We start from the raw sequence: 56,006 nt of genomic DNA, 5'->3' as shown, positions 1-56,006 counted from the left end.
CTCGACACCTGGTTCCCCGCCCCCGAGCTGGTCGCCGAGCCCGGCCCCGCCGGGACCGAGCGGCTCACCGCCGAGCGCGCCGTGGAACTCCTCGGCGAGGGTGCCGCGAAGGCGATCGGGCCCGACGCCCGCCGTGGCGTGGAGGTCGTCGCCGTCCGCACGGTCATCGCGTCCCTGGACGACAAGCCGCTGGACGCGCACGACGTGTACCTGCGCCTGCACCTGCTCAGCCACCGCCTGGTCAAGCCGCACGGCCAGAACCTGGACGGCATGTTCGGGCTGCTCGCCAACGTCGCCTGGACCTCGCTCGGCCCGGTCGCCGTCGACGACCTGGAGAAGGTCCGCCTGAACGCCCGCGCCGAGGGCCTGCACCTCGCGGTGACCTCGGTCGACAAGTTCCCGCGCATGACGGACTACGTCGCCCCCAAGGGCGTCCGCATCGGCGACGCCGACCGGGTGCGGCTCGGCGCGCACCTCGCCGCGGGTACCACCGTGATGCACGAGGGCTTCGTGAACTTCAACGCGGGCACCCTCGGCACGTCCATGGTCGAGGGCCGCATCTCCGCCGGTGTCGTCGTCGGCGACGGCTCCGACATCGGCGGCGGCGCCTCCACCATGGGCACCCTGTCCGGCGGCGGCAACGTCCGCATCGTCATCGGCGAGCGCTGCCTCGTCGGCGCCGAGGCCGGTGTGGGCATCGCGCTCGGCGACGAGTGCGTCGTCGAGGCCGGTCTGTACGTCACCGCGGGCACGCGCGTCACGATGCCCGACGGCGAGATCGTCAAGGCCCGTGACCTGTCCGGCGCCTCGAACATCCTCTTCCGCCGCAACTCGGTCACCGGCGCCGTCGAGGCCCGCCCGAACAACGCGGTCTGGGGCGGCCTGAACGACGTGCTCCACAGCCACAACTGAGCCCGCCCGAACCGTTGAAGCGCCCTCCCGGCCCGCCGGGAGGGCGCTTCGCGTGCGTATGCTGCGCGAGCACACAGCACATGAACTCGGGGAGGACCGGATGCGAAAGACAGCGGTGGGATCGATGGTCACGGGCACGGTGGCCGTCGCGGTGCTCGTCGCCTGCGGGCAGAGCGTCGCGCGGACCGGCGACGCGCAGGCACCCGCGGCAGCGGCGAAGACAGGGGGCCACACCTACAAGCTCCAGCACTCCGACATCCACTGGAGCGGCTCCAAGACCCCCTTCGAGTCGCTGATCAAGCTCCCGGACGGCCGCAAGGTGGCCATGCACTACCTGGAGAAGAAGGGCCTGTACGTCCAGGACTACAGCCCCAAGGCGCGCGGCTGGTCCAAGCCGAAGAACATCTACCGCACCAAGACCGACGCCTGCCAGGGCATCCACCTCAAGCACCGGGCCGGCACCGTCGCGGCGATCGCCGACTGGGCGAGGTACTGCGCCGACGGCGAGCCCCCGCAGGAGTCCCTGGCCGCCGTCGCCACCGGCCGCCTGACCAAGTGGGACCGCCACCTCACCAAGGGCTTCGACGGCTGGGCCAAGGCCGACATCACGAAGAACGGCAAGCAGGTCACGTTCAAGTACAACTCCGACCGGCTGAAGTGGACCAAGGCGAAGGGCTTCCCCAAGAACCCGCTCGACTGACACCGGACCCCACGCTCTTCTCCGGACCCGCGCCGCGCCACAGGCATAGCGGCGCGGGTCCGCGCACGTCATCCACAGCAGAGGGGGCAGCAGGGCCGCCGGAGAAGAGAAGGTGACGATGGATGCCGAAAGCCAGGATCGCTTCCGGGAGTTCGTGGCGGGGCGCTCCGCCACACTGCTGAGAACAGCCGTGCTGCTGACCGGCGGCGACCGGCACGCGGCGGAGGATCTGCTGCAGAACGCTCTGGTCAAAGCCGTGGGCCGGTGGAACAGGATCGAGGACCCGGAGGCGTATGTCCGACGGATCCTCTACCGCCAGCAGGTCAGCCGCTGGCGTCTGAAGTGGCCGCGGCGCGAGGTTGCCGTGGCCGAGCCGCCCGAGCGCGCCGACGGCGACACGGCGAGCGGCGCCGAGCTGCGGGTCGTGATGCGGGCGGCACTCGCCCGGCTCACCCCGCGCCAGCGCTCCGTGCTCGTCCTGCGCTACTACGAGGACCTGCCGGAGGCCGAGGTGGCCCGCATCCTCGGGTGCTCCGTCGGCACGGTGCGCAGCACCACCCACCGCTCACTCGCCCGGCTGCGCTCTCTCGCGCCCGAGCTGGCCGGGCTCGGCCCGGCCGCCGCCGAGGCCTCGCCGTCCCGTGACATCTCGCCTGTGGAGGTACGTCCGTGAATGTCGACAAGCTGGTGCGCGACGCGCTCCAGGAACAGGCCGCCGACCAGGGCCACGTGGCGGGCGACCTCGCCGACCGGGTGATCGCGGCCGGCCGGCGGCGGCGCACCCGGACGCTCGTGGGCACCGCGCTCGCGACCGCGGCCGCCGTGGCCGTCGCGGTGGCCGTGCCCACCCTCGGCTCCGGCGACGGCGCCGCGGAGGGCCGCCCGGCGTCCGGGCCCTCGGACAGGGACGTCATCGCGCACCCGGACCAGTCCCCGCCGCGCGACCTGATCGCGGCGGGGAACACCGCGGTGGCCGGTTTCAGCGTGCGCAAGACCGTCAAGCATGCGAACGGCGACGAGCTGCACACGCGGACCTACTCCCTCCTCGACCCCACGACGGGCCGGTACCGGAAGGCGCCCGGCAAGTGGAAGTGGATCGACGTCGCCCCCGGTCTGCGCACCGCGGCCGTCCTGGAGGGCGAGCTGCCCGTGCGTCGTGTCGGCCTGCTCGACCTGCGGACTGGCGAGGTGGAGCGCTGGATCCCGACCCCCCAGCCGGTGGCGGGCGTCGAGTGGTCGCCGGACGGGAACAAGCTCGTCGCCACCGCGTACGGCGCCGACCCCGACCGGCTCGTCGACCTGCCCGGCGACCACCCCAAGAACGGCCCGCAGCCGCGCCCCAGCCGGCTCGGGTTCATGGTGATCGACGTGGCGTCCGGCGACGTGGAGAAGCCGCACAGCGTGCCGCAGCCGGAGCCGGACAAGTGGGGCTTCTACGGGGGCGACGGCCGCGAGGACTTCCGGTGGAGCCGCGACGGCACGCGCCTGTACCTCCAGCAGGTCGCGGACGAGGGCAGTGAGAACCGCGCCTGGTACACCCTCCGGGGCAAGCGCACCACGGCGCCCGCGAAGGAGAGGTACGCGAGCTATCCGCAGGACGGGCTCTCGCCCGACGGCAGGTACCTGGCGGCGGACGGCAGCGACAAGGGCCTGCCGCTCCTGGATCCGCTGACCGGCAAGAAGATCGCCACGGTCCCCGGCAAGCAACATCTGGCCTGGGTCGGCGACAAGCGTCTGATCGCCTGGGGCTGTGAGCCGGCGAAGTGCTCGGGCCGCAACGAGTTCCGTGCCCAGCTGATCCTCGTCACCGTCGGCAGCAAGAAGATCGTGCCGCTCAGCGGATTCCGCGGGGCGTCCGCGGACCGGCCCGGCGGCTGGTCCCCGATGTTCGCCGCCCGCTGAGGGACCCGGGCCCGTCCGCTACGCGCGCGTGCCGGAGCCGATGCTCACCACGCGCTGGACCGCCCCCGCGGGCAGCGCCCCGCCGAGCGCCTCGTACGCCGCGAGCAGCCCGTCGACCGCATCCCGGTCGGCGGGCAGCAGCGGTGCCCGGACCGGGCCGCCGGGCAGGCCGAGCGCGTTGAGCAGTGCCTTCGCCGTGACCGTGCCGGGCAGACCGGAGGCCATCATCAGCTCGATCAGCTCGGTGAGCTGCCGCTGCCCGCGCGCCGCGCGGGCCGTGTCGCCCGCGTCGAACGCGTCCACGATCGCTCGCAGGCTGCGCGGCGCCACATTCGCGACCGTGCTGATGAACCCCGCTCCGCCGAGCGCGTACAGCGGCAGCGCGAACTCGTCGCAGCCCGTGTAGTACGCGAGGTCCGAGCCCGCCATCACCTTGGCGGAGCCGAGCATGTCGTACGCGCAGTCCTTCACCGCCACGATCCGCGGGTGCTCCGCGAGGCGAAGGAGCGTGTCCGGTTCGATGCGGGTGCCGGTGCGGCCCGGGATGTCGTACAGGATCACCGGCAGGCCCGACACGTCCGCGACCGCGCGGAAGTGCGCCTCGACCGCCTCCTGCGGCGGCTTGCTGTAGTACGGCGTGACCACGAGCAGTCCGTCGGCGCCCGCCTTCTCGGCCTGCAGGGCCAGCTCGCCGGTGTGCGCCGTGTCGTTGCTGCCGACGCCCGCGACCAGTGTGGCCCGCCCGCCGATCGCCTCTCGGACGGCCCGCACGAGGGCGCTCTTCTCGGCGTCGGACGTCGTCGGGGACTCGCCCGTGGTGCCGGAAAGGACCAGGCCCTCGCAGCCGTTCGCGACCAGGCGGTCGGCGAGGACCTGGGCGCCGTCGAGGTCGAGGGCGCCGGACGCGGTGAAGGGCGTGACCATGGCGCACAGGGCGCGGCCGAAGGGGGCGTGCGCGAACGGGGCCGCGGCGGGCGTGGAGGGTGCGGTCATAGGGGTAGTCTCGGCGCGGCGGTCGTGAAGCTCCACTTAATTCTGCTACGAGGTAATGCGCAGCAGTGCTACGAGGTTTGGGGTCCACGCATGCGGCCGGGTCCGCCGGTGGGCGCCTTCCGTGCCTGGTGGGCCGGGGCGCGGGAGCACGCCTGAGGCGGGTCGTACAGGAGTGTGGCACGTGCCGTCGAGGCGTCGTTGACGGGCCCGGGCGGGCGCAGGACCCTCGGGCCATGACCACGCATCCGTACGAGCGTTACGTGGCCGTCGGAGACAGCCAGACCGAGGGGATCGGCGACGGCGACGAACGGCACGGCTACCGCGGCTGGGCCGACCGGCTGGCGGAGATCCTCGCCGTCGCGAGCCCCGACTTCACCTACGCCAACCTGGCCGTGCGAGGCCGCCTGGCGGAGCAGGTCAGGGACGAGCAACTGGCCCCTGCCCTGGCGCTCAAGCCGGACCTCGCGACCGTCGTGGCGGGCGTGGGCGACCTGGTCAGGCCCGGCTACGACGCGGCCCGCACCGCCCGCGCCGTCGAGGAGATGTTCGCCGAACTCACCTCGGCGGGCGCCCGCGTGGTGACCGTGACCTTCCCCGACATCGGCCGCATCGCCCCGCTGGCCCGCCGGGCCCAGCCGCGCGTCATGGAGCTCAACGCCCGGATCCGCGCCGCCGCCGACCGGCACGGCGTCGTCGTCCTCGACCTGTTCCCGCAGCGGATCACCGCCGACCCGCGGCTGTGGAGCCGCGACCGCACCCACGCGAGCCCCGTCGGCCACGCCCGCATCGCCGCCGGCGTCGCCGACCTGCTCGGCCTCGCCGGGCACGAGGACTGGGCGCGCCCGCTGCCGCCGCTCGCCCCGGTGTCGGCGCTCGGCGGCGCGGCCCAGGAGGTGCGCTGGCTCGTCGGGGCGGCGGGGCCCTGGGCGCGGCGGCGGGTGCGGCGGGTGCGGCCCGGCGGGGGCGCGGGCGGCGCGCACCGGGCGAAGCGGCCCGGGCTCGACGCGGTCACCCTGCCCGCACCCGAACGGGCTTGACCTGAACCTAACTTCACGTTGGAGCGTAGGGGTCGTACGCCACGCACGAACACCGCGTACACAGTCACCGACCTGCGCGTCCGCGGCCGCACCGACGGCCTCGTACGCCACTCGAACGTGGAGATCCCCATGACCCGCCGCGCCTCCGCCCACCCCGACCCGACCCGCTCCGACATCGGCCTCACCTTCTTCAGCACCTGGCACGTCGGCACCCCCGAGCGGCAGCGGGCGGCGGTGGCCGCCATCGCCCATGCCTGGGAGAGCCGCCCCTGGCCGCACGAGGGCCTGCTTGGCTACCACGTGTACGCCGGTGAGGACGGCGCGACCCTCATGCACCACTCGCAGTGGCGGGACGAGGAGTCCTACCAGGACTACTTCGCGAACGGCAGGGACGAGCGCAACGACGAGATCGACGCGGCCGTGCCCGGCATCGAACGCGTCGGCCTGGTCAAGTCCCGGCTGTACCGCAGCGTGACACCGGGCTCCGGAGGCCCCGTGCCCGAGGCGTTCGTGACCGTGCACGTGGAATTCGAGGGACCGGACGCCGACCGGCAGCGGGCGTGGGTGGACACGGTCCTCACCGCGCTGGGCACCGGCCCCGTCCCCGGCCTGGTCTCGGCGCACTTCCACCTGAGCACCGACGGCACCCGGATCGTCAACTACGCGGAGTGGGAGACCGCGGCGGACCACCAGCGGGCGCTGGAGGCGCCGGGCAACGGCATCGGCACGCTCTCGGAGGAGTGGCGCCGGGTGCGGGAGTTCCCGGGGACGCTGGAGGCGGGGAAGATTCGGCGCTGGCGGCGGGAGTTCGGGGTCGTGCCCGCGTAGCGCGCGGGCGGTGGTGGCCGCGGCCGGGCTCCGGGGCGTGTCCGGGTGGCCGCGTCCGGGCCCGGACGGGCGGGTAGTTCGTTCCGGGGGCTTTACCCGGCGGGCCGTCCGTGGGGTCATGGAGGCGTGAGCGGGACCGGGGCCCGGCGGCCGCGGCCGTCCCGCTCGACCCGAGGAGTCGCCATGGCCAAGGACAGCCGCAGGGACAGCCGCAGGGGCAGGAGCAGGAGCAGCGGGAGCGGCAGGGGGGACACCGGCGGCAGGGGCACCGGCAGGGACTCCGGGGACGGAGGCGGCACCGTCGGCAGCGGTGTGCGGGAGTTCGAGATCGTCCGGGAGTTCGAGGTCGGCTCCCCGCCGCAGCAGGTGTGGGACGCGTTCACCACCGTCACCGGCACCGGCGGCTGGCTGTGGCCGATGGAGTACGAGCCGCGGGTGGGCGGCGCCGCGCCGCACGGCGCCGTCGTCACGGCCTGGGACCCGCCGTGGCGCCTCACGGTCTGCTCCGACGGCCCGGCCGCGCTCTTCGCGGAGCGCAGCACCCTCCACCTGGAGCATCTGATCGAGCCCTGCGACGGCGGCCGCCGCTCCTGGGTGCGGCACGCCCACAGCGGGATCTTCGCCCAGGACTGGGAGAACCAGTACGACGCGGCGAGCAAGCACACCGACTTCTATCTGCACACCCTGCGCGAGTACTTGACGTACTTCGCGGGCCGCCCGGTCACCTACACCCACCTCGACGCCCCCGCCGTCGCCACGGCCCGGGACGCCTTCACCCGGCTCGCGCTCGAACTCGGCCTGCCCGCCGACGCCTCGGAGGGCGCCCGCTTCCGGCTGAGCGCGGCCGGCGCCGAGCTGGACGCCGTGCTCGACTTCCGCACGCCGTACTTCATCGGCCTGCGCACCGACGACGCGCTCTACCGCTTCTTCGGCCGCAACCACTTCGGCCGCCGCGTCGGCGTCACCGTCCACGACTTCGCGACGCACGCGGACGCCAAGAGCGCCGAGCCCGCGTGGCGGGACTGGCTGACGCGGCTGTACGGCTGACGCGGCGCTCCGAGGCAGGGCTTGGCACCGCGCGCAGACGGGCGGGCCCGGGGAACACGGCCCCCGGGCCCGCCCGTTCACCGGCTGCGGCTGCCGCTACGGCCGGAAGCGCACCACCTGCGGGTCGTGGTCGCTGTTCTGCTCCGCGAACTCGGCGTTCACATGCACGCTGTCGTAGCGGAACCGGCCCACGCCCGGGCTCACCAGGATCTGGTCGAGGACCTGGGAGTTGCCCTGGAAGACGTAGGAGTAGCGCTCGGAGCGCGGCAGCGACTTGATCCCGGCGCGCAGCGCGCCGCCCTTCTCCAGGGCCTTGGTCGTGGCGGAGAACTCGAAGTCGTTGATGTCGCCGACCACGAGCACGTCCGCGTCCCGCTGGGTGGCCCGGATCTCCTGGACGAAGGAGTTCACGGCCTCGGCCTGGCGCACCCGCTGCGTCTCGGAGGAGCGCACCGGCGGCTGGTGGTGCGAGGTCAGCGACTCGTCGCCGCCCTTGGACGCGAAGTGGTTGGCGACCACGATCACCGGCTTGCCGCGGAAGGAGAACTCACCGGCGAGCGGCTTGCGGCTGTTGGTCCACGCCGTGTCCGCCGGGGCGATCCGGCCCGGCGAGTGCGTGAGCGCGGCCCGCTTGCCGACGCGGACGACGCCCGTCGGGGTCGTCGCGTCACCGGCGGCGCGGTCGGTGAACGACACGCGCTCGGGGTTGAACAGGAACACCTGGCGGATGTTGCCGCCCGGCTCGCCGCCGTCCTTGTTGTTCTCGGGGTCGACGGACCGCCACTCGTAGCGCGGCCCGCCCGCCGCGACGATCGCGTCCGTGAACTTCTTGAGGGTCTGCGCGGCGGACACCGTGCCGTCGTTCTTCGCGCCGTTGTCGTCCTGGATCTCCTCCAGGGCGACGATGTCGGGCGTGGCCAGGTTCGTGACCACACCGGCGGCCAGCGCGTCGAACTTCGACTGCGGGTCGCCCGGGTCGAGGTTCTCGACGTTGTACGTGGCCACGGCCAGCTCGCCCTTGCCCTGCGGCCGGGTCCGCTCCGGCCGGAGGTCCCGGCGCTCGACCTCGCCCAGCGTCCGGGCGGTCAGCGTGTAGCCGCCGAACTGGTTGAAGTCCAGCGGCCCCTCCGTCACGCCGGTCAGCCGGTCGCCGACGTCCGCCTTCGGGAACGGCTGCTCGGAGACCGGCGCCAGCTGCTGGATCTGGAGCCTGCCGGTGTTCTGCCCGTCGTACGAGCCGTACAGCGCGCCCCCGCGCCGGGTGGCGCTCTCGTGCGGCTTCACGGTCACCCAGAGTTCGTTGTACGGGTCGGTCGCGCCGACGACGCGGGAGGAGCCGACGCGTACGTTCATGCCCTCCAGGGACTCGTACAGGTCCAGGGCGTACGAACGGGGCTTCAGGGGCAGCCCGTTGACGCTGTTCCCCGCGGCCGGGTCGCCCTTGGGGGCGTACGCGGCGGGCACCGACTTGGCGCCGATGGCCACCGGGGCGGGCAGGGCGTTGCCGGAGGACTCGACGGTCACCGTCGGCTTGGTGATCTGGGTCAGCGACTGGTTGCCGGAGGCGGCGCCGCCGGGCACGTACTCGGTGACGGTGCCGGAGACCCGGACCGCGTCCCCCGCCTTCACCGTCGGCGTCGAGGAGGTGTACACGAACACGCCCTCGCTGGTCGCCCGGTCGTCGTCCGGCCGCGCGTCCTGGATCCAGAAGCCCTTCGAGCCGTAGCCGCGCACGCCCGTGACGATGCCCGGCACATCGCTGACCTGCTGGCCCGCCAGCGGTGAGAGCCGCGTCGTGCCCTGGATGTCGTGCACCCGCACCTGGTCGGCGGACGCGCTGGAGGCGGTGGCGACGAGCAGCCCGGCCGCGAGGGCGGTGGCGAGGAGGGTGCTGACGGCGGCGGATCTCGGTATGTGGGGCATCGGGGACTCCGAGTGAGGGTGAGGGTGACTGAGGGGTCAATGAGCTAAAGGGCTAAAGGGATGGAACGGGCGGAACGCTGACGCGAACGGGGACACGCGGTGCATCGGCCGGGGGAATGGCGCTCTACGCGCGTCAATCTCTTGTGCGGGCGGGGGAGTTGTCAAGGTTCTTCGGGTGTGCGTGATCTGTACGTCTCCCGACGGGAGGATGAAGCCGGGCGGAGTCGGGGCGATGCGGGCGAAGCCGGGCGGCCGTGCCGGGCGGCGGGCGGGGGGCGGGTCCGGGGCCGGTGCGGCCGACGGGCGGGCGGCGAACGGTCACATCCGTCTAGGCTTCACACAGCAGATCCGTACGCCCGTCAGGGCAGCGGACCCACGCCCGTCAGGGCGGCAGACCCGCACGTTCGTCAGGAGAACCAGCCGATGTCCCAAAGCCCCGCCACCCTGCCGCCGGTGCTGCTGCACTCCGAAGCGGAGCTCGCGCGGGACGCGCTCGCCACGCCCCTGCTCGGCCGCGCCGCGCGGCTCGCCCGCTGGGCGGGCCCGGACACGCGGGTGGGCGCGGGCGGCGAGCTCGTCGACGAGCAGCTTCCGGCCGCCGCGGCGGAGCTGGGGCTCACGGACGGTTCCGCCGGGGCGGACGAGGGGGACGCGGCGGCGTACGCCAGCGAGGCGTGGCGGGTCGCCGTCGACACCGGCCTGGTGGAGATCCACGAGGCCGCCGAGGACGCCGCCGAGGGCACCGCTGACGCCGAGGCCGATGGGACCGTCACCGCGGGCGAGGAGCTGGGCCTGCTCACCTCCGGGGCGCCGCAGGACGTCCTCGGCATCTGGCTCGCCGCCCTGGAGACCGTGTTCGCCGACGCGACGGTCCCCGACCTGGACGACCTCGTCGACGCCATCGAGGACGGCGGCGAGATCGACTTCGAGGCGCTGGGGTGGGACCCGCAGGGCGAGGCCGACTTCCTGGAGGGCGTCCTCGGCAATCTGTACCTGCTGACCGTCGGCGAGGGCGCCGCGGACGGCGCGGTGCCGCTGCCCGCGCTCGCCGCGTCGATGATCGTGCCCGACGACATGGGGGAGCCCACCGACGACATCCTGGAGCAGGTGTCGGACGCGATGATGCGGCTCGACGACCAGTTCCGGATGCTGGAGCCGATCGGGCTCGTCGAGTACCAGCCCGTCGACGAGGCCCTGATGGCCGACATCGACAGCGAGGAGCCGATGCCGCCCGTCGACGACGAGGACGTCACGCGGTACGGCATGGTCAGGCTGACGCCGCTCGGGCTCTACGGCATCCGGGCGCGGATGCTGGAGGCCGGGCTCGACGCGCCCGCCGTCGGCGACCTCGCCGACAAGGGTGCCGACACGCTCCTCGACGGCACCGCCGGGTTCCCGCAGGGGGCCGCGCAGGCCGAGATCGAGCAGTGGCTGGCCCGGCGGGAATCGCTCGGTGCCGCGCGGGAGTTGCTGGCCGCGGCGCGCGGCGGTGACGAGGGGGCGCCGCTGCGGCGGCTCCGCTGTCAGCAGGCGCTGTCCCTCGTCGGGGACGAGGCCGAGCCCGCGCTGCGGGACGTCCTCGACGACGCGGAGCTGGGCGGGCTCGCCCGGGTGTGGCTCGCCGAGCACGGCGCCGCCGATGTGCCGCCGCCGTCCGAGGGCATGGTCTTCTGGCTCACCATCGACACGATCGCCGCGCAGCTCGCCGCCGAGGGCAACTCCGAGGAGCTCCAGGCCCTCGTCGAGGGGCTCGCCGCGCAGCACAGCGGGTTCTTCGCCGCGGCGTGGCGTGTGGAGCACCCCGCCACCGCGGACGTCCTGGAGGCGATGGGTCGCCTCCACCCCGACAAGAAGGTGGCGAAGGAGGCCCGCAAGGCAGCCTTCAAGGCCCGCTCCCAGCAGGCCTAGGCGGGGGCCCTGCCGATGGCCCCCTCGGGTGGGACGGGCCTCCGCCGAATCGGCGCTTGAGGACGAGCCGGGCCGGAGGCCGCGAAAGACGGTCCCCCGCCCGGCCCGAGGGCTCAGCACTCGTAGCGCGTCGTGTGCTTGAAGGACGATGTCGCGCCGTCGAAGCCGTACGTGCCGCGGTACGCGGGCGGGTTCTGGTACTCGCCGACGATGGTGATCGTCGTGGCGCAGGAACCCTGGCCGGCGCGCTTGGCGTCCAGGCGGATGGTGTCGCCGACGAAGCCGCCGGTGATGTCCCAGGGGGCGCCGCAGATGCCGGAGGTGATCTGGCCGCCGGTCACGACGTGCGGGTAGGTGTTGGGGTTGTACTTCACCTCGATGCCGAACGTGACCTGGCCGTTGTGGAGCGTGAGCTTGCAGTCGGTGGAGACGGCCTCCGCCGACACGTCCATCTGCGTGGCGAACGCCTCGTCACGCGTCTTGACCTCGGCCCCCTGCGGGTTGTGGAAACGGTGCTCCGCGCGGGCCTGGCCCTTCTGCTTGCGTGCCTGTGTGGTCATGGAACCCTCCCTCCGGGAAGTCGTGCGTCAGGCCAGCTGCTCGGCGATCTCGACGCGCAGCAGCGCGCGGACGTTCTCGATGTGGTTGATGACGGTGACGGTCGAGGACCCCGCGAAGAGCAGGCCGAGCGCCACGTTGTCGAGCGAGGTCACCAGGGAACCGGAGTCGCCGCCCGCGGAGATGTTCGTGGTGAGGATCTGGTCCTTGAAGCGGGCGGTGCCCGCCGTGCCGTAGTTGACGTCGATCGTCGCGTCCACGGAGACGATCCGGCCGAAGCTGATGTTCGTGGTGCGGCCGGACTTCTTGACGAGGTCGCCGACGGCGACGTTGGCCTTGCGCCGCCAGGCGCGCGGCGCCCCGCTGAAGTACTGCTCACGGGTCGCGTCCTGGAAGTCCACGGAGCCGAGCGCCGCGTCCACGACGTTGTTGTGCCGCTCCAGCGGGATCTGCGGGGCGAACTGGATCGTGATGAAGCGGTCCAGGGTCGCGATCCGGTCGGCGGGGTCCTGGCCGCCGTCGAAGACGCCGGGCTGCACGATGGCGCTGCCGAGCTGGGCCCGGTTGGAGTCGGCGAGGACGTGGTTGTTGGACAGGATGTAGAACTTCGCGGGTACGCCGAGTCCGGCGCCGGGCGGGTCGACGGACGCGCCGGGCAGGAAGTCGTACACCACGCTGCCGAGGGTGCCCGCGGTCACGCGGACGTTGCCGACCGAGAAGCCGGAGGGGCTCGGCCGCATCCGGCGCTTGAGGAGCTGCGGCTCGAACGCTCCGAGCCCGCCGAGCTCTTCGAGCCGGGGCTGGGACAGACCGGAGTACTGTTCGCTGACCGTGCCGTCGGCGTCGTACGACAGCGAGGAGCGGTCCTCGCCGCGCCCGGACCTGCGCTGCTGGCGCTGCGCGGCCACATGGCCGACGGCCAGGATGTCGGTGGGGGTGCCGTCGTCCATCTGACGTGGAATCACATCCCGCTCGGGGAGCAGTGATTCGGGCACCTTCTGGGTGACGAACACGAGCACGGCGGGCTCGCCGGTGGGTCGGCCGTCGCTCCACTTCACACCGTGGCCGAAGCCGACCACGTTCGCGAGCGGCTGTTCACGGCGCATGAAGTCGGTCATCGCCTGCTGGCGGGAGCTGTCGCTGAGCGTGCCGCCGGTGGGTCCTCGCATCAATTCGGGCTGGCTCACGCCAGACCACCTCTTCCCCTTGTGGTGAAGTCCCGGGTTCCGGTGGACGGCTCAGGCGTCGCCCTGTGCGCCGACGTCGCCGATGGCGAGGACGCGCACGGGCACGCCGTCGAGTACGTCCGGAACCACGTCCTCGTCCCGGAGCCGGTCACGGGGCACCCGGTGCGTGACGAAGACGACGATCACGTCCGCGCCCGAGTGTTCGTCCCTGCCGGTGCCCACTCCGGTGACATTGGCCAGCCTCATCAGCCGGTCCTCATGGAGGCTGCGGGCCTGGTGTGCGTCCACTCCGGCTCGCCTCCCCGCGTGGGTGATGCGGTTCCGCAGGTGTTCCCGCGGGATGCGGTACCTGGGTGTCTATTGCCGGGGCCACCGGCGGTCAAGGCGTGCCGCGCGAAATCTTGCCTTTACAGCTGGTCCGTGCCGGTTGACCTTGTTTACGAAGATTCTTCCGGGAATACGAAGTCTCCTCCGACCAGTGACGCGCACGCGAGGTACGCCGCTTCCCGTAGGTCGCAGCGGGCTCAGGTGCGCAGGTGCGACGCGCCGTTGAGATCCAGGACCGCGCCGGAGGCCCACTCGGCCATCGGCGACGCCAGCCACACCACGGCCGCCGCGATCTCCTCGGCCGTCCCCGCCCGCCCGAACGGGCTCTGCGCACGGATCGCCTCGCCCTCCGCCCCGCTCAGCCGGTGCGCCACCCTCTCCGTCCCGAAGAACCCGGGCGCCACCGACGCCACCGCGATCCCGTGCGGCGCGAGCGCCACCGCGAGGGACTGGCCGAGCGCGTGCGCGGCCGCCTTCGTCGCCCCGTACGCCGGGTGGTCCGGCTCGCCCCGGAAGGCGCCCCGCGAGCCGATGTTGACGATCCGGCCGCCGGTGCCCTGACCGATCATGCGGTGCGCCGCGAGATGGCTCAGGTTGGCGGTGGCGAGCAGGTTGACCGACACATGCCGCTGCCACAGCGCGGACCAGTCCTCGTAGGAGGTGGTGGCGGGCGGGTGCGGCAGGTTCACGGCCGCGTTGTTCACCAGTACGTCGACGCCGCCGAGCGCCCCGGCCGCGCGGTCCGCGACGTCCTTGGCCCCGGCCGGGTCCGACAGGTCGCCGCCGACCAGCGCGTGCCCGGACCCCGGCAGCGCGTCGAGGGTGGCCCGCGCCTCCTCCGCGCGCGAGCCGAAGTGCACCGCGACCCGGTCGCCGTTGTCCGCGAACGCCCGGGCCAGGGCGCGGCCGAGGCCCCGGGAGGCGCCGCTGATCAGGACGCGGCGGCCGGTGGCGGGAAAGGGGGCGTGCTCGCTCGCGTCAGGGGTCGTGTGGGCGTCGCTCATGGGGGCCTCCTGGCGGAATGTGCGCATCCGGAAAACGACCGCCGAAGTCGGCCTTCGTTCAACCGCCGTTTATACGCGAGCGGAAATCTGTCGCCGACAGCAGGCCCGGTCGCACGCGCCCTCAGGAGAAATCATGCCGTCGCTCACTCGCAGGGACTTCGCCAGACGATCAGCGGTCACCGGGGCGGGCGTCGCCCTGGCAGGCAGCGTCGGGGCGCTCGCCACCGCGCCCGGCGCGCTCGCCGCGGAGGACCCGGAGGTGGCCGGGGCCGACGGACCCGACGGCCACGACGCGTACGGCCACGGTCACGGCGCGCCTGGCTACGGCCCGCTCCTGCCCGACCCCAAGGGCCTGCTCGCCCTCCCCGCCGGATTCTCGTACCGCGTCATCACGCACAGCGGCAGGACGAAGCTGGACACCGGCGAGTTCACGCCCTCCCACCACGACGGCACTGCCGCCTTCGAGGGCCCGCGCGGGGTGACCCTGCTCGTCAACAACCACGAGCTGGGCGGCCCCCGCACCAAGGCGAAGTTCCCGGTGCCGCTCACCGACGGGCTCGTCTACGACCCGGCCGCGGCCGGCGGCTGCACGGTCGTCGAGGTCCGGCGCGGCGGCGAGGTCGCCGAGTGGGTCGGCGTCGCGGGCACCGCCACCAACTGCGCGGGCGGCTCCACGCCTTGGGGCACCTGGCTCACCTGCGAGGAGACCGAGGACCTGGCCGGCCAGAACGGCATGACCAAGGACCACGGCTACGTCTTCGAGGTCGACCCCTACGACCGGCGCGCCAACCGCGACCCCAAGCCCGTCAAGGCACTGGGGCGCTACGCCCACGAAGCGGTCGTCGTCGACCCCAAGCGCGGCCACCTCTACCTCACCGAGGACGCCGCGGGACCCAACGGCCTGCTCTACCGCTGGACCCCGCCGCACGGCTTCCGGCACGGCCGCGGCAGGCTCCGCGCCCTCGCGGACGACGCCGGTGTCCTGAAGGCCCTCAAGTGCTACGACTCCGGCGGCCGCTTCGTCGACGACCTCGCGCGCGCGACGCGGATCGGCACCGTGTACGGCGTCGACTGGGTGGAGGTCGAGGACCGCGACGCCCGTACGGTCCCGGTGCGCAAGCAGTTCGACACCGGCGCCGTCACCCGCGCCCGCAAGCTCGAAGGCATGTGGTGGGGCGACGGCGGCACGTACATCGTCTCCTCGTACGCCCGTGCCGAGAGCCCCGAACAGCACGACGGGCAGGTGTGGTTCTACCACCCGGGCCGCCGCACGCTCACCCTCAAGGTGCTGCTCGGAGTGAACAGCGACCCCGGCAAGGACGGCGCGTACGACGGCCCCGACAACATCACCGTCTCGCCCTACGGCGGACTCGTCGTCGCCGAGGACGGCGACGGCGTCCAGCACCTGTTCGGCGCGACGGAGCGCGGGCGCACGTACCCCATCGCCCGCAACGAACTGAACGCGGGCACCCCCGAGAAGCCGTCCTACAGCGAGTTCACGGGCGTCACCTTCTCGCCCGACGGACGGACCCTGTACGCCAACATCCAGACGCCGGGCATCATGCTGGCGATCAGGGGCCCGTGGCGCCGCCAGCGCCCGTGACGCCCCCTGGCTCCCTCCCGCCTACCGCGCGGGCGCGTCGACGGCCCGCGCGGAGGTGCCGCCGACGATCGCGTACCAGCCGTCGCCGTCCGCCGTGAGCGCGGTGGCCGTGCCGTCGAGGTGCCACCGCGCCCGCCGCTCGCCGTCGCGCAGGCCGAGGGCGCGGACCTCGCGGCCCGCCGTGACGTAGACGGTGTCGCCGCCGACGGCGGGCGGGCGCTGGCCGGTCGCGTCGAACGACGCCGTCCACAGCGGCTTGCGGCCGTCGCGGACGTCGATGCCCTGAAGGGTGTTGGTGTCCGTCCAGTGCACGAGCACGCCGTCGGCGGTCACCGGTCCGCGGGCGCCGCCCGCCCGGCGCGGCCAGCTCGCGTCGAGGCCCGCCGAGGCGTGGTCCCACAACTCCCTGCCGTCCCCCGGGTCGAAGCCGACGATCCGGCCGCCGCCGAGCACCAGGCCGACCCCGGCGGCCTGCCCCACGGCCGTCGTGCCCCGCCCCGCCGCCAGGCCGAGCCGCCGCCGCGCGAGGCGCCCGCCGTCCCGTACGTCGATGAGGTGCAGGTCGGACTCCTCGGTGAGCAACGCGAAGCGCGCGCCGACGGAGCCCTTCCGAGGGAGCGTCACGGGGGCGGCCACCGCCCGGTCGTCGCCGGTGAGGTGCCGGTACGTCCAGCGCGCCTCGCCCGTGCGCGTGTCCACGCAGGACGCCCCCTCCACCAGCTCCGCGGGCTCCGGCGCGAGCAGCAGCGACGACCCCGAGGCGGCGGGGGGCAGCCAGGCGGGCACGTCCTTGCGGACGCCGGGCGCGGTGCCGCCGGGCAGGGTGCGAAGCCGCAGCTCCGGGTCGTTCGACGAGCCCGTCACGTGCAGCGTCACCAGGCGCCCGCCCGCGACCGCGAACCACCGGGTGGTCCCCGGCGACGGCCAGGCGCTCTTCACCGGCCACGGCTTTCCCGTCCGTACGTCGACGACCTCCGCCAGTACGTCCGGCGCGATCAGGAGGCCGTCGGCCACGCCCCACAGTGCGGGCCCGGACTGCGCCCCGCCGTCCCGCCGCCACCGCTCGGCGCCGTCGGCGGCCCGCACGGCGTGCACGGTGCCACCGCCCAGCGTGGTGCCGCGCTCCGGGCCGCGCACCAGCACGGTGTCGCCCGCGAGCAGCAGCGCGTCCAGGCTGCCGCCGACCGTGTCGTCCAGGGCCAGCGTCCACCGGGTGGCCCCGGGGGCGCGCTTCCCCTTCCGCAGGCTCAGCGCGCTCTGCCCCGCCGGGTCCTTCGCCCGGGAGCCGGACGGCGCGGTGCTGATGGCCCACCCCATCAGCGCGACGAGCCCACCACCGGCGACGGTGAGGGCGGAGCGGCGGGCGAGGGTGCGGTGCCGGTGGGCGCGGTCGGGGCGGTCTTGGGGGGTGGAGTGCGCCGGGGACGGCGGGGGCGGGGCGGTGGTGGCCGGGCGGGTGGGCGCCTCCGGACCAGCGGCCGCCACGAGGGTGGCGCCCGCCCCGGAGGCGACCCCACCCTCCGCCCCCTCCGTCCCCATCGCCCCCACTGCTCCCGCATCGGCGACGAGGGACCGCAGCGGCTCCTTCCGCCACCACAGCGGGCTGTCGGACCTGGCGGTCCGGCGCAGGACGTCCCCGACCGCGGGCCGCTCGGCCGGATCCCGCCGCAGACAGGCCGCGACGAGCTCACGCAGCCCCGCTGCCTCCGGGACGTCCCCGAGGTCGGGGTCCTCGTGTGCCGCGCGGTACAGGAGGACGGCGACGGGACCCGCGCCGAACGGCCCCGCGCCGCTCGCCGCGAAGGCGAGCACCGCACCCAGGGCGAACACGTCGGTGGCCGGTCCCGTCGGACCGCCGAGGATCTGCTCGGGGGCCATGTAGCCGGGCGTGCCGAGCATCGACCCCGTCGCGGTCAACGGCCCGTGCGCGTGCTCGCCCGTGGCCCGGGCGATGCCGAAGTCGATGACACGGGGGCCGTCCGCGGTGACCAGGACGTTGGACGGCTTCAGATCGCGGTGCACGATGCCCGCGTCGTGGATGCTGGCCAGGGCCTCGGCGAGGGCGGCGGCGAGCGCCCGGACGACCTCACCGGCCAGCGGGCCGCCTGCGGCGACGGCCTGGCGCAGGGTGACCCCCGGCAGATAGGCGGTGGCGAGCCACGGCTGATCGGCATCCGGGTCGGCGTCCACCACGGCGGCGGTATGGGCCCCGGTGACGGCTCGCGCGGCGTTCGCCTCCCTCCGGAAACGCTCCCTGAACTTCGCGTCGGCGGCGAGGTGCTCATGCACGGTCTTCACCGCGAGCAACCGCCCACCGGGGCTCCGGGCGAGATACACCTGCCCCATCCCACCCGCACCGAGCCGGGACAACAGCCGGTGCCCACCCAGGGTCTCGGGATCCTCGGAGAGGAGCGGGGAGGTCATGCGCGGGTGCCGTTCGGGTTGGCGGGAGGGGGAGGGGTGCTGGTGGTGTGGTGAGGGGTGCGGAGGCCCGCGGGGGTGGGTGGGGCGGCAGCGCTGATGGGGGCAGCGAGGCGGGCCGGGGCGTCCTGGATGCCCAGGTGTCCGAGGCCGGTCGGGGTGTTCTGGGTGCCCGGGGCCTCCTGGCTGTCGGGGTGTTCGGGGCGGCTGGGGGTGGGCGTCATCGTCGCTCCGGGGGTGCTATCGCCACGACCGTCCCGTCCGCGTACACGTGGATCACGTCCGGCGCCGCGGCGGCCGCCTTCGCCGTCGTGAGGCCGTCGGACCGTGCCGCCCAGGCCGTGCGGCCGGTGCGGACGTCCAGGGCGTGCAGGCCCCAGTCGGGCTCACCGGTCGTGCCCGGCTCGGGGCCCACGACGTACACATGGCCGCCCGCCGTCAGCAACGAGCCGTCGGCCGCGGTGAGTTCCTCGACATCCGTACGGGACCACCTCGGTTTGCCACCCGCCCCGGCCGCGTACCCGCTGAGGCCGTCGGACGTCGCGGCGAGCAGCATCCCGCGCGTCGGCACCGGCGTGACGGCCGTCGGCGAGTCCAGGCGGCGGGTCCAGCGGACGCGGCCCGTGGCGAGGTCGACGGCGCGGATCGCCGTGCGGCTCGCGTAGCACGCCAGGCCCTTCGCGCCCGGGTGTGCACGCGGGTACCGCGCCCCGTCGCGCACCGTCCGCTCCACCTTGCCGTCCGCCGCGCGCAGGACGACCAGCGGGTCCCGCCGCGCGTAGTCGTCCGTGCCCCTCATGCCGGGCTTCGCGGACGCGGCCACGGCGATGCGTCCGCCCGCCTCGTCGACGCCGATCACCCCGGCGGCGGCGCCCTCGTGGAACCACAGGGCCTCCCGCGTCCGCGCGTCGAACCCGTACGCCCGCCAGCGCCGCCCCCACGCGCTGCGCTGCGCCCACATCGTGTCGTACGGGGCGTACGTCAGGAAGCACAGCACGTCACCGGCCAGCACGAACGTCCCCTGGTTGCCCTCCAGCCCGCTCTTGTCCGCGTCGAAGCCGGGCAGGCCCTCGGCGCGGCGCTTCGGGTTGAGGCGCGGGAAGGGAGACGTCCACACCTTGCGGCCGGTGGTGGCGTTCAGGGCGTGCATCTCGGGTTCGAAGAGGTCGTCGCGGAGGACGTAGACCGTGTCGCGGTAGCGGTCCACGTCCTGCAGCCGCTCCGTGGCGTACACCCAGCGCTCGGTGTTGGAGCGGGCTTCCAGGCAGGTGAGGGAGTCGGGGGCGAGCAGGTACAGGTCGTCGCCCCGGCGCACCAGGCCGTCGGGCCGGAGTTCGCCGACGTCCCTGCTCCACAGCACCCGCCCCTTGGCCGTCGCGTCCGGCGACCGCCTCCGCGAGCCCGGGTCCTTCTCGTCCGCGTCTCCGTCCCCGCCCTGGAGGGCGATGGCCACGCCGGTGACGCCCGCAGCGGCGGCGAGGGCGCCGCCGCCCCAGAGGAGGAGATTGCGGCGGGAGGGGCGTGGGGTGGGGGGAGGAGCGTCGGTGGGAGGTGCGTCGGTGGGAGGTGTGTCGGTGGGAGGTGTGTCGGTAGGGGGAGAGGTGTCTGTGGGGGTGGAGTTGGGAGTGGAGGTGGGAGTGGAGGTGGGGGAGTTGGAGCGGGTGTTGGTGGGGGTGGCGAGGGGGTGAGTGTCGGTGGGGGGCCGCTGCTCGGAGCGGCGCGGGGCTTGTCGCTCGGGCGGCTGTGGGGTGGGTGACTGCTGCACGCGGGGCGGGGGAGCGGGGGCCTCCGAGTCGGGGGCCTGTGCCCCAGGGGCCTGAGTGCCGGGGGCCTCTGGGGCAGGGACCCGGGTGCCGGGTGACTGCGGGGCAGAGGCCGGGGCGCCAGGGGCCTGCGAGGCGCTGAACAGCCCGTCCCGCCCCCGGCTCTCAACGCCCGGCGTGACGGGCGCCGGAGCCCCGGCCACCGCCGTCCCGCTCCCTACCCCACTCCCCTCCCCGCCCCCCAACAACCGCACCACATCATCCTCATGACGCTGTATCAGCCCAGCGGCAGCGCCCCGCTCCCACCACGGAGCCCCCTCCACCCTCGCCGCGCACCAGGCCAGGACCTGCTCGACCGTGGGCCGGTCGGCCGGGTCGCGGGTGAGGCAGCGGGAGAGGAAGGCGCGCAGGGCGGGGTCCGGTACGCCGTCGAGGTCCGGGGCCTCGTGGAGGGTGCGGTAGAGGACGCGGGCGGCGCCGTCCGCGCCGAAGGGGGCGCGGCCCGTGACCGCGAGGGCGAGGAGGGCGCCGAGGGCGAACACGTCGGCGGGCGGCCCGGGGCGGGCGTCGTCGGCGCCGCGCGCGAGCTGCTCCGGGGCGATGAAGCCGGGGGAGCCGATGGCCTCGTCGGTGGCGGTGAGGCTGTCGTCGGCGGCGCCCTTGGCGATGCCGAAGTCGAGGACTTTGGGGCCGTCACGGGTGACGACGACGTTGGACGGCTTGAGGTCGCGGTGGACGAGGCCCACCGCGTGCACGGCGGCGAGGGCCTCCGCGAGAGAGGCGCCGAGCGCGGCGAGGTCGGCGGTGGAGAGGGTGCCGTGCGCGGACACGGCGTCCGTGAGGTCGGGGCCCGCGCAGAACTCGGTGGCGAGCCACGGCTGTTCGGCGTCCGGGTCGGCGTCGAGGACGGCGGCGGTGTACGGGCCGGTGACGGCGCGGGCGGCGGCCGTCTCGCGACGGAAGCGCTCGCGGAACTCCGGTTCGGCGGCGAGGTGCGGGTGGACGGTCTTCACGGCGACGGGCCGCCCGGACGCGGAGCGCGCCAGATGCACCTGGCCCATGCCGCCCGCCCCGAGCCGGGCCACGATCCGATACCCGCCCACCTCGACGGACGTCCCACGCCCGGCCCCAGCCATGCCTCGCGTACCCCCTCGTCCCGCCGGCCCCGGACCCCTCGCCCGGCCGAACTGTGCGACGCCTGTGGGGCATCGTACGGTTGCGCCGACCGGGGGATCCCGGCGTCTCACCGGCTCACGGACTCACAAGTCGCCCTGCCCGCACGGCTTGCCTTGTCCTTGCGAGTCGCCCCGCCCGCACGGCTCTCCCGCCCTCAGAGGCCGCCCCGCCCGTCGACGACGGCCAGGGTCCAGCGGGCGCCGCCCTCGGCGCTGATCGTCAACCGCTGCTTGCCGGGGTCGGTGTGGACTCGGCCGACGGTGGGGGTGTTCTCGCAGCGGACGGTCGTCGGCGCGTCGGTCGAGGCCGCGCCCTTCGCGTCGTCCCGGGTGGCGATCTTCAGCGACTTGGCTCCCGTGCACGTGATGTGCACCGTGTAATCGTTCTTGCTGGGCGTGAAGTCCGGCAGTGGTGCGTCGCCCGCGCCGGTGCGCACCTTGACGAGGAAGCGGGGGTGCGCGGGCAGCGCCAGCGACTTGGCGGTGTCGCTCCGGGCCGCCTCCACCTCGCTGCCACGGTCGGCCGACGCGGCGCCGGAGGGCCGTTGCGGCGCGTCACCCGCGTCGGTACGGGAGGCGTCGGCGCCCGATGTGCACCCCGAGGTGAGCAGCAGAGTGAGGAGGGCGGCGGCGCAGAGGGGGGCTGGACGGTACACGGCGGTCGGTTCTCCTGTACGTACGTAGTCGTTGACCGCGATTCAACCTGGTCCGACGCGGCACGTCGATCGCCCGTACGACCAGCCCCCGCGCCTCGGTGCCGCACAACGATGGCCTCCGCAGCAACTCGGGCTGCGGAGGCCATCGTTCGGCGCCGATCACGCGGTGCCGACTACGGGGACGGGGGAGCCCGGTCGAGGCGCCCCGCCAGCTACAGCGCTTGCGCCGCCGGCTTCACCATCCCCCGCACCGTCCGCGACTTCACGAAGTCGCCCATCGCCGTCATGTCCCACTCGCCCGTGAACTGGCGGATCAGCTTGGCCATCATCACGCCCGTCTGCGGCTCGGCGTTCGTCAGGTCGAAGCGGACCAGCTCCTCGCCCGTGGCGCCGTCGATCAGGCGGCAGTACGCCTTCGCGACCTCCGTGAACTTCTGGCCGGAGAAGGAGTTGACGGTGAAGACCAGGCCGGTGACCTCCTGCGGGAGTGCGCCGAGGTCGACCACGATCACCTCGTCGTCACCGCCGCCCTCGCCCGTCAGGTTGTCGCCGGAGTGCTTGACGGCGCCCTTGAGGATCTTCAGCTTGCCGAAGTAGCAGCTGTCGATGTGGTTGCGCTGCGGGCCGTACGCGATGACCGACGCGTCCAGGTCGATGTCCTTGCCGCGGAACGCGGGCTCCCAGCCGAGGCCCATCTTGACCTGGGAGAGGAGCGGGCGGCCGCCCTTGACCAGGGACACCGTCTGGTTCTTCTGGAGGCTGACGCGGCCCTTGTCCAGGTTGATCTTCCCGGCGCCGGGGGCGGGGGCCGCCGGGGCGGCGGGCGCGGGCGGGGCCGGGGGCTGCTGGGCCAGGCGCGGGTCCGCGCCCGGGGGCGGCGGCGCCTGCACCGGGGGGCCGGTCGGCGGGGCCATGGGGGCGGCGGGCTGGGCGGGGGCCGGGGCCGGCTCCTCCACCGTCACGCCGAAGTCCGTCGCGATGCCCGCCAGGCCGTTGGAGTAGCCCTGGCCGACCGCTCGGGCCTTCCAGGCGCCGTTGCGCAGATAGACCTCGACGATCACCAGGGCCGTCTCCGTGCCCAGCTGGGGCGGGGTGAACGTCGCGAGGACCGAGCCGTCGTCCGCGTTGCGGATCGTGGCCGTGGGCTCGACGCCCTGGAAGGACTGGCCCGCCGCGTCCGGGCTCGCCGTCACGACGATCTTCTCGATGCCCGGGGGGACGGCGGAGGTGTCGACCGTGATCGCGTCGGGGGACGTGCCGCCGCCCGAGCGGTACGTCACGCCCGGGCCCGTGGGCTGGTTGTAGAAGATGAAGTCGTCGTCGGAGCGCACCTTGCCGTCGGCGGTGAGCAGCAGGCCCGATACGTCAAGACGCACGGGGGCGGTGACGTCCACCGTCACGCGGGCCGCGGTCAGGGGGATGTTCGAGCCAGGGGTCATAGCTGTCATGCCTGGGGTAACGAGCGGGGGGACTTTGCCGTTCCCTTACCTCAGGAGAATTTCCGTTCGGCCTTCGCGGGGCGCCCCAGTCCCGCCCCTTCTCCGAAACCGGGGCGCTGCGCCCCCTGGACCCCAGCCTGTCGATGTCCCGTGCGGGTGGGACGGGCCGCCGCCGATCGGCCTTCGGCCTCGTCCTCAAGCGCCGGACGGGCTGAATACTTGCCGGGGCGGGCCGGATGGTGCGGGTGGGACGGGCCTCCGCCGGATCGGCGCTTCGCGCCTCGTCCTCAAGCGCCGGACGGGCTGAATACTTGCCGGGCCGGATGGTGCGGGTGGGCGGCCGCCTTCGGGGAGCGGCTCAGCGTGTGTTCCGGGGATGGCCCCGCGACACCCTCTCGTTGCCCCGCTTGTAATTCCCCGTCCAGCGCGCCATCACCAGCTGCGCGTCGCCGGAGGCCGCCTCCGTCAGGAACTGTTCGGCTCGGGGGCCGCGCAGGGTCGCTGCGGTGCGGGTGCCGTGGGTGATGACTACGGTGCCGTCGGCGCGCTGCTCGTACTGGAATCCATGGGGTCTGGGCATGACCGGGATGGTAGGTCCCGGTCATGCCCCGGCGGTATCGGATTTGGGGCCGGGCCCGGACGGGCTCGGCTCACGGCACCACCACGATCTTGCGGCCCTCGCCCGCCGCGAACTTGCTCAGGGCCTCGGGGTACTGGGCCAGGGGCAGCCGGTCGCTGATGAAGACGTCGGGGTCGAGGACGCCGGTGGCGAAGAGTTCGGCGGCGCGTTCGTAGCTGTGCAGGACGGCCATGGAGCCGGTGATGGTGATTTCCTGGTTGTAGATGCGGTACGGGTCGATGGTGACGCGGGTGGCGTAGTCGGCGACGCCGAACTGGAGGAACGTGCCCGCCTTGGCGACGCGGTCGAGGCCGTCCTGGATGGCCGCGGCGTTGCCCGTGGCGTCGATGACGACGTCCCAGCCGCGCGGGCGGTCCAGCTCGTCGGGGTGCGCGCCGGAGCCGCTCACGCCGAGGCGCTGGGCGGTGGCGAGCCGTTCGGGGTTGAGGTCGACGACGTCGACGCTCGCGGCGCCGGTGCGCTTGGCCAGCTCCAGCATCATCAGTCCCATGGTGCCGGAGCCGTAGATCAGGACGCGGGCGCCGAGCCGGGCGCGCAGCACGTCGTAGCCGCGGACCGCGCAGGACAGCGGCTCGATGAGGGCGGCGTCCTGGGTGCGGATGTGCTCGGGCAGGCGTACGCAGTTGGCGACCGGCGCCACCGCGTACTGGGCCGCGCCGCCCGCCGTGGTCACGCCGATCGCGGCCCACCGCTCGCAGAGGTTGTTGTGGCCCTCGCGGCAGTAGCGGCACTCGTGGCAGTACAGGGAGGGGTCCACGGCGACCTGGTCGCCGATCGACACCTCGGTGACGCCCGTGCCCACGCCCACCACCTGGCCGGCGAACTCGTGCCCCGGCACCACCGGCAGCGTCGGCGCGAACTCGCCCTGCAGGATGTGCAGATCGGTGCCGCAGATCCCGCACGCGGCGACCTCCACGACCACGTCGCGCGGCCCGGGCGTGGGGTCGGGGACCTCGCCGACCACGGCCTTGCCGACGGACTCGATGATGGCGGCTTTCACTTGACGGCTCCCAACGACAGGCCCTGGACCAGTTTGTCCTGGGCGGCGAACCCCGCGGCGAGCACCGGCAGGGAGATGACGAGCGACGCGGCGCACACCTTGGCCAGGAACAGGCCCTGGCTGGTGATGAAGCCGGTCAGGAAGACGGGTGCCGTCTGGGCGACCACGCCCGTCAGGACCCGGGCGAAGAGCAGTTCGTTCCAGGAGAAGATGAAGCAGATCAGGGAGGTCGCGGCGATGCCGGGCAGGGCGATGGGGGCGACGACCCGCGTGAGGATCGTGGGCAGCCTGGCGCCGTCGATCTGCGCCGCCTCGATGATCGCGACCGGCACCTCGGACAGGAACGACTGCATCATCCAGACGGCGATCGGCAGGTTCATCGACGTGTAGAGGATGACCAGGAGCCAGATGTTGTCCAGGAAGTCGGTGTTCTTCGCGAAGAGGTAGATGGGGAGGAGGCCCGCGACGACCGGGAGCATCTTCGTCGAGAGGAAGAAGAAGAGGACGTCCGTCCACTTCTTCACCGGCCGGATCGACAGGGCGTACGCGGCCGGGAGCGCCAGGACCAGGACGAGCAGCGTCGACGCCGTCGACGCCACGAACGAGTTGATGAGCGAGGGCCAGGGGCTCGCGCCGCCGCCCGAGCCGAAGAACTCCCGGTAGCCGTCCAGGGTGAGGGACGCCGCCACCGAGGGCGGGTTCGTCGCCGCGTCCTCCTCGGAGTGGAAGGACGTCAGCGCCATCCAGGCGATGGGCAGGAAGAAGAGCAGCCCGGCCACCCAGGCAAGCAGTCCGAGGCCCATGCCCCTGGCCCGCGGCCGCACTCCCGCGCCCGCCCCCTTCGCCGGTGCGCGGAGGCCGGGGGCCGCCTCCTTGGTCCGTACGTCGCTCATGCGCGGGACACCTCCTCACGGAAGAGGGACGACACCACGCGGAGCGCGAAGGTCGCGATGATGATCGAGCCGATGACGACGAGGACACCGGCGGCGGATGCCAGACCGTTCTCGTGGGCCTGGTAGAAGCTCTGGTAGACGGTGTAGGGCAGGTTCGCGGTGCCGAGGCCGCCCGAGGTGATCGTGAAGACCGCGTCGAAGTTCTGCACGATGTAGATCGAGCCGAGCAGGGCGCCGAGTTCCAGATAGCGCCGCAGATGCGGGAGCGTGAGGTGGCGGAACACCTGCCAGTTGTTCGCGCCGTCCATGCGGGCCGCCTCGATCAGCTCGGTGTCGCGGCTCTGCAGCCCCGCGAGCAGGATCAGCATCATGAACGGCGTCCACTGCCAGATCAGGGACAGCTCGATGGCGATCAGCGGGGTGTTGGAGATCCAGTCGGGCTGGGTCGCGCCGTCGCCGCCGACCCAGTGCAGGATGCCGTTGAAGAGGCCGTACTCGGGGTTGTAGAGCACGTGCTTCCACAGCAGCGCCGCGGCCACGGGCACCAGCAGGAACGGCGCGATCAGCAGGGTGCGCACCACGCCCCGGCCACGGAACTTCCGGTCGAGGAGGAGTGCGAGGCCGAGACCGATGACGAGGCTCGCGAGGACGACCGTCGCGGTCAGGAGGATCGTCGTCCACACGGACTTGCGCAGGTCGGCGTCCGTGAGGACTTCCCTGTAGTTGGCGAGGCCGGTGAAGCTGCGGGCGTCCGGGTAGAGCGCGTTCCAGTCGAAGAAGGAGATCACCAGGGTCGCCACGAACGGCAGTTGCGTCACGGCGATCATGAAGATCAGGGCGGGCAGGAGCGGGGCCCGGGTGGCCCAGGCGCGCAGTCGGCCGGAGGGGCGTGGCGCGGAGGCGCGCGCTGTCGCACGCGGGAGCGGGGTGCTTGTCGTGGCGGTCATCGTCCCTCGTACTCCTCGGAGATCTTCTCGGCGAGCTTCTGGGACTTGTCCAGCGCCGACTCGACGGACTGGCGTCCGGCGATGGCCGCGCTGATCTCCTGCGAGACCCGGGTGCCGAGGTCGGTGAACTCGGGGATGCCGACGAACTGGATGCCGGGCGCGGGCCGGGGCTGCACACCCGGGTCGCGCGGCCGGGCGCCTGCGATCGCGGCGCGCATGACGCCCTGGAAGGCGGCCGCCTCCTCGCGGTACTTCGGGTTCTCGTACGTCGACGCGCGCTTGCCCGCGGGCACGTTGGACCAGCCGACCTTCTCGCCGACCAGGTTCTCGTACTCCTTGCTGGACGCCCAGGAGATGAACTTCCAGGCCTTGTCGGGGTTCCGCGAGGACTTCTGCAGGCCCCAGGCCCAGGTGTAGAGCCAGCCGGAGCTCGCCGTCTTCTCCACCGGCGCCGGTACGTAGCCGATCCTGCCCTTGACCGGGGACTTGGCGGCCTCCAGGGACCCGGCCGCGGCCGTGGCGTCGTACCACATGGCGGTCTTGCCCTGGGTGAGGTTGTTCAGGCACTCCGCGTACCCGGACTGGGCCGCGCCCGACTCGCCGTGCCCCCGCACGAGGTCCACGTAGAAGCGCGTCGCCTTCTCGAACTCCGGGGAGTCCAGGCGCGCCTTCCAGTCCTTGTCGAACCAGGTGCCGCCGAAGGTGTTGACGACCGTCGTCAGCGGCGCCATCACCTCGCCCCAGCCGGGCAGGCCGCGCAGACAGATGCCCTTCATGCCCTTCTCGGCGCCGTCCACCTTCGCGGCGAGGTCCGCGACCTGCTGCCAGGTGGGCTTCTTCGGCATGCTCAGGCCCGCCTTCGCGAAGACGTCCTTGCGGTACATCAGGAATGACGACTCGCCGTAGAAGGGCTCTCCGTAGAGCTTGCCGTTCTCACCGGTGAGGGACTGGCGCATCGGCGGCAGGATGTCGTCCTGGTCGAAGGCGCGGTCCTTGCGGGCGTACGGGCCGAGCTCGCGCAGCCAGCCGTTCTTGGCGTAGATGGGGATCTCGTAGTTGCTGAGCGTCGCCACGTCGTACTGGCCCGCCTGGTTGGCGAAGTCCTGGCTGATCTTGTCGCGGACGTCGTTCTCGGGCAGCACGGTGAAGTTCACCTCGATGCCCGTCTTCTTGGTGAAGTGGGCGGCGGTGAGCTTCTGCAACTCCACCATCTGCGGGTTGTTCACCATCAGTACGTTGATGGAGTCGCCGCCGGAACCGGACCCGCCCGCCCCGGCCCAGCAGCCGGAGAGCAGCGGGGTGAGCAGCGTCCCTGCGGCGGTCGCGGCGAGCAGCCGCCGCGACCTCCGTCGGCTCTGGGTTCGCATGAATCGCTCCTGAACAAGGGGGACAGAGAGGGGGGAAGGGGGCCGGGGGCCGTCTCGGGGTTTTGGGTGTGCGGTGCCGCACCGGCGGCCCTGGGGCGAGCCGGTGTGCGGGAGGGGGAAAGCAGTTGTCGGGCGGGTGGCGGGTGGCCCGGCGGGGTCAGACGCGGATGACCTGCGGCCCGCGCAAGGAGTAGCGGTGCGCCTCGGAGGCGGGCAGCTGCACGCCGGTGACGATGGACTCCAGGTCGCCCACGCCCGCGAACCGGCAGAAGCTCGCCGCCCCGAACTTGGTGTGCACGCCCACGAACACGGTGCGCCGGGACGCCCGCATGGCCTGCGCCTTCACCTCGCTGACCGCGGGGTCGGGGGTGGTCAGGCCGTGTTCGCGGGAGATGCCGTTGGCGCCGATGTACGCCAGGTCGATCACGAAGCCCGCGAGCATGCGGGTGGTCCAGTGGTCGACGGTGGCGAGCGTCCCGGCCCTGACCCGGCCGCCGAGCAGCAGGACGGTCACGTGCTCGGACGCGGCGAGGGCGCCCGCCGTCGAGAGGGAGGCGGTGATCACGGTCAGCGGGCGGTTCTTGGGCAGCGCCTCGGCGATGAGCTGCGGGGTGAAGCCCTCGTCGATGAAGACGGTCTCTGCGTCGCCGAGCTGCTCGGCCGCGGCGGCCGCGATCCGTCGCTTCTCGGGCACGTGCATGGTCGTACGGAAGGCGAGCGTCGTCTCGAAACCGGCGCTCTCCACCGGGTAGGCGCCGCCGTGGGTGCGGCGGACCAGGCCGTGGTCCTCCAGGGCGCGCAGGTCGCGGCGCACGGTCTCCTTGGCGACGCCGAGCTCGGCCGCGAGCACGGACACGTCGACGGATCCGGAGCGGCGTGCCGCGCGCACGATCTGCCGCTGGCGTTCCTCCGCCGACATGGGTGCCACCTCTTCCCACAGACTCCACTGCGATGTGCTGCCCGTTCGGGCCCTGTGGGGAAGTTCTACAGCCCGCGGAAGTGGGTGACCAGGCGCGCAACGGCCATGATGATGCCCGAATCCGCCCGTTTACCCGGGCGATGTCCTGCGCGGCAACGTGATCATGTGCCCGTTGATCGGCTCGGCACGCCCGTTTCCCGCCCGTTTGGAGTGCGGGCGCAGGGCGGGACGAGTCCCGGACGGCCGGAAATGACCGGTGGGAAATGAACGGTCGGGGGCCTGCCGTCGACCGGGACCCGTAGTCGGTCCGGGTCCTGCGATCGCCCGGGACCCGGAGTCGCCCGGGATCGGCCGTCGACCGGCCCCCCGCCCGTCAGGGCCGGTGGAAGCCGACCTCCGGGTGCGCGGGCGTCGGCCCGTCCAGCAGCGGCTGCCCGATCCCGCGCAGATGCCGGTCGTAGAACGCGGCGATGTAGGCGCGGGTGATCTGCTCGGCCCGCCGCCCCGAGATCGGCGCCGTGGGGTCGTGCGCGCCGAGCTGCCCGAGGACGACCGGCGCGTCGGTGAACGTGAAGTGCCCGGACCCGGCGACCGTCAGCCAGCGCTTCCAGCCCGCGAGGTGCGGCCAGGCGGCGCCCCAGTCGTAGGGGTCGTCGGCCTGGAGCGTGTTCGTGGTGCCGAGCAGCAGGAAGGGCCGGTCCACGCGGTCGGGCCTGGTGTGGAAGCCGCCGTCCATGTTCATGCCCGCGCGCACCCGTGGGTCGGTGTCCATCAGGGCGGCCGTGGCGGCGCCGCCGATGGAGTGTCCGCCCATCCCGATCCGCCGGGCGTCGATCATCCCGGAGTGCCGCCAGGCCGCCTTGCCCGTCCTGCCGCCGACGAGCCGGTCGAGGACGTACGACAGGTCCCTGGCCCGGTCCGCGGTGACGCGCGGCCCCGTGTCGCCCCCGCCGTCCACGCAGCCGACGCAGGGCAGCACGCGCCCGCCGCTGAACTCCGCGCCCGCCGCCTCATAGGCGTGGTCGACGGTCGCGACCACGTACCCCCGGCTCGCCAGGTCCTCGGCGAGGTGCGTCAGCGTCGAGCGCGGCGCGGTGAAGCCGGGGGAGAGCACGACCAGCGGGAAACCGCCCCGGGCGGGGTGCGCCCCGGTGCGGGCGTAGGTGCGGGTGGAGCTGTAGTCGGCGGCGGAGACCCGGCCGTCCAGCTCCTGGTACGCCAACATCTCCCGGGCCGCCGCCTTGGAGGTGTACGCGGTGGGCCGCCCGCCCGTGCCGCGCGCCGGGTAGTACATCGACAGCATCAGCTCCCGGGCCCCGGCCGAGGGCACCCAGGGGTCCTTGCGGCTCTTGTCGACCAGGTGCAGGGTGTCGCGGCCGACGGTGAACCGGCCGGTGGGACGGGGGAGTTCGGGCCGGATCGCGGGTGCGTCGGCGGTGCGGGCCGTCGCAGGCGCGGTGTCGGCGGGGGCGGCCTGGGCGCTCGCCGTGGCCGCGAGGGGCAGGGCGAGCGCCAGCGCGAGCACGGTGGCGACGGCACGCCCGCGCGGGGTGCTGAGGGTTCCAGTCATGACAACTCACCGTAGCCAGCGGCGTGTTCCCGCACGTCACCCCGCGGGCTGACCCGCACCAGACCGCAGGCGTACGGAACCGTCAGCTCCAAGGACGAGCCTCAATGCGGCCACACTGGCGGGTTCGTGCAGAAGTGGCCGCCCAGGTGCGCGTGGTCGGGGTTGGCGGGGTCGAGTTCGCCGTGCTCGGCGATCAGCTTCTCCGCGTACTGCTCGGAGTCGTCCCGCGGCTCGTACCCGAGCGCCCGTGCGGGCCCGAGGTCCCACCACAGCCGGGTGTTGGCCGACGAGCCGTACACGACGGTGTGCTTGACGTGCGGCGCGGTGAGGGCCGCGTGGAACAGCCGGGCCCCGTCGCCGGGCGACATCCACACCGACATCATGCGGACGTTGACGGGCTCCAGGAAGCAGGCGCCGATCCGCACGGACACCGTCTCGATGCCGTACTTGTCCCAGTAGTACTGCGCCAGGTCCTCGCCGAAGGACTTCGACAGGCCGTAGAAGGTGTCGGGCCTGCGGGGGGTGTCGACGGGGATGAGCGGGTCGTCGCCGACGGGGCGAGGGGTGAAGCCCACCGCGTGGTTGGAGGAGGCGAAGACGACCCGTGGGACGCCCTCCTCGCGCACCGCTTCGTAGAGGTTGTGCACGCCTTCGACGTTCGCCTTGAGGATCTTGTCGAAGGTGGACTCCAGGGAGATCCCGGCGAGGTGCAGGACGGCGTCGACGCCGCGCACCGCCTCGCGCAGGGCGGCCCGGTCGGCGAGGTCCACCGTGAGGGCGTCGGGCTCGCCGCCGACGGGACGCATGTCGAGCAGCCTCAGGTCGTATCCGTACGCGGGCAGGAGCCCCCGCATCAGGGTGCCGAGACCGCCGGCTGCGCCGGTCAGCAGGACGGTGCGGGGAGCGGGCATGCGGTGATCTCCTCGTACGCGTTCATGTATGAGATTCACATTCGTGGACACGCTAGGGAGCGGTGGCCCCCGTCGTCAAGTACCGCGCGGAGTCCGCGAATCCGCTCCTGAGTTGCGGGTTTGCGCGCTTGACCGGCCCGGCGCCGCGGCTTAGCGTGGGCGCGTTCAGGGATATGGATATGAATCAGAAACGTGCACGCCTAGGGAGAGCCCGTGACGTCAGCCCCCCTCGCCGCCAGGCTCCGCGTTCCCAGCGGGCCGCTGTTCTTCCCGGTCACGCCGTACGGGGCCGACGGCTCCGTCGACATCGAGGCCTTCCGCACGCATGTGCGCGGGGGCGTGGAGGCGGGCGCCGCCGCGGTGTTCGCGTGCTGCGGCACGGGTGAGTTCCACGCGCTCACCCCCGAGGAGTTCCAACTGCTCGTCACGGCCGCCGTCGAGGAGACCGCGGGCCGCGTCCCCGTGATCGCGGGCGCCGGGTACGGCACCGCGCTCGCCGTGCGGTACGCGCGCCTCGCCGAGGCCGCGGGCGCCGACGGTCTCCTCGCCATGCCGCCGTACCTGGTGGTCGCCGCCCAGGAGGGCCTGCTTCGGCACTACACCGAACTGGCCGCGGCCACCTCCCTCGACGTCATCGTCTACCAGCGCGACAACGCCGTGTTCACCCCCGAGACGGTCGTCGAGTTCGCCCGCGCGGACGGCATCATCGGTTTCAAGGACGGCCTCGGCGACCTCGACCTGATGCAGCGCGTCGTCAGCGCCGTGCGCGCCGAAGCCCCGGGCGACTTCCTGTACTTCAACGGTCTCCCCACCGCCGAGCTGACCGGCCTCGCCTACCGCGGCATCGGCGTCAGCCTCTACTCCTCGGCCGTCTTCTGCTTCGCGCCCGACCTCGCGCTCGCCTTCCACAAGGCCCTGAACTCCGGCGACGACGGGACCGCCGAGCGCCTCATCGACGGCTTCTACCGGCCCTTCGTCGAACTGCGCAAGGAGGGCCGCGGCTACGCGGTCTCCCTCGTCAAGGCCGGGGTGCGCCTGGCCGGACTCGACGTCGGCGGGGTGCGTCCGCCGCTGCACGAGCCCTCCGACGAGCACGTCAAGCGGCTCGCCGAGCTGATCGAGCGCGGCCGGGCGCTGCTGCGGGAGGGCGTGTGAGAGCGTCCGCGTTCCTCTACCCCTGGGACGTCGTCGGCGACCCCCGGGCCGCCGCGCGCATCGCGGACCTCGGCGTCGAGCAGGTCACCCTCGCCGCCGCCTACCACTCCACCCGCGCCCTCACCCCCCGCCACCCCCGCCACCGCGTCGTCACCGCCGAGCACGCCGCGGTCCTGTACGCGCCGGACGACCGCTGGGCGTCCCGCGCCCTGCGCCCGTACCCGGCCGGTGCCTGGGCCCCGGGCGACACCTACCAGGAGGCCGCGGACGCGCTGGCGTCCGCCGGGCTCGACGTGCACACCTGGGTGGTCCTCGCGCACAACTCCCGCCTGGGCGCCGAGCACCCGGACACCTCCGTGGTGAACGCCTACGGCGACCGCTACCCGTGGGCGCCCTGCATCGCCCAGCCCGCCACCCGCGCCTACCTGGTGGACCTCGCCGCGGAGGCCGCCACGAGGCCGGGCGCGGGCGGCACCGAACTGGAGTCGTGCGGCTGGTACGGCCTCGCGCACCTGCACGCCCACGACAAGATCGCGGGCGTGGGCCTCGGCGAGGCCGGGCAGTACCTGATGTCGCTGTGCTTCTGCGGGGGCTGCCGCGCCGGGTACGCCGGGCGCGGCCACGACCCCGACGAACTGGCCGCCGCCGTGCGCCTCGCCCTGGAGCCGGTGTGGCGGGGCGCGGCCACCGACCCCGGCTGGGCGGGCGTGGAGAAGCTCGTCGGCGCCGGGGCGGCGGCGGTCACCCGGGCCTGGCGCGAGGGGTGCGCCCGCGCGCTCCAGGAGGCGGCGGTCGGCGCGGTGCGCGCGGCGGCTCCCGACGGCTTCCGGGTGCTGCTGCACGCCGACCCGGTGGCGCACCACTGCGGGGCCAACGCCGGAGTGGACCCGCGCCACGTCCTGTCCGTCGCCGACGGCGTGGTCGTGCCCTGCGCCTTCGGCCCCGACCTGCTCGCGCCGTTCGCCGCGCACGCCGGTCCGTCCGCCGTCCTCGCGGCCAACCTCACGGTCGTGGCGGGCATGGGCGCCAGCCCCGCGACGCTCGCCGCCGACGCCCGCGCCGCGGCCCGGCTGGGCGCCACTGAACTGCGTCTTTACCACGCCGGTTTGGCCTCGGACGAGGACCTGGCGCTGGTGCGGACGGCCCTGTCGCAGATCGACTGACAACGGCTACGATCCGCGCACCACACGCCGCGAACAGGCGAGAACAGGGTGAACCCACCCGCTCTCCCCGCGGCGCGACTCATCGTCAGACGAGGAGACAAGGTGCGCAACAAGGGGATATCCGCGCTGGTCTGCGCCGGACTCACGGCGGGCGCGGCGGTGCTCGCGACCACCGCGCCCGCGGCGGCACAGACCGGGCAGCCCGGCCCCCGCCCCACCGGCACGGCCGACATCCGCGAACAGCTGGAGAACATCCCGGGCATGACGGTCGTCTCCGTCACGGAGAAGGAGGGCCACCCCCTCTACTCCCTGACGTACCGCCAGCCCGTCGACCACCACCGCCCCGGCGCCTCCGGGACCTTCACCCAGCGCCTGACCCTGTGGCACAAGGCCACGGACAAGCCGACCGTCCTCTACACCGGCGGCTACACCCTCGCCTCCGGCACCACCGCCCTCACCAAGCTGATCGACGCCAATCAGGTCAGCCTGGAGCACCGCTACTTCGAGCAGTCCCGCCCCGCGGGCGCCGCGGGCAAGGACTGGTCCAAGCTGACGGTCCAGCAGGAGGCGGCCGACGAGCACCGCATCACCAAGGCCCTGCGCACCGTCGAGAAGGGCAAGTGGCTCGGCACGGGCGCGAGCAAGGGCGGCATGACCGCCACGTACCACGAGCGCTTCTACCCGGACGACCTGGACGCCGTCGTCGCCTTCGTCGCGCCCAACGACGCGAACAACAAGGACGACAGCGGCTACGAACGCTTCTTCCGCACCGTCGGCACCAAGGAGTGCCGCACCGCCCTGAACGCCGTGCAGCGCGAGATGCTGGTGCGCCGCGACGCGCTCCTGCCCAAGTTCGAGGCCGACGCCAAGGCGAACGGCCAGACCTTCCACGAGACGCTCGGCACCACCGACCGGGCGTACGAGTTCGCCGTCCTCGACCAGGTGTGGAACTTCTGGCAGTCCGGCACCGCCGCCGACTGCCCGACCGTCCCCGACGCCAAGAAGGCCGGCGACGACGAGCTGTACGACTGGTCGAAGAAGCACGGCCTGAGCGTCTACCACGACGCCGAGCTGGGCGAGAACACCACCGGCCCCTACTACCGCCAGGCCGCCACCCAACTCGGCTGGGCCGACCTGAAGTTCAAGCACCTCAAGGGCGTGCGCCACTACCCGGACATCTACCAGCCGAACTCGGTGCTCCCGCCCGCCATGCGCGGCTCGTACAACAACAGCACCATCGCCGACGTCGACCGCTGGGTGAAGACCCGCGGCCAGCGGATGATGTTCGTCTACGGCGAGAACGACCCGTGGAGCGCGGAGCGGTTCAAGCCGAGCAAGCGCGACTCGTACCTGTACGAGGTGCCGGGCGCCAACCACGGCGCGAGCATCGCGAAGCTGCCCGAGCCCCAGCAGTCGCGGGCCGTCGCCACCATCAAGCGCTGGGCCGACGTGAAGTAGCACGCTCGGCCACGGACCGGAGCAGGGGCGCGGCGACCAGCAGCCGCGCCCCCGCGACGGCGTACAACGGCAGCCGGTGGTCGACGAGCCCGACGAGCGCCGCGCCGAGCGCGATGCCCGCCGCCGTGGGCGCGAACATCAGCGTGCTCGCGGTGGCGGCCACCCGCCCCAGCAGCTCCGGCGGCGCCTCGCGCTGCACGGCGGTCAGCGCGGCCACGAGCACGCACGGCAGCCCCACGCCGTTCGCGAAGCTCCCCGCGAGCACCAGCGCGTCCCACGGCGACGCGAGCAGCACCGCCGACACCGCGGTCAGCGCGATCCCGCAGCCCGCGAACCGCCGCTCGCCCACGCGCCGCATCAGCGCGCCCGAGGCGATCCCGACGGCGACGGACCCGGCGCCCTGCGCGACGTACAGCGCGCTGGTGTACGCGGCGGAGTGGCCGAGGGCGTCGACGATCGCGTACACCAGCGCGCCGCTCACGCCCGACGACAGCATGGTGAGCCCGCCCGCGACGACCAGCGGCCGCAGCCGCGCGTCGCCCCACAGCAGCCGGGCGCCCCGCGCGGTGCCCGCCCGCCAGCCCTCGGGGTCCGGCGCCGGGCGGACCTCCGACACCCGAAGAAGCGCGAAGAGAGCACCGGCCAGGACGAAGGTGACGGCGTCGAGCAGCGCCACCCGCGGCCCGCCCCAGGCGGCGAACACCGCGGCCCCGGCAACGGGCGCGAGCAGCTTCATGCCCTCGTTCGCGGACATCCGCAGCCCGTTGAGGTCCCCCAGCAGATCCCTGCCGACGGCCCCCGCGACCAGCGCGGCCTCCGCCGCGTCGGTGACGACGCCGCACGCCCCGTACACCACGAGCACGGCGAACAGCAGCCACAGCCCCGCCGCCCCGCCCAAGCGGTCCGCCCACAGCAGGGAGAGCAGCAGCGCCCCGAGGCCCACGTTCACGGCGACGAGCAGGGGCCGCCGCCGGGTGCGGTCGGCGAGGGTGCCGAGGAGGGGGCCGAGGAGCAGCGGGGCCCACAGGGCGAGGGTGCACAGGGCGGCCAGGCTGTCGGAGCCGGTCCGCTCCTTCACCCAGATGCCCGAGACCAGCGTCATCGCGGAACTCCCGAACCCGGAGACCACGACCGCCGTCAGGTACAGGCCCGCGTTGCGGTCCCGCAGGACACGTCCGATCGTCGTTGCCATGCGCCCGATGCTGGTTCTGAGGCCGCGCGCGGGGCATCCGGCAGATGCCCTACGCGACGGCGATGAGTTCGGCGCGCCCGACGAGTCGACCTAAGGGGAGGGCCTTACCCGGGCCCGTACGCGTACGAAGGAGAAGCCCATGCCGGACGACACCGAAGCCCTGCTGCCGGACTTCGGCCCGCAGACACGGCTCGTGGCGCGGCTCGCCGAAGCCGTCAAGGACGACCAGCTCGACGGGCCCACACCCTGCCCCGACTACGCGGTACGCCACCTCCTCGGCCACGTCGTCGGCCTCACCGTCGCCTTCACCGACGCCGGCCGCAAACAGCTCGGGCCGACCACGGACACCGACCCCGGCAGCGCCCTTCCCGACCTCGCCGAGGGCTGGCGGGAGGCACTTCCCGGGCAGCTCGCCCGGCTCGCCGAGGTGTGGCGGGACCCGGCGGCGTGGACCGGGGACACCCGGGCGGGCGGCGTCGACCTGCCCGGCGACATCGCGGGCACCGTCGCCATGAACGAACTCGTCCTGCACGGCTGGGACCTGGCGCGCGCCACGGGGCAGGAGTACGCCCCCGACGAGGTCAGCCTCGCCGTCTCCTACGCCATGGTGTCCGCCGCCGCGGAGTCGCCCGAGGCGCGGGGCACCCTCTTCGGACCGCCGCTGCCGGTCGCCGAGGGCGCCCCGCTCCTGGACCAGGTGGTGGCCCTGGGCGGACGCGACCCGTCCTGGCGGCCCTGACGGGGGCGACCGGTAGCGGCCGGGAGGCGCAACGGCCGGTCGCCGCACGGCCGTTGACGCGGCCCGCGCGGCACGCCTAGCTTCATCGCGTCGTACTTCATGCGTCATATATGAGACGCGATACGCGAGAGGCGCGCGCCCATGACTCCAGCGACCTCAGAAACATCGGTGACGCCAGGGGCCTCGGTGGCCGTGGGGGTGTCGGGGGCCCCGTGGGACTCCTCGGACCCGCGCCGCGCCGCCCTCGCCGACGTCGTCGCCATCCCCGTCACCCCCTTCGCCGCGGACGGCTCCCTCGACCGCGCGGCCCACCGCGCCCTGCTGCGCCGCCTGCTCGACATGGGCATCCGCACGCTCACGCCGAACGGCAACACCGGCGAGTTCCACGCCCTGAGCCCCGAGGAGCGGCGCGCCGTCACCGAGCTGACCGTCGCCGAGGCGGGGGAGCGGGCCGTTGTCGTCGTCGGCGTCGGCCACGACCTGGCGACCGCGACGGCCGACGCCCGGCACGCCGCCGAGGCGGGCGCGCGCCTGGTGATGGTGCACCAGCCCGCGCACCCGTACGTCTCCGACGCGGGCTGGGTCGCCTACCACCGGGCCGTCGCCGAGGCCGTGCCCGGCCTCGGCGTCGTGCCGTACGTGCGCGACCCGCGCCTGCCCGGGGCCCGGCTCGCGGAGCTGGCCGACGCCTGCCCGAACGTGACCGGCGTGAAGTACGCGGTGCCGGACGTGGCGCGCTTCGCCGCGTTCGCGCGGGACGCGGGCGCCGAGCGGTTCGTGTGGGTGGCGGGCCTCGCGGAGCCGTACGCGCCCGCGTACTTCTCGGCCGGGGCGACCGGCTTCACCTCGGGCCTGGTCAACGTGGCGCCGCTGCTCTCGCTCGCGATGCTCGGGGCGCTGCGGCAGGGGGACCACGGCACGGCGATGGCGGTCTGGGAGCGGATCCGCCGCTTCGAGGAGCTGCGGGCCGCCGACGGCTCGGCGGCCAACGTGTCGGTGGTGAAGGAGGCGCTCGCGGTCCTCGGCCTGTGCCGGCGCGACGTACGCCCGCCGGGCAGCGTGCTGCCGGAGCCGGTGCGGGCGGAGGTCGCGGGGATCGTGGCGGGGTGGGGGCGGTGACGGGCGGCGGCCTGGACGACGGGGGCATACCGGGGGCCGGGGGTGGTCCGGGCGGCGGGGGCGCGCCGGAGGCCGACGGCGGGCCGGGGGCCGCGCTCGCGCCGGACGACGCGCACAGCCCCGCCCCGCCCGTCCTGCGCAGCCACCAGTGGTACGGCTCCGGTGTCTCCGCGGGCCTGCGGTCCTTCTCGCACCGCGCCCGCACCCGCCAGCTCGGCTACCTCCCCGAGGAGCACCTCGGCAAGCCCGTCGTGGCGATCCTCAACACCTGGTCGGACATCAACCCCTGCCACGTCCATCTGCGCGAGCGCGCCCAGGCCGTCAAGCGCGGGGTCTGGCAGGCGGGCGGCTTCCCCCTGGAGTTCCCGGTCTCGACGCTCAGCGAGACGTTCCAGAAGCCCACGCCCATGCTTTACCGCAACCTCCTGTCCATGGAGGCCGAGGAACTCCTGCGCTCCTATCCCGTGGACGGCGCGGTGCTGCTCGGCGGCTGCGACAAGTCGACGCCCGCGCTCCTGATGGGTGCCGCGTCCGTCGACCTGCCCACGGTGTTCGTGCCCGCGGGGCCGATGCTGCCGGGCCACTGGCGCGGCGAGGTCCTCGGCTCCGGCACGGACATGTGGAGGTACTGGGACGAGCGGCGGGCCGGTGTGATCGGCGACTGCGAGCTGGCCGAGCTGGAGAGCGGCCTGGCGCGCTCCCCGGGCCACTGCATGACGATGGGCACCGCCTCCACGCTCACCGCCGCCGCCGAGGCCCTCGGCGTGACCCTCCCCGGCGCCTCGTCGATCCCGGCCGTCGACTCCGCGCACGACCGCATGGCCGCCGCGTCGGGCCTGCGCGTCGTCGAACTCGTCCGTCGGGGACGGACGTTGTCGCACCTGCTCACCCCCGACGCCTTCCAGGACGCGGTGACGACGGTCCTCGGCCTCGGCGGCTCCACGAACGCCGTCATCCACCTCGTCGCGATGGCCGCCCGCGCCGGGGTCCGCCTCACCCTCGACGACTTCGACCGCACGGCGCGGCGGGTGCCGGTGCTCGCCGACGTGCGGCCGGGCGGCTCGACGTACCTCATGGAGGACTTCCACTTCGCGGGCGGCCTGCCCGGCTTCCTCACCCGCATCCCCGACCTGCTGCACCTGGACCGCCCGACCGTCGCCCACGACACCCTGCGCGAGCAGCTCAAGGCCGCGCGGGTCCACGACGACGACGTCATCCGCACCCGCGACAACCCCGTGGCCACCGAGGGCGGCATCGCCGTCCTGCGCGGCAACCTCTGCCCCGACGGCGCCGTCATCAAGCACATCGCCGCCGACCCCCGGCTGCTCCGGCACACCGGCCCGGCCGTGGTCTTCGACGACTACCGCACCCTGCGGCGCACCATCGACGACCCGTCCCTCGGCGTCACCGCCGACCACGTCCTGGTGCTGCGCGGCAGCGGCCCCCTGGGCGGCCCCGGCATGCCCGAGTACGGCATGCTGCCGATCCCCGAGCGCCTTCTGAAGCAGGGCGTGCGGGACATGGTGCGGATCTCCGACGCGCGGATGAGCGGCACCTCGTACGGCACCTGTGTGCTGCACATCGCGCCCGAGTCGCACGTCGGCGGCCCCCTCGCCCTGGTCCGCACCGGCGACACCATCACCCTCGACGTGCCCGCCCGCACGCTCCGACTCGACGTCCCCGACGAGGAGTTGGCCCTCCGCAGGGCCGCCTGGACGCCACCCCCCGTCCGCCACGAACGCGGCTACGGCGCCCTGTACGCCGCGCACGTCACGCAGGCCGACACCGGCTGCGACTTCGACTTCCTCGCCAGGCCGGGAGCCGTGCCGGACCCCTACGCAGGCTAGCTGGCTAGGTTGCATTCCTAACTAGGTCGCTCTACGGTCTAGGTAGTTCACACGACCAGGGGGCGCACGACCATGTCACCACTCCTCGCGACGGGCTCCGCACCACACCTCGCGGCGGCCTTCTCCGCGGACCGCGCACCGGAGTTCTCCGCCGCCGCCACGGCCGTAGCGGGCGTGCTCGGCGCGTATCTGCTGCTCGTCGAGCCATGGCTCGGCCGCCGGATGTACGCCTCGCTGGCGCGCCGCCGCGCCACCGAACCGCGCGCGCTCGTGCGCTACTTCACCCTCACCATCACGCTCTGGTGGGCGTTCGCCGCGCTGGCACTGAGCGCCCTGCTGCTCTCGCCGGGCGTGCGGGCGACGGACCTCGGCCTGGCACTGCCGAAGGACCCGCTCTTCTTCCTCCCCGTGGTCCTCCTCTTCGCCGCGATCGCCGTCGCCTCCGGGCGGGCCTTCCGGGACATGGCCAAGGACGGCAAGCACATCCCGGGCCGGGCCGCCATCGAGGCGATGCTGCCGCGCACCGGCACGGAGCGGCGGCTCGCGGTCGCCGCCGCGGTGACCGACGGCATCTGCGCGGAACTGGTCCACCGCGGCCTGCTCATCGCCTTCGGCGTCGGCGCCCTCGGCCTCGACCCCTACCTGGCGGCGGCGCTCTCGCTCGCCGTGTACGCCCTCGCGGGCTGGTACCAGGGCGCCACCGGCATCGTCGTCCTCGCCCTCTTCGGCGCGCTGCTCACCGGCCTGTACCTGGCCACCGGCAGCCTGCTCCTGCCCATCGCCGTGCACGCCATGATCAGCGTGCGCGACCTGCTGATCCCCGCGCCCGGACTCCCGCACGCCCAGGGCGGCACGGCATGAGCGCGGACCGGCGCGCGAGCTGGTTCAAGGGCGTCCTCGACCTCCTCGTCCTCGCCTCCCTCACCGACGGCGAGAGCTACGGCTACGAGATCGCCAAGCAGCTCGGCGCGGCGGGCTTCGGACAGATCAAGGGCGGCACGCTGTACCCCGTCCTGAACCGCCTGGAGGAGGCGGGCCTGGTGGCGGCGGAGTTCCGGGCGACGGAGAAGGGGCCCGGCAGGCGCTACTACTCCCTCACTGCCGCCGGCCGCGAAGTCCTCGCCGAACAGGGCGAGTTGTGGCTGGCGTTCGACGGATCGGTCCGTGCGGTACTGGCGAAGGCGGGCGTGCGATGAACTCGGTGGACACGGCTGACACGGCTGCGGGGTACCTGGACGACCTCGGCGCGAGGCTGCGGGAGCTGGGGCTGCCCGCCGAGCACGTCCGGGTGACCGTGGCGGACCTCGCGGCGCACCTCGCGGAGTGCGGGGGCGCGCCGGAGGAGGAGTTCGGCCCGGTCGAGGAGTTCGCGCGGGAGCTGGCGCCGGGCGGGGCGCGGGAGGCTCCGCCCCGGGGCGCCGGGGACTCCCGGGTCGAGGTGTGGCGATGGACCGCCGACACCTTCGTCGACGAGGAACTGCTCGGCCGCTTCGGCGACGAGGGCTGGGAGATGCGCCGGGTCGACGGCCTCGGCCGCTTCGTCTGCCACCGCGACCTCGACCGCCCGCAGCAGTGGGAGTACCGCCGCGAGCTGGTCTCGCGGGGGCGCGAAGGCCTGGACGAGCGGCTGGCCCCCGACGGCTGGGAGGCCTGCGGCGACTGGGTGATCTACGCCTGGTTCAAACGCCCCCGAGCGGCGAGCCTCGGCCCCGCGGCGGAACTGGCCGCCGTGCCGGCGGCGCCCGCCCGCTGGAACTTCTTCAGCCGCCGCTTCTACGCGCTGCTGGGTCTGCTGACGGCCGCCCTCGCCGCGTCCGGCGTCACCGTGGCCCTCCGGGACGGAGACGCGTCCTCCGGCCTGGGCTACGTCACCGGCCTCCTGGCCGGAGCGGCGGTGCCCGTGGCCGGGTTCCTGGCATGGCGCGGGTGGCGCAACCGCCGTCCGTGAGCGAACCGTTGCCGGTGGGAGAGGGATCCGGCGCGAAGCGCCGGTACTGCCCCCCCCCGGACGGCTAGGGCCTGTCCGGGGGGTCGGCGCCGCCCCGATCCGTCGGACAGGCCCTAGCGCAAAGCTGCCTTCATCATCGCCGCAGCGATCGGCGCCGCCAGCCCGTTGCCGCTCACCTCGGAGCGCGCCGCGTCGGACGACTCCACGATCACAGCGACAGCGACCTCCTTGCCGTCCCCACCCTTGGCGTACGAGGTGAACCAGGCGTAAGGCGTCTTGGAGTTGTTCTCACCGTGCTGAGCGGTACCGGTCTTGCCCCCGACGACGGCCCCGTCGATCTTCGCGTTGGTCCCGGTGCCCTCCTCCACGACCGTCCGCATGGCGGACTGCAGCCCCTCGGCGGTGCCCGCGCTCATCACCCGCGAAGAGCCCCCGTCCCCGTAGTCCCGCAGCACATTGCCGTCCGCGTCGGTCACCTTCGACACCATGTGGGGAGACGCCAGCTCCCCGCCGTTGGAGATCGCGGCGGACACGAGCGCCATCTGCAGCGGCGTGGCCGTCACGTCGAACTGCCCGATGCCGGTGAGCGCGGTCTGCGCCTTGTCCATCCCGGACGGGTAGGAGCTCTTCGCCGCCCGCACGGGCACGTCCAGCTTGTCGGTGTTGAAGCCGAACTTCTCGGCCTGGGCCTTGACCTTGTCCTGCCCGAGGTCGACGGCCATCTTGGCGAAGACGTTGTTGCAGGAGTACCGCAGGGCCGTGCGGATGGTCGCGTCCTCGCAGGGCGCGGAGGTGTTCTCGTTCTTGAGGACGGTCCGCGTCCCGGGCAGCGTGTACGGGTCGGGGCTCGCGGTCTTCTCGTCGACGGACCCGTAGAGCCCGCTCTCCAGGGCGGCTGCCGCGACGACCAGCTTGAACGTCGAACCGGGCGGCAGCGGCTGCCGCAGCGCGCGGTTCACCATCGGCTTGTCCTCGTCGGAGGTGAGCGCCTTCCAGGCGTCGCCGTCGGTGGAGCCGCTGATCTTCGACGGGTCGTAGGACGGCGTGGAGACCATGCCGAGGATCTTCCCGGTCTTGGGGTCGACGGCGACGGCCGCGCCCTTCTTGTCGCCGAGCGCCTTGTACGCGGCCTTCTGCACGGCCGGGTCGATGGTCGTGAGGACGTCACCGGGGTCGGCACGCTTGTCGGTGAGCGTGTCGAGGGGGTTCTTGAGACGGTTGTCGGTGCCGTCGAGGAGGTCCTTGTAGATGCCCTCCAGCTGGGTGGCCCCGTACACCTGTGAGCTGTAGCCGGTGACGGCGGAGTACAGCGGGCCGTCCTTGTAGGTGCGTTTGTACGCCAGGTCACCGCCCTTCGTGCGCTTCGAGCCGGTGACGGCGTCCCCGGCCACGATGATGTCGCCCAGCGGGTACGCGTACTGCTCGATCGCGTTGCGCCGGTTCAGCTTGTCGTCCGCGAGTGCCTTCGAGTCGTGGAACTGCACCCAGGTCGCCCGCACGAGGAGGGCGAGCACCAGGAGCAGCACGAAGACCGAGGTGTGCCTGATCGTCTTGTTCATCCCACTGAAGGACGAGCACCCCGCCGCGTTCCGTTCCCCTCTTGCGGCGATGTGTCCGTTTTCTCAGGAGCTCTTCATGAACCGTGCCGCTCAGGGAACTCAGCTCTTCATGAACCCCGCCTCGTATGCCGCGATCACCGCCTGCGTACGGTCCCGCGCCCCCGTCTTCGCGAGGACCGCCGCCACATGCGTCTTCACCGTCGCCGGGCCGACCTCCATCCGCTCGGCGATCTCCGCGTTGGTCAGCCCGGCCGCCATCAGCCGAAGCACCTCGCTCTCGCGCCCGGTGAGCCGGGCGATCCAGGGCGCCCGCGCGGTCCCGGCGCGCCCGTGCTCGGCGGCGAGCGCGCGCACGGCCGCAGGGAACAGCAGCGAGTCGCTGCGCGCCACCAGGCGCACGGCCTGTACAAGGGCCTCCGCCTCGGCCCGCTTCAGCAGGAAGCCGGACGCTCCGGCGCGCAGCGCCTCGTACACGTAGGAGTCGTTCTCGAAGGTCGTGACGACGACGATGCGGGGCGGCTCGGGCATCGTCTGGAGGATCTGCTCGGTGGCGCGGATGCCGTCGATCTCCGGCATGCGTACGTCCATGAGCACCACATCGGGCTTCAGCTCACGCACCACGGACACCGCCTCGGCGCCGGTCGCCGCCTCCCCGACGATCTCCAGGTCGGGCTCGGCGGCGAGGATGGCGCGCAGCGCGGTGCGCACCATGCGCTCGTCGTCGGCGAGGACGACGCGCAGCGGGGCGGCGGGGTCGGTCATGGGTGTCCCTTCGAACGGGTCGTGCGGGGGGTGCTTGGCGTGCTGGGGGTGCGGGTCATACGTGCCCCTTCAGGGGCAGTCGTACGTGGAGTCGCCAGGTGGTGGCGGTGGCCGCGCCGTCGGCCGGGGCGGCGGCTCCGGGCGGTCCTGCAACGGGTCCGGCCTGCGCCGTGCCGCCGAGGAGGCGGGCCCGGTCGGCGATGCCGCTCAGGCCGTGGCCGCCGCCCGCGCGGGTGGGCGCGGGCCCGGTTCCGGCGGCGGGCAGCGGATTCTCGGCGACGATCTCCAGGCCGGAGCCGTCGAGGGCGACGCGCAGTGTGACGACGGTGTCCGCCCCGGCGTGCTTGAGGGCGTTGCTGAGGGCTTCCTGCACGATGCGGTAGCCCTCGCGGGACACCATCGGCGGCAGCGCCTCCGCGTATCCGGACCCCGGTGTGCCGAGGACCTCGGGGTCGATGTCCGCGTCGACGCGCAGGCCGCCCGCCCGGGTGCGGTCCAGGAGCCCGGCGAGGTCGCCGCCGAGCGTGGGCGCCGGTGCGGTGGAGCCGCGCTCGCCGCCCTCGCGCAGCACACCGAGGACGGTGTCCAGCTCGCCGACGGTCCGCCGGGTGGTGTCCTCGATGGCGGCCAGGGCCTCGCGGACGAACTCCGGGTCCCGGTCGAGCAGTTTGCGGGCCGCGCTCGCCTGGAGCGTGACGGCGCTGAGCGCGTGGCCCACCGAGTCGTGCAGCTCGCGGGCGAGCCGGTTGCGCACGGCCAGGTCGGCGGCGCGGCGCTCGGCGTCGGCGAGGCGGTCGGCGGGCGTGGGCCCGAGCAGCGCGGGCGCCCAGCGCGCGAGGAGACCGCCCGCGCCCGCCGCGCACCCGGCGAGCGCGACGAGGAACAGGAGACCCGTGACCGGCGCGAGCGCGAGCACCCAGGGTTCCCGCAGGTTCTGGGGGAGCCCGAGCCAGGAGTCCCCGAGGCCCACGAAGACCGGCAGGACGATCTGGAAGCTCGCGAACGGCACGAGCCCGAGCGTCATCCCGCTCATGACCCCGCCGAACCCGAGGTGCAGCGTGAACCAGGCCATGGTGCGCCCGCGCGCGGCCCGTGACCGCGGCGGCCCGTCGGCGAGCGAGGCGTCCGGCACCTCGCACAGCGCCCGCACCGCCGCCACCGACATCGGCCGGGTCAGCGGGAACAGCGCGGTGATCGCGGCGAGCGGCAGCCCGAACGCGAACGACAGGAGCTGGGAGGGGAACGAACCGAGCATCGTGGTCTCGCCGAGCAGCGGCCCGGCCATCGTCGAGCCGACGAGGACGTACGGCATGGCGAGCGCGCCGCCGAGGATCAGATGGATCCACCGGCGCCGCGTCCGCCGCCCGACGAGAACCGTGGCGAACCGCCGCACGCCACCCGGGGAGGGTCGTCTCACGCGGTGCCCGTCCGCGCCGTGCGCCCGGCGCGCGAGGCCGCCCGCTCCTTGAGGAAGCGTGCCCCCGCGACGGCCACGAGCGTTCCGATGATCATCTGTACAGCGTAGGACAGGAGCATCGCGGACGTGGGCCGGTCGGCGACGTCCGAGGTGCCCGCGAACGACGCCATGAACGGCCACGCGCCCCAGCACGCCACCGCCCCTGACCCGGCGAGGGCGAGCGCGAGCGGCACCTTCACGGGCAGCGCGGGCAGCCGCCGGAACGCGAGGACAAGGACGCCCGCCACGGCTGCGGCGAGGTAGCCGAACTCGAGGGCGGAGAGGACGTGGAAGTCGGACGTGCGCTCGGCGGCGCGCGACTCGTTCAGGCCGAGCGTCGAACCGCACGCCCACAGCAGCCGCAGCCCGGCCGGGTACAGGGCGAGCACCGCGGCCGTCACCGCGCACACCCGCGTCGCGCGCCCGCCCGGGCCCGCCTTCGGCAGGTCCCACACGCGGCCCCGCCACAGGTGCCCCCACCGGTCGCGGGCGTACAGGGCGAACAGCAGCCCCAGGCTGAGCCCCTGGAGGATGAACCCGCCGTACACCACCCCGAACACCCACTCGTCGAGGAAGGCGTCGCGGCCGGTCCCCTCGGCGTTGTTCACCGACCCGCCGAGCGCCTGCACGGCGAGCTGCGCCGGGAACCCGGCCATGATCGGGAGCAGCAGCCCGGTCGCGACCCACATGGGCAGGCCGAGCAGCCAGGCCGGTACGCGCCTGCCCCAGGGCCGGGTCAGCAGCAGCGCGAGAACGATGACGGCGCCGTCCATGAGGACGGTGACGCTGTTGGCGACGGCCATCAGACCGCGGTGGTCGAGGAGGGAGCTGCCCTCGGGGATGCCGATGTGGCTCCCGGCGATCCAGGCGACCTTCAGGGAGAGATAGGGCAGGCAGGCGGCCACGGCGACGGCGCGGAGCAGCAGCCGGAGCCTGCCGGGGGAGGAGTGCGCGCCGCGGCCGGCGGCCGGGGTGGGGGCGAGTGTCTGGGTCATGCCTCCACGCTCCCGCCGCGGCCCCGCCCGCCACCTCCTGCCTGCCGGTGAACCGTCTCCGCCGCGCGGGGGAGGGGGGTACCGGCCCGGGAGGAGGGGGCCGGGGCGGGCGGACCTCAGAGCCGCCGCGTGGCCAGCGTGAGCCGGTCCCGCGCGTCGAACAGCGCGTCCTTGACCATCTGCTCGTGGGCGGGCGTGAGCCGGGCCACCGGGACCGAGCAGCTGATGGCGTCGCGCGCGGGGGTGCGGTAGGGGATGGCCACGCCGAAGCAGCGCAGGCCCAGGGTGTTCTCCTCGCGGTCCACGGCGAAGCCCTGGTCGCGCACCGCGTGCAGTTCCTCGATGAGCTTCTCGCGGTCGGTGATCGTGTTCTCGGTCAGCGACGGCAGCGTCTCGGGGAGCATCTTGCGGACCTGCTCGTCGGTGTGGGAGGCGAGCAGCGCCTTGCCGAGCGAGGTGGAGTGGGCGGGCAGGCGCCGGCCGACGCGTGTGAAGGGGCGAAGATAGTGCTGGGACTGGCGGGTGGCCAGGTACACCACGTTCGTGCCGTCGAGGCGGGCGAGGTGGATGGTCTCCGTGGTGTCGTCCGAGAGCCGGTCGAGCGTCGGCCTGGCCGCGGCGACCACCTCGTCGCCGTCGATGTACGACGTGCCGACGAGCAGCGCCCGCACCCCGATGCCGTACCGCGTACCGGTCGCGTCCGTCTCGATCCAGCCCAGCTCGACGAGGGTGCGAAGGAGCATGTAGAGGCTGGACTTCGGGTATCCGACGGCCTCCTGGACGTCGGCGAGGGCGTGCATCCCGGGTCGCCCCGCGAAGAACTCCAGCAACTCCACCGTCCGCACCGCGGACTTGACCTGTGCGCCCCCGCCCGTCTCCCCAGCCGACATCGCCCTTGACCCCTCACGTCCGACAGGAAATAGTCTCCACTGTCCCCGCCGATTCATCATCGGGGACGGCGTTCAGCATATCGAACGCCCCTGGTGAGTGGCAGTAGATCCGACGCACGGTGAGCGGCTCGTGACATCCGGGCCGCGGGCACCGGCCCGCACGGCAACCCTGGAGGAACCCGCGGTGGCAGCAGCACCAGTCTGGAGTGTGGACCCCCGAACCGGGAAGCGGCGCGCGCAGGTCGCCGCCGAGGCCGCCGCGCGGGACGTGGACCACGCCGTCACGGCCGCGCACGCGGCCCGCGCCGCGCTGGCCGACCGCACCACCCGCACGGCCTTCCTGCGCACCGCGGCCGACCTCCTGGACGCGGCGCAGGACGACCTGGTCGCGACCGCGGACGCCGAGACGGCCCTCGGCACCGCCCGCCTCACCGGCGAACTGGCCCGCACCCGCTACCAGTTGCGGGCCTTCGCGGACCTCGTCGACGAGGGCGCCTACCTCGGCGTCGTCATCGACCACCCCGACAGCGCCGCCACCCCGCCCGTCCCCGACCTGCGCCGCTACAAGATCCCGCTCGGCGTCGTCGCCGTCTACGCCGCCTCCAACTTCCCCTTCGCCTTCTCCGTGCCCGGCGGCGACACCGCGAGCGCCCTGGCCGCGGGCTGCCCCGTCGTCGTCAAGGCGCACCCCGACCACCCCGACACCTCCGAGCGCGTCGCCGCCGTCCTGCGCGCGGCCGCCACGCGCCACGGGCTGCCCGCGGCCGTCGTCGGCCTGGTGCACGGCTTCGACGCGGGCGTCGACCTGGTCCGCCACCCGCTGGTCGCGGCCGCGGGCTTCACCGGTTCGGTACGCGGCGGCCGCGCCCTGTTCGACGCGGCGGCCGCGCGCCCCGTGCCGATCCCCTTCCACGGCGAACTCGGCTCCCTCAACCCGGTCGTCGTCACCGAGGCTGCGGCCGCCGAGCGCGGCGAGCAGATCGGCACCGGCCTCGCGGGCTCCATGACCCTCGGCGTCGGCCAGTTCTGTGTGAAGCCCGGCCTGGTCCTCGCCCCCGAGGGCGCGGGCGGCGACCGCCTCCTGAAGTCCCTGACGGAAGGCCTCGGCGCCACCGCCGCCGGGGTCCTCCTCGACCACCGCATGCGCGACGCCTTCGTCGCCGGGGTCGTCGAGCGCGCCCAACTGCCCGACGTGAGCGCCCCGGTGGCACCCGGCGCCGCCGACGAGCACACCGTCACCGCCGGGTTCCTCACCGTCCCGGCCGCCCGCCTCGCCGCCGAGGGCGCCCACGACCTGCTCCTGGAGGAGTGCTTCGGGCCGGTCACCGTCGTCGCCCGGTACGCGGACGACGCCGAGATCACCGCGGTGCTCGCCCGGCTCCCCGGCAACCTCACCGCGACCGTGCACCTGTCCGCCGAGGAGGCCGCGGGCGACCCGGCCGCGCAGGGGCGCGGCACCCGGCTCCTGGCCGAACTGACCCCGCTCGCCGGGCGGGTCCTCGTCGACGGCTGGCCCACCGGCGTCGCCGTGGCCCCCGCCCAGCAGCACGGCGGCCCCTACCCCGCCACCACCAGCACCTCCACGTCCGTCGGCGGCACCGCCATCGAGCGCTGGCTGCGCCCCGTCGCGTACCAGAACACCCCCGAGGCGCTCCTTCCGCCGGAACTCCACGACGCCAATCCTCTCGGTCTGCCGCGCCGCTACGACGGGCGCCTGGAACACTGACGCCATGAACGCCAAGCAGACCGGAAGCCTCACCCTGCCCGAACTCCCCTTCCCCTTGCGGCCGTACGGACCCGAGGGCGACTGGAGCTACGAGAACGGCGCCCTCACCGGCTGGGCGGGACCCCGCCAGGACCGCTTCGTGCCGCCCACCGGCGAGGCCCTCGACCCGGCGTCCGACGCGCCCCGGCTGCTCGGCGCGCCCGAGGGGGACTTCCAGCTGATCGCCCGCGTCACGGTCGGCTTCGCCGCCGCCTTCGACGCGGGCGTGCTCTACCTGCACGTGGCGGAGCGCGAGTGGGCCAAGCTCTGCTTCGAGCGCTCCCCGGACCGCCCCACGATCTGCACGGTGGTCACCCGGGGCCGCTCGGACGACGCCAACGCCTTCGTCGTGGACGGCTCCAGCGTCTGGCTGCGGATCAGCCGCACGGGCACGGCGTTCGCCTTCCACGCCTCGACGGACGGCGCGCACTGGACGTTCGTGCGCATCTTCCAGCTCGGCGACGAGAAGGCGGCCGCCGCGGCGCTCGTCGGCTTCCTCGCGCAGTCGCCGCAGGGCGAGGGGTGCGTGGTGACGTTCGAGGAGATCGAGTTCCGCCCGAACTGGCCGAAGGGCCTGCGCGACGGCTCCTGAGCCGGTCCGTTCCCCTCGTCAGAGCCTGACGCGCGTCCCCGTCGCGGCGGCCCGCTCGATCGCGTCGAGCAGCCGCTGGCGCCGGGCGGCGTGCGCGAAGTCCGGCACGGTACGGGTGCCTTCGCGCAGGTCGCGCAGGATGCGGGCGTACTGGATCCCGACGTTGTACGCGGGCTCCGCACGCAGGCCGTCCAGCTCGGGTACGTCGAAGTACCGCTCGGGGACGGGCAGTTCGGCCAGTTCCGTCGCCGCGCCCCGGGCGCCCCGCACCGTCAGCCGGGCCTGCTGCAGATGCCCGTGGTCACCGGTCACGACCAGGTCGCCGTCCGTGCCGTTGATCTCCCAGTGGAAGTCGGTGCCGCGCGAGAGCCCGCCCCGGAAGTGCACGGACGCGACGGCGCCGGACGCGAGCCGCCCGGTGACCGCGACCTGGTCCTCGACGGTCATCGGGACGGCGCGCCCGCTGTCCTCCTCCCGCACCACCGGCCGCCGGGTCGCCGTCGTCGCCGACACCTCCGCGAACTCGCCGAGCACCATCGCCAGCGAGTCCACGGTGTGGCCGAAGGGGATGGTGAGCATCGTGCCGCCGTTCTCCTTGTCCAGGAGGTAGGCGCCGCCCGGCTCGAAGACGGGTCCCCAGCGGCGGCCCGACGCGACGAGGCTCGTGGACAGCACGTCGCCGACGAAGCCGTCGGCGACCAGGTCGCGCAGCTGCCGCACCGCGGGCGCCGACCGTGCCTGGAGCCCGGCGAACGTCCGCACCCCGGCGCGGGCCGCCACCGCCGCCAGCTCCTCCGCCTCCGTGACGCCGTTGCCCAGCGGCCACTCCGACAGGACGTGCTTCCCCGCCGCCAGCGCCGCCAGGATCACCTCCCGGTGCCGGGGCACGCGGACGCTCACGACGACCAGGTCCACGGCCGGGTCCTTGGCCAGCTCGGCGGCGGAGCCGTAGGCGCGGCCGATGCCGTACTTCTCGGCCGCGGCGCGGGCCGACTCCGGTGTCGACGCGGCCAGGGCGCGCAGGTCGTAGCCGGGGAGGCGGGTGAGGGCGGGGAGGTGGGAGTGCGCGGCCCAGCCGGAGCGGGCGGAGAGGCCGACGATGCCGACGCCGACGGTGCCTGTGGCGTTCTGCGCGTTCTCGATCATGCCCGGACCGTAGGGGCCGGGGGCCGATCACCCGCAAGGGCGCCAACTATATTCTGGAAACCATGACAGCTCAGAGCCGCTTTACGCCGCCGTCGGCGGCCACGGAGCACCGGCACGACATCTACGGACTGCTGTGCCCCGGCCGGGAGATCTTCGAACTGCTCGCCACCAAGTGGGTGGGCCTCGCGATCACCGCCCTGGAGGACGGGCCCCGGCGGTTCGGCGAACTCCGCTCCCGCCTCGAGGGCGTCAGCCCGAAGGTCCTCACGCAGACGCTGCGGCGCCTGGAGGACTACGGCCTGGTGCACCGCACGGTCTTCGCGGAGGTCCCGCCCCGGGTGGAGTACGAACTCACCCCCCTGGGCCGAGGCGCCCTGGAGCCCCTGGCCCACCTGCGCACCTGGATCCGCACGAACACCCACCGCTTCGGCCCCCACCCGGGGTGACCGCCGCCCGCACGGGTGCCCTGGGCCGGGGCTGTGCCCACCCGTGCCGCCCCTGGCGGCCCAGCTGCCCACAGGGTGGAGGGGCAGGGGCCGGGGAATGGAACTCCCCGGCCCCGGGTTGCACGAACGCGGAGGACGTCTCCGTTTCGTACGACCCGAGGAAGAACCACATGCGCGTCGAGATCTGGAGCGACATCGCCTGCCCCTGGTGCTACGTGGGCAAGGCCCGCTTCGAGAAGGCCCTCGCGGCCTTCCCGCACCAGGACGCCGTAGAGGTGGTCCACCGCTCCTTCGAGCTGGACCCGAACCGCCCGAAGGGCGACACGGCCGCCGTGATCCCGATGCTGGCGCAGAAGTACGGCATGACCGAGGACCAGGCGAAGGACGCCGAACGCCGCCTCGGCGACAACGCGGCGGCCGAGGGCCTCGCGTACCGCACCGAGGGCCGCGACCACGGCAACACCTTCGACATGCACCGCCTCCTCCACTTCGCGAAGGAGAAGGGCGGCCAGGACACCCAGGACCGCCTCATCGGCGCGCTCTACCGCGCCAACTTCGCCGAGGAGCGCTCGGTCTTCGACGACGACGAGCGCCTGATCGCCCTCGCCGCCGACGCGGGCCTCGACGCGGACGCGGCGCGCGCGGTCCTCGCCGACCCCGACGCGTACGCCGAAGCGGTCCGCGCCGACGAGCGCGAGGCCGCCGAACTCGGCGCGAACGGCGTGCCGTTCTTCGTGCTCGACCGGAAGTTCGGCGTCTCCGGCGCCCAGCCCGCCGAGGTCTTCACGCAGGCCCTGGAGCAGGCGTGGGACGCCCGCTCGCCGCTGACGGTGCTCAGCGAGGGGCCCGCCGAGGGCGCCGACGGCGACGCCTGCGGCCCGGACGGCTGCGCGGTGCCGCGCCCCTGAACCGCACGGCCCCGCACGGCACCGCCCTGCGCCGGACGGCATCACCCCTGGTCGGAGGCCATGAGTAAGCGTCGCTAAGCGGTATGGGTCAGGCATCCGCAATGGACCGGGCCCGGCCGAGGCGGCACAGTGATCCCATGGAGACTTCCGGCCAGGGCCCCGTCCAGACCGTCCAGAGCGCTTCGAGTCCCGCCACGACACCGGCGGCCTTCGAGGCGCTCGTACGCTCCGAGTTCACCCCCCGCACCACGTATCTGAACAGCGCGAGCACCGGCCTGCTTCCGGGCCGCGCCGTCCGGGCCATGCACGAGGCGACCCTGTCCGTGGCGGAGGGCCGCCCCGCCGACATGTTCGCGGACGTGGAGGCGGCCCGCGCCGCCTTCGCGCGCCTGGTCGGGGTGGCGCCGAGCCGGGTCGCGGCGGGCGCGTCCGTCGCCGTGTACAGCGGCCTGGTCGCCGCCTCGCTGCCCGCGGGCGCCGAAGTCCTCACCGCCGAGGCCGACTTCAGCTCGACGGTGAACCCCTTCCACATGCGCGCCGACCTCAAGGTCCGCACCGTCCCGCTGGAGCGGATCGCGGAGTCCGTACGCCCGGGCACGGCCCTGGTCGCGGTCTCGGCGGCGCAGTCGGCGGACGGCAGGATCGCCGACCTGCCCGCGCTGCGCGCCGCGACCCGCGCGCACGGCGCCCGCCTCTATCTGGACGCCTCGCAGGCGACGGGCTGGCTGGACCTCGTCGAGCACATCGCCGACGTGGACTTCCTGTCGTCGGTGGCCTTCAAGTGGCTCACCTGCCCGCGGGGCGTGGCGTTCTTCGTGGTCCCCGACGGCCCCGAGGACCCCGACGCCCCCGATGCCTTCGGCGGTGTGCCCGCGCTGCTCGCGGGCTGGGTCGCGGGCGAGCGCCCCTGGGACAGCTGCTACGGCCCGATCGCCGAACTCGCCCGCTCCGCGCGGCGGTTCGACGAGAGCCCGAGCCTGTTCGCGTACGCGGGCGCACGGCACTCCCTCGCGGTGATCGAGGAGCTGGGAGTGGCCGCGATCCGCGCCCACGACCTGGCGCTCGCGGACCGCTTCCGCGCCGGACTGGCGACGCTCGGCCACGAGCCGGTGCCCGCGCCCGGATCGCCCATCGTGTCCGTGCCCGGACTCGGCGTCCGGCAGGCGGAGTTGAGCGCGGCGGGCGTCGAGGTGTCGGACCGCGCGGGCCAGCTGCGGGCGTCCTTCCACCTGTACAACACGGAGGCCGACGTGGACCGGCTCCTGGAGGTCCTGGGCGAGAGCTGAGCCGGGGCCGGGACCGGGGCCCGGGCGGGGGCGGGACCGAGGCCGCGCCCCCACCCGACCCGCCGCCCTACCTCCGCAGCGCCTCCCGCCGCGCCTCCTCCGGGCAGTCCGCCGTCTCCACGCAGAGGTTGGTCTCGACCCGGGTGAGCAGCCGGGCCAGCTCCGCCCGCTCGTCGGGGTCGAGCCCGGCGAGGGTGTGGTCCTCCAACCGGCCCCAGGAACGCCGCACTTCGGTGAGCAGCCCGCAGCTGGAGTCGGTCGCCTCGACGAGCACGGCCCGGCGGTCGTCCGGGTCGGGACGGCGCCGCACATGCCCGGCCTGCTCCAGGCGCTGGAGCATCTTGGTGACCGTCGACGGGTCGAGGTCGAGGACCTTGATGAGGTCGGACTGGCGCACCGGGCCCGCGTCCCACAGGTGCATCATCACGAACTCCTGGCCGGGGTAGAGGCCGAGCCCCTTCAGGAGCTTGCCCGCCGCGATCCGGTGCAGCCGGGCCACCCGGCTGATCACCATGCTGACCGGCCCGTCCTGCGCGGCCAGCGGCAGCCGCTCGATACACGCGGGGTCGGCCTGTGCGGCCCCCGCCGTCCCTGTGTCGGCCTTCATCGCAGCTCCTGCCCTTCGCCGGCCCGGCCCTGTCCGCCGTCGCCGTCCTCCACCAGTGTCGTCCTGCTTCCCCTCCGAGATTAACTTGGTCGGCCAAGGAATGCGCTACAGTGGCTCCCGGTTGAATTACTTGGCCGACCAATCTTCGTACGCCCTGGAGCTGTGATGACCACCGCATTCGACCCGATCGACCTGCACGGCGTGTCCCTCACCAACCGCATCGCCCTGGCACCGATGACCCGCAGCCGGGCGGGCGCGGGCGGCGTCCCCACCGACCTCGTCGCCGAGTACTACGCCCAGCGCGCCAGCGCCGGCCTGGTCATCACCGAGGGCGTGCAGCCCTCCCCGGTGGGCCAGGGCTACCCGGACACCCCGGGCCTGCACAGCGCCGAGCAGGTCGAGGGCTGGCGCAAGGTCACCGACGCCGTGCACGCCAAGGGCGGCCGGATCGTCGCCCAGATCATGCACACGGGCCGCATCGGCCACCCCTCGCTGCTCCCCGACGGCCTGGTGAACGTCGGCCCGTCGCCGATCGCCGCCGCCGGGCAGGTCTACACGCACGAGGGACCGCAGGACTTCGTCACGCCCCGCGAGCTGACCGGCGACGAGGTGCGCGCCACCATCGGCGAGTTCGTCGAGGCCGCCCGCAACGCCATCGACGCGGGCTTCGACGGCGTGGAACTGCACGGCGCCAACGGCTATCTCATCCACCAGTTCCTCGCGCCGGGCTCCAACCAGCGCGACGACGAGTGGGGCGGCTCGCCCGAGAGGCGCATCCGCTTCGCCGTCGAGGTCGCCAAGGCCGTCGCCGCCGAGATCGGCGCCGCTCGCACGGGCATCCGCCTCTCGCCCGGCAACCCCTTCAACGACATCCACGAGCCCGACCCGGACGAGGCCTACCTCGCCCTGGCGAAGGAGCTGAACGCCCTCGGCCTCGCCTATCTGCACATCATGGAGGTCGGCGAGGTCCGCGAGCTGACACAGGCGCTGCGCAAGGAGTTCGGCGGCGCGTTCATCCTCAACCCCGCGACCGAGGGCCCCACCGGCCACGACGACCTGGCCCTGATCGAGGAAGGCACCGCCGACCTCGTCTCCTTCGGCTCCCTCTTCCTCGCCAACCCGGACCTCCCGGCCCGCCTGAGGACCCGTGGTCCGTACAACACGCCGGACCAGTCCACGTTCTACGGCGGCGACGCCAAGGGCTACACGGACTACCCGGCGCTGCGCTCCGCGTGACCCGGTAACCCGCGAGCGGAAACGCCGACGGCGGTGGGGGGGGGGGGGGGGGAGGGGGGGGGGGGGGGGGGGGGGGGAGGAGGTCGCGCGAGGGGAAGATGACGGAG

51 protein-coding genes (1 of these 51 running past the window's edge) are annotated in these 56,006 nt (G+C 73.7%); 24 read left to right on the top strand and 27 right to left on the bottom strand.

Features of this window, described 5'->3' with window-relative positions; translation table 11 throughout:
- From dapD to ACZ6AA_RS34470, 4 genes are all read left to right on the top strand, one after another.
- A protein-coding gene (gene dapD / locus ACZ6AA_RS34485) for a 2,3,4,5-tetrahydropyridine-2,6-dicarboxylate N-succinyltransferase (RefSeq protein ID WP_468448679.1) crosses the window boundary here: on the top strand, nt 1-912 show its 3' portion. Its footprint begins 87 nt before the window's first position; 912 of the gene's 999 nt are visible here — the last part of the coding sequence; its start codon lies off the left edge, out of view; the stop codon is at nt 910-912.
- A 100-nt stretch (nt 913-1,012) separates the two neighbouring features.
- Entirely contained in the window at nt 1,013-1,612 is a 600-nt protein-coding gene (locus tag ACZ6AA_RS34480) for a hypothetical protein (protein ID WP_468483033.1), read from the top strand.
- 118 nt (nt 1,613-1,730) lie between these two features.
- A complete protein-coding gene (locus ACZ6AA_RS34475) occupies nt 1,731-2,285 on the top strand; it encodes a SigE family RNA polymerase sigma factor (RefSeq protein ID WP_468448675.1) in 555 nt (184 codons plus the stop codon).
- Complete coding sequence (locus tag ACZ6AA_RS34470; protein ID WP_471462383.1) at nt 2,282-3,514, top strand: WD40 repeat domain-containing protein; 1,233 nt, start codon at nt 2,282-2,284, stop codon at nt 3,512-3,514. Before ACZ6AA_RS34475 ends, ACZ6AA_RS34470 begins: the two co-directional genes overlap by 4 nt.
- 18 nt (nt 3,515-3,532) lie before the next feature.
- Here ACZ6AA_RS34470 and dapA read toward each other — a convergent pair whose 3' ends face one another.
- Nucleotides 3,533-4,507: a 4-hydroxy-tetrahydrodipicolinate synthase gene (dapA, locus tag ACZ6AA_RS34465; protein ID WP_468483035.1), complete on the bottom strand. Its 975-nt coding sequence runs from the start codon at nt 4,505-4,507 to the stop codon at nt 3,533-3,535.
- 233 nt (nt 4,508-4,740) lie between these two features.
- On the opposite strand from dapA, the gene ACZ6AA_RS34460 reads away from it, so the two are divergent.
- The 3 genes from ACZ6AA_RS34460 (at nt 4,741) to ACZ6AA_RS34450 (ending at nt 7,419) form a co-directional block, all read left to right on the top strand.
- Nucleotides 4,741-5,544, top strand: a complete 804-nt coding sequence (locus tag ACZ6AA_RS34460) for an SGNH/GDSL hydrolase family protein (RefSeq protein ID WP_468448669.1) — start codon at nt 4,741-4,743, stop codon at nt 5,542-5,544.
- A gap of 129 nt (nt 5,545-5,673) precedes the next feature.
- Nucleotides 5,674-6,372: an antibiotic biosynthesis monooxygenase gene (locus ACZ6AA_RS34455; protein WP_468450096.1), complete on the top strand. Its 699-nt coding sequence runs from the start codon at nt 5,674-5,676 to the stop codon at nt 6,370-6,372.
- 183 nt (nt 6,373-6,555) lie between these two features.
- A complete protein-coding gene (locus ACZ6AA_RS34450; protein WP_468448667.1) occupies nt 6,556-7,419 on the top strand; it encodes an SRPBCC family protein in 864 nt (287 codons plus the stop codon).
- 96 nt (nt 7,420-7,515) lie between these two features.
- On the opposite strand, the gene ACZ6AA_RS34445 is transcribed toward ACZ6AA_RS34450, so the two are convergent.
- A complete protein-coding gene (locus ACZ6AA_RS34445) occupies nt 7,516-9,342 on the bottom strand; it encodes an endonuclease/exonuclease/phosphatase family protein (RefSeq protein WP_468483037.1) in 1,827 nt (608 codons plus the stop codon).
- Nucleotides 9,343-9,765: 423 nt separating this feature from the next.
- Between ACZ6AA_RS34445 and ACZ6AA_RS34440 the strand changes: the two genes are divergently transcribed.
- Nucleotides 9,766-11,250: a hypothetical protein gene (locus ACZ6AA_RS34440; RefSeq protein ID WP_468448663.1), complete on the top strand. Its 1,485-nt coding sequence runs from the start codon at nt 9,766-9,768 to the stop codon at nt 11,248-11,250.
- Nucleotides 11,251-11,363: 113 nt separating this feature from the next.
- Here the strand turns inward: ACZ6AA_RS34440 and ACZ6AA_RS34435 are convergent, their stop codons facing one another.
- The 4 genes from ACZ6AA_RS34435 to ACZ6AA_RS34420 form a co-directional block, all read right to left on the bottom strand.
- Nucleotides 11,364-11,810 (bottom strand): hypothetical protein, encoded by a 447-nt coding sequence (locus ACZ6AA_RS34435; RefSeq protein ID WP_468448661.1) that lies wholly within the window; start codon nt 11,808-11,810, stop codon nt 11,364-11,366.
- A gap of 27 nt (nt 11,811-11,837) precedes the next feature.
- Complete coding sequence (locus tag ACZ6AA_RS34430) at nt 11,838-12,995, bottom strand: chymotrypsin family serine protease (RefSeq protein ID WP_468448660.1); 1,158 nt, start codon at nt 12,993-12,995, stop codon at nt 11,838-11,840.
- A gap of 51 nt (nt 12,996-13,046) precedes the next feature.
- Nucleotides 13,047-13,241: a hypothetical protein gene (locus tag ACZ6AA_RS34425; protein WP_051811011.1), complete on the bottom strand. Its 195-nt coding sequence runs from the start codon at nt 13,239-13,241 to the stop codon at nt 13,047-13,049.
- A 278-nt stretch (nt 13,242-13,519) separates the two neighbouring features.
- Nucleotides 13,520-14,326, bottom strand: a complete 807-nt coding sequence (locus ACZ6AA_RS34420; RefSeq protein ID WP_468448658.1) for an SDR family NAD(P)-dependent oxidoreductase — start codon at nt 14,324-14,326, stop codon at nt 13,520-13,522.
- A gap of 133 nt (nt 14,327-14,459) precedes the next feature.
- Between ACZ6AA_RS34420 and ACZ6AA_RS34415 the strand changes: the two genes are divergently transcribed.
- Nucleotides 14,460-15,929: an alkaline phosphatase PhoX gene (locus tag ACZ6AA_RS34415; protein ID WP_468448656.1), complete on the top strand. Its 1,470-nt coding sequence runs from the start codon at nt 14,460-14,462 to the stop codon at nt 15,927-15,929.
- Nucleotides 15,930-15,950: 21 nt separating this feature from the next.
- Here ACZ6AA_RS34415 and ACZ6AA_RS34410 read toward each other — a convergent pair whose 3' ends face one another.
- The 13 genes from ACZ6AA_RS34410 to ACZ6AA_RS34350 all read right to left on the bottom strand — a co-directional run bounded on the left by ACZ6AA_RS34410 (nt 15,951) and on the right by ACZ6AA_RS34350 (nt 31,630).
- Nucleotides 15,951-18,353, bottom strand: coding sequence for a protein kinase domain-containing protein (locus tag ACZ6AA_RS34410; RefSeq protein ID WP_471462379.1), 2,403 nt, complete (start codon nt 18,351-18,353; stop codon nt 15,951-15,953).
- A complete protein-coding gene (locus ACZ6AA_RS34405) occupies nt 18,350-18,574 on the bottom strand; it encodes a hypothetical protein (protein ID WP_471462378.1) in 225 nt (74 codons plus the stop codon). The genes ACZ6AA_RS34410 and ACZ6AA_RS34405 overlap by 4 nt, the downstream gene beginning before the upstream one ends.
- Entirely contained in the window at nt 18,571-21,249 is a 2,679-nt protein-coding gene (locus ACZ6AA_RS34400) for a protein kinase domain-containing protein (RefSeq protein WP_471462376.1), read from the bottom strand. The genes ACZ6AA_RS34405 and ACZ6AA_RS34400 overlap by 4 nt, the downstream gene beginning before the upstream one ends.
- A 194-nt stretch (nt 21,250-21,443) precedes the next feature.
- On the bottom strand, nt 21,444-21,944 hold the full coding sequence (locus ACZ6AA_RS34395; RefSeq protein ID WP_471462375.1) for a hypothetical protein: 501 nt from the start codon (nt 21,942-21,944) through the stop codon (nt 21,444-21,446).
- A gap of 212 nt (nt 21,945-22,156) precedes the next feature.
- Nucleotides 22,157-23,383, bottom strand: a complete 1,227-nt coding sequence (locus ACZ6AA_RS34390; RefSeq protein WP_468450094.1) for a TerD family protein — start codon at nt 23,381-23,383, stop codon at nt 22,157-22,159.
- Between the two features lie 358 nt (nt 23,384-23,741).
- Nucleotides 23,742-23,963, bottom strand: a complete 222-nt coding sequence (locus ACZ6AA_RS34385; RefSeq protein ID WP_468448648.1) for a hypothetical protein — start codon at nt 23,961-23,963, stop codon at nt 23,742-23,744.
- Between the two features lie 70 nt (nt 23,964-24,033).
- Entirely contained in the window at nt 24,034-25,023 is a 990-nt protein-coding gene (locus ACZ6AA_RS34380; RefSeq protein WP_468448646.1) for a zinc-dependent alcohol dehydrogenase family protein, read from the bottom strand.
- Nucleotides 25,020-25,826, bottom strand: coding sequence for a carbohydrate ABC transporter permease (locus ACZ6AA_RS34375; protein WP_468450092.1), 807 nt, complete (start codon nt 25,824-25,826; stop codon nt 25,020-25,022). The genes ACZ6AA_RS34380 and ACZ6AA_RS34375 overlap by 4 nt, the downstream gene beginning before the upstream one ends.
- An 86-nt stretch (nt 25,827-25,912) precedes the next feature.
- Nucleotides 25,913-26,863: a carbohydrate ABC transporter permease gene (locus ACZ6AA_RS34370; protein ID WP_468448644.1), complete on the bottom strand. Its 951-nt coding sequence runs from the start codon at nt 26,861-26,863 to the stop codon at nt 25,913-25,915.
- Complete coding sequence (locus ACZ6AA_RS34365; RefSeq protein ID WP_468448642.1) at nt 26,860-28,230, bottom strand: ABC transporter substrate-binding protein; 1,371 nt, start codon at nt 28,228-28,230, stop codon at nt 26,860-26,862. Before ACZ6AA_RS34365 ends, ACZ6AA_RS34370 begins: the two co-directional genes overlap by 4 nt.
- 157 nt (nt 28,231-28,387) lie before the next feature.
- Nucleotides 28,388-29,149 carry a DeoR/GlpR family DNA-binding transcription regulator gene (locus tag ACZ6AA_RS34360; protein ID WP_468448640.1) on the bottom strand — a complete coding sequence of 254 codons (762 nt, stop codon included), beginning with the start codon at nt 29,147-29,149 and terminating at the stop codon, nt 28,388-28,390.
- Between the two features lie 373 nt (nt 29,150-29,522).
- Nucleotides 29,523-30,719, bottom strand: a complete 1,197-nt coding sequence (locus ACZ6AA_RS34355; RefSeq protein WP_468448638.1) for an alpha/beta hydrolase family protein — start codon at nt 30,717-30,719, stop codon at nt 29,523-29,525.
- A gap of 101 nt (nt 30,720-30,820) precedes the next feature.
- Nucleotides 30,821-31,630, bottom strand: a complete 810-nt coding sequence (locus ACZ6AA_RS34350; protein ID WP_468448636.1) for an NAD-dependent epimerase/dehydratase family protein — start codon at nt 31,628-31,630, stop codon at nt 30,821-30,823.
- A gap of 213 nt (nt 31,631-31,843) precedes the next feature.
- Between ACZ6AA_RS34350 and ACZ6AA_RS34345 the strand changes: the two genes are divergently transcribed.
- The 3 genes from ACZ6AA_RS34345 (at nt 31,844) to ACZ6AA_RS34335 (ending at nt 35,406) form a co-directional block, all read left to right on the top strand.
- Entirely contained in the window at nt 31,844-32,785 is a 942-nt protein-coding gene (locus ACZ6AA_RS34345) for a 5-dehydro-4-deoxyglucarate dehydratase (RefSeq protein WP_468448634.1), read from the top strand.
- Nucleotides 32,782-33,948: a hypothetical protein gene (locus tag ACZ6AA_RS34340; protein ID WP_471462372.1), complete on the top strand. Its 1,167-nt coding sequence runs from the start codon at nt 32,782-32,784 to the stop codon at nt 33,946-33,948. The genes ACZ6AA_RS34345 and ACZ6AA_RS34340 overlap by 4 nt, the downstream gene beginning before the upstream one ends.
- Nucleotides 33,949-34,050: 102 nt before the next feature.
- Nucleotides 34,051-35,406, top strand: coding sequence for a S28 family serine protease (locus tag ACZ6AA_RS34335; RefSeq protein WP_471462371.1), 1,356 nt, complete (start codon nt 34,051-34,053; stop codon nt 35,404-35,406).
- On the opposite strand, the gene ACZ6AA_RS34330 is transcribed toward ACZ6AA_RS34335, so the two are convergent.
- Nucleotides 35,381-36,598, bottom strand: coding sequence for an MFS transporter (locus ACZ6AA_RS34330; RefSeq protein WP_471462369.1), 1,218 nt, complete (start codon nt 36,596-36,598; stop codon nt 35,381-35,383). The two genes, ACZ6AA_RS34335 and ACZ6AA_RS34330, sit on opposite strands and share 26 nt — an antisense overlap.
- A gap of 139 nt (nt 36,599-36,737) precedes the next feature.
- Here ACZ6AA_RS34330 and ACZ6AA_RS34325 point away from each other — a divergent pair, with 139 nt between their 5' ends.
- From ACZ6AA_RS34325 to ACZ6AA_RS34300, 6 genes are all read left to right on the top strand, one after another.
- Nucleotides 36,738-37,337, top strand: coding sequence for a TIGR03086 family metal-binding protein (locus ACZ6AA_RS34325; protein WP_468448626.1), 600 nt, complete (start codon nt 36,738-36,740; stop codon nt 37,335-37,337).
- Between the two features lie 141 nt (nt 37,338-37,478).
- Nucleotides 37,479-38,456 carry a dihydrodipicolinate synthase family protein gene (locus tag ACZ6AA_RS34320; protein WP_471462368.1) on the top strand — a complete coding sequence of 326 codons (978 nt, stop codon included), beginning with the start codon at nt 37,479-37,481 and terminating at the stop codon, nt 38,454-38,456.
- 134 nt (nt 38,457-38,590) lie between these two features.
- Nucleotides 38,591-40,303 (top strand): L-arabinonate dehydratase, encoded by a 1,713-nt coding sequence (gene araD, locus ACZ6AA_RS34315; protein WP_468483060.1) that lies wholly within the window; start codon nt 38,591-38,593, stop codon nt 40,301-40,303.
- 72 nt (nt 40,304-40,375) lie between these two features.
- Complete coding sequence (locus ACZ6AA_RS34310; RefSeq protein WP_468448622.1) at nt 40,376-41,164, top strand: CPBP family intramembrane glutamic endopeptidase; 789 nt, start codon at nt 40,376-40,378, stop codon at nt 41,162-41,164.
- Nucleotides 41,161-41,499: a PadR family transcriptional regulator gene (locus tag ACZ6AA_RS34305; protein WP_468448620.1), complete on the top strand. Its 339-nt coding sequence runs from the start codon at nt 41,161-41,163 to the stop codon at nt 41,497-41,499. Before ACZ6AA_RS34310 ends, ACZ6AA_RS34305 begins: the two co-directional genes overlap by 4 nt.
- 5 nt (nt 41,500-41,504) lie before the next feature.
- Nucleotides 41,505-42,251: a hypothetical protein gene (locus ACZ6AA_RS34300; RefSeq protein ID WP_471462365.1), complete on the top strand. Its 747-nt coding sequence runs from the start codon at nt 41,505-41,507 to the stop codon at nt 42,249-42,251.
- Nucleotides 42,252-42,364: 113 nt separating this feature from the next.
- Here ACZ6AA_RS34300 and ACZ6AA_RS34295 read toward each other — a convergent pair whose 3' ends face one another.
- From ACZ6AA_RS34295 to ACZ6AA_RS34275, 5 genes are all read right to left on the bottom strand, one after another.
- Nucleotides 42,365-43,810: a peptidoglycan D,D-transpeptidase FtsI family protein gene (locus ACZ6AA_RS34295; RefSeq protein WP_471462364.1), complete on the bottom strand. Its 1,446-nt coding sequence runs from the start codon at nt 43,808-43,810 to the stop codon at nt 42,365-42,367.
- A 99-nt stretch (nt 43,811-43,909) separates the two neighbouring features.
- Entirely contained in the window at nt 43,910-44,572 is a 663-nt protein-coding gene (locus ACZ6AA_RS34290) for a response regulator transcription factor (protein WP_471462362.1), read from the bottom strand.
- 55 nt (nt 44,573-44,627) lie between these two features.
- Entirely contained in the window at nt 44,628-45,965 is a 1,338-nt protein-coding gene (locus ACZ6AA_RS34285) for a sensor histidine kinase (RefSeq protein WP_471462424.1), read from the bottom strand.
- 20 nt (nt 45,966-45,985) lie between these two features.
- Nucleotides 45,986-47,023, bottom strand: a complete 1,038-nt coding sequence (locus tag ACZ6AA_RS34280) for a hypothetical protein (protein WP_468460590.1) — start codon at nt 47,021-47,023, stop codon at nt 45,986-45,988.
- A gap of 116 nt (nt 47,024-47,139) precedes the next feature.
- Entirely contained in the window at nt 47,140-47,913 is a 774-nt protein-coding gene (locus ACZ6AA_RS34275; RefSeq protein ID WP_385710880.1) for an IclR family transcriptional regulator, read from the bottom strand.
- Nucleotides 47,914-48,097: 184 nt separating this feature from the next.
- Here ACZ6AA_RS34275 and ACZ6AA_RS34270 point away from each other — a divergent pair, with 184 nt between their 5' ends.
- Nucleotides 48,098-49,639, top strand: a complete 1,542-nt coding sequence (locus tag ACZ6AA_RS34270; RefSeq protein WP_471462361.1) for an aldehyde dehydrogenase (NADP(+)) — start codon at nt 48,098-48,100, stop codon at nt 49,637-49,639.
- A 4-nt stretch (nt 49,640-49,643) separates the two neighbouring features.
- The gene (locus ACZ6AA_RS34265) at nt 49,644-50,270 is read left to right on the top strand and encodes a DUF1349 domain-containing protein (protein WP_468460586.1); all 627 of its coding nucleotides are present in this window, start codon (nt 49,644-49,646) and stop codon (nt 50,268-50,270) included.
- 18 nt (nt 50,271-50,288) lie between these two features.
- Here the strand turns inward: ACZ6AA_RS34265 and ACZ6AA_RS34260 are convergent, their stop codons facing one another.
- Nucleotides 50,289-51,416, bottom strand: a complete 1,128-nt coding sequence (locus tag ACZ6AA_RS34260; RefSeq protein WP_471462359.1) for a Gfo/Idh/MocA family protein — start codon at nt 51,414-51,416, stop codon at nt 50,289-50,291.
- 62 nt (nt 51,417-51,478) lie between these two features.
- Between ACZ6AA_RS34260 and ACZ6AA_RS34255 the strand changes: the two genes are divergently transcribed.
- The 3 genes from ACZ6AA_RS34255 (at nt 51,479) to ACZ6AA_RS34245 (ending at nt 54,056) form a co-directional block, all read left to right on the top strand.
- Nucleotides 51,479-51,862 carry a winged helix-turn-helix transcriptional regulator gene (locus ACZ6AA_RS34255; protein WP_468460583.1) on the top strand — a complete coding sequence of 128 codons (384 nt, stop codon included), beginning with the start codon at nt 51,479-51,481 and terminating at the stop codon, nt 51,860-51,862.
- A gap of 170 nt (nt 51,863-52,032) precedes the next feature.
- Nucleotides 52,033-52,770, top strand: coding sequence for a DsbA family oxidoreductase (locus tag ACZ6AA_RS34250; protein ID WP_468460581.1), 738 nt, complete (start codon nt 52,033-52,035; stop codon nt 52,768-52,770).
- Nucleotides 52,771-52,907: 137 nt separating this feature from the next.
- The gene (locus tag ACZ6AA_RS34245) at nt 52,908-54,056 is read left to right on the top strand and encodes an aminotransferase class V-fold PLP-dependent enzyme (RefSeq protein WP_468460579.1); all 1,149 of its coding nucleotides are present in this window, start codon (nt 52,908-52,910) and stop codon (nt 54,054-54,056) included.
- Nucleotides 54,057-54,123: 67 nt separating this feature from the next.
- Here the strand turns inward: ACZ6AA_RS34245 and ACZ6AA_RS34240 are convergent, their stop codons facing one another.
- A complete protein-coding gene (locus ACZ6AA_RS34240; protein WP_468460577.1) occupies nt 54,124-54,663 on the bottom strand; it encodes a MarR family winged helix-turn-helix transcriptional regulator in 540 nt (179 codons plus the stop codon).
- Nucleotides 54,664-54,828: 165 nt separating this feature from the next.
- Between ACZ6AA_RS34240 and ACZ6AA_RS34235 the strand changes: the two genes are divergently transcribed.
- A complete protein-coding gene (locus ACZ6AA_RS34235) occupies nt 54,829-55,899 on the top strand; it encodes an alkene reductase (protein WP_468460575.1) in 1,071 nt (356 codons plus the stop codon).
- The last annotated feature ends 107 nt before the right edge of the window (nt 55,900-56,006 follow it).

The organism is Streptomyces sp. NPDC040610, assembly GCF_055594065.1.
The sequence above is the reverse complement of the archived record's forward strand: the minus strand, read 5'-3'. Positions and strand labels throughout refer to the sequence as shown.

Excerpts from the sequence above, each read along its gene's own strand:
- ACZ6AA_RS34480 (WP_468483033.1), top strand. The coding sequence starts at position 1,013 with ATGCGAAAGACAGCGGTGGGATCGATGGTCACGGGCACGGTGGCCGTC.
- ACZ6AA_RS34475 (WP_468448675.1), top strand. The coding sequence starts at position 1,731 with ATGGATGCCGAAAGCCAGGATCGCTTCCGGGAGTTCGTGGCGGGGCGC.
- dapA (WP_468483035.1), bottom strand. The coding sequence starts at position 4,507 with ATGACCGCACCCTCCACGCCCGCCGCGGCCCCGTTCGCGCACGCCCCC.
- ACZ6AA_RS34460 (WP_468448669.1), top strand. The coding sequence starts at position 4,741 with ATGACCACGCATCCGTACGAGCGTTACGTGGCCGTCGGAGACAGCCAG.
- ACZ6AA_RS34455 (WP_468450096.1), top strand. The coding sequence starts at position 5,674 with ATGACCCGCCGCGCCTCCGCCCACCCCGACCCGACCCGCTCCGACATC.
- ACZ6AA_RS34450 (WP_468448667.1), top strand. The coding sequence starts at position 6,556 with ATGGCCAAGGACAGCCGCAGGGACAGCCGCAGGGGCAGGAGCAGGAGC.
- ACZ6AA_RS34445 (WP_468483037.1), bottom strand. The coding sequence starts at position 9,342 with ATGCCCCACATACCGAGATCCGCCGCCGTCAGCACCCTCCTCGCCACC.
- ACZ6AA_RS34440 (WP_468448663.1), top strand. The coding sequence starts at position 9,766 with ATGTCCCAAAGCCCCGCCACCCTGCCGCCGGTGCTGCTGCACTCCGAA.
- ACZ6AA_RS34435 (WP_468448661.1), bottom strand. The coding sequence starts at position 11,810 with ATGACCACACAGGCACGCAAGCAGAAGGGCCAGGCCCGCGCGGAGCAC.
- ACZ6AA_RS34425 (WP_051811011.1), bottom strand. The coding sequence starts at position 13,241 with ATGAGGCTGGCCAATGTCACCGGAGTGGGCACCGGCAGGGACGAACAC.
- ACZ6AA_RS34420 (WP_468448658.1), bottom strand. The coding sequence starts at position 14,326 with ATGAGCGACGCCCACACGACCCCTGACGCGAGCGAGCACGCCCCCTTT.
- ACZ6AA_RS34415 (WP_468448656.1), top strand. The coding sequence starts at position 14,460 with ATGCCGTCGCTCACTCGCAGGGACTTCGCCAGACGATCAGCGGTCACC.
- ACZ6AA_RS34410 (WP_471462379.1), bottom strand. The coding sequence starts at position 18,353 with ATGACCTCCCCGCTCCTCTCCGAGGATCCCGAGACCCTGGGTGGGCAC.
- ACZ6AA_RS34405 (WP_471462378.1), bottom strand. The coding sequence starts at position 18,574 with ATGACGCCCACCCCCAGCCGCCCCGAACACCCCGACAGCCAGGAGGCC.
- ACZ6AA_RS34400 (WP_471462376.1), bottom strand. The coding sequence starts at position 21,249 with ATGGCTGGGGCCGGGCGTGGGACGTCCGTCGAGGTGGGCGGGTATCGG.
- ACZ6AA_RS34390 (WP_468450094.1), bottom strand. The coding sequence starts at position 23,383 with ATGACCCCTGGCTCGAACATCCCCCTGACCGCGGCCCGCGTGACGGTG.
- ACZ6AA_RS34385 (WP_468448648.1), bottom strand. The coding sequence starts at position 23,963 with ATGCCCAGACCCCATGGATTCCAGTACGAGCAGCGCGCCGACGGCACC.
- ACZ6AA_RS34375 (WP_468450092.1), bottom strand. The coding sequence starts at position 25,826 with ATGGGCCTCGGACTGCTTGCCTGGGTGGCCGGGCTGCTCTTCTTCCTG.
- ACZ6AA_RS34370 (WP_468448644.1), bottom strand. The coding sequence starts at position 26,863 with ATGACCGCCACGACAAGCACCCCGCTCCCGCGTGCGACAGCGCGCGCC.
- ACZ6AA_RS34365 (WP_468448642.1), bottom strand. The coding sequence starts at position 28,230 with ATGCGAACCCAGAGCCGACGGAGGTCGCGGCGGCTGCTCGCCGCGACC.
- ACZ6AA_RS34360 (WP_468448640.1), bottom strand. The coding sequence starts at position 29,149 with ATGTCGGCGGAGGAACGCCAGCGGCAGATCGTGCGCGCGGCACGCCGC.
- ACZ6AA_RS34355 (WP_468448638.1), bottom strand. The coding sequence starts at position 30,719 with ATGACTGGAACCCTCAGCACCCCGCGCGGGCGTGCCGTCGCCACCGTG.
- ACZ6AA_RS34350 (WP_468448636.1), bottom strand. The coding sequence starts at position 31,630 with ATGCCCGCTCCCCGCACCGTCCTGCTGACCGGCGCAGCCGGCGGTCTC.
- ACZ6AA_RS34330 (WP_471462369.1), bottom strand. The coding sequence starts at position 36,598 with ATGGCAACGACGATCGGACGTGTCCTGCGGGACCGCAACGCGGGCCTG.
- ACZ6AA_RS34325 (WP_468448626.1), top strand. The coding sequence starts at position 36,738 with ATGCCGGACGACACCGAAGCCCTGCTGCCGGACTTCGGCCCGCAGACA.
- ACZ6AA_RS34320 (WP_471462368.1), top strand. The coding sequence starts at position 37,479 with ATGACTCCAGCGACCTCAGAAACATCGGTGACGCCAGGGGCCTCGGTG.
- ACZ6AA_RS34310 (WP_468448622.1), top strand. The coding sequence starts at position 40,376 with ATGTCACCACTCCTCGCGACGGGCTCCGCACCACACCTCGCGGCGGCC.
- ACZ6AA_RS34305 (WP_468448620.1), top strand. The coding sequence starts at position 41,161 with ATGAGCGCGGACCGGCGCGCGAGCTGGTTCAAGGGCGTCCTCGACCTC.
- ACZ6AA_RS34295 (WP_471462364.1), bottom strand. The coding sequence starts at position 43,810 with ATGAACAAGACGATCAGGCACACCTCGGTCTTCGTGCTGCTCCTGGTG.
- ACZ6AA_RS34290 (WP_471462362.1), bottom strand. The coding sequence starts at position 44,572 with ATGACCGACCCCGCCGCCCCGCTGCGCGTCGTCCTCGCCGACGACGAG.
- ACZ6AA_RS34280 (WP_468460590.1), bottom strand. The coding sequence starts at position 47,023 with ATGACCCAGACACTCGCCCCCACCCCGGCCGCCGGCCGCGGCGCGCAC.
- ACZ6AA_RS34275 (WP_385710880.1), bottom strand. The coding sequence starts at position 47,913 with ATGTCGGCTGGGGAGACGGGCGGGGGCGCACAGGTCAAGTCCGCGGTG.
- ACZ6AA_RS34265 (WP_468460586.1), top strand. The coding sequence starts at position 49,644 with ATGAACGCCAAGCAGACCGGAAGCCTCACCCTGCCCGAACTCCCCTTC.
- ACZ6AA_RS34260 (WP_471462359.1), bottom strand. The coding sequence starts at position 51,416 with ATGATCGAGAACGCGCAGAACGCCACAGGCACCGTCGGCGTCGGCATC.
- ACZ6AA_RS34255 (WP_468460583.1), top strand. The coding sequence starts at position 51,479 with ATGACAGCTCAGAGCCGCTTTACGCCGCCGTCGGCGGCCACGGAGCAC.
- ACZ6AA_RS34250 (WP_468460581.1), top strand. The coding sequence starts at position 52,033 with ATGCGCGTCGAGATCTGGAGCGACATCGCCTGCCCCTGGTGCTACGTG.
- ACZ6AA_RS34245 (WP_468460579.1), top strand. The coding sequence starts at position 52,908 with ATGGAGACTTCCGGCCAGGGCCCCGTCCAGACCGTCCAGAGCGCTTCG.
- ACZ6AA_RS34240 (WP_468460577.1), bottom strand. The coding sequence starts at position 54,663 with ATGAAGGCCGACACAGGGACGGCGGGGGCCGCACAGGCCGACCCCGCG.
- ACZ6AA_RS34235 (WP_468460575.1), top strand. The coding sequence starts at position 54,829 with ATGACCACCGCATTCGACCCGATCGACCTGCACGGCGTGTCCCTCACC.